Raw genomic sequence first — 57,526 nt, 5'->3', positions numbered from 1 at the left:
CCTGAGACGTCCTGAGTCGGACGTGGTGGTCAGGCGCATCCCATCGGGTGAGTCATGAACATAACAAGACCGGAGCAGGACCCTTGAACCGCCGATATGGAATCCTTTACCAGCGGGTTTCGTGACGGTGGATCAGACCGCCGCACACGAAACGGCCGCAGCCCCCGCACAGTGGGCTGCGGCCGTTCCGTCCGACCTGTCCGTGGCAGGTCAGAGCGCGAGACCGGTGAGAACCAGCACGCGCTCGTATGTGTAGTCGTCCATCGCGAACTTCACGCCCTCGCGGCCCACACCGGACTGCTTCGCGCCGCCGTACGGCATCTGGTCGGCGCGGTAGGACGGGACGTCGCCGACGACGACACCGCCGACCTCCAGGGCGCGGTGGGCCCGGAAGGCGGCCTGCAGGTCGTGCGTGAAGACGCCCGCCTGGAGACCGAACTTGGAGCTGTTGACCGCGGCGAACGCCTCGGCCTCGCCGTCCACCTTCTGCACGGTGAGGACGGGCCCGAAGACCTCCTCGCAGGCGAGGGTGACGTCCGCCGGTACGTCGGTGAGGACGGTCGGCGCGTAGGAGGCACCGTCGCGCTTGCCGCCGGCGAGCAGCCTGGCGCCCGCGGCGACGGCCTCGTCCACCCAGGACTCGACGCGCTTGGCGGCGTCCTCGCTGACCAGCGGGCCGACATCGGTCGCGGCGTCGGACGGGTCACCGGTGACCTGCGCCTCGACGGCGGCGACGATGCGCGGCAGCAGCCGGTCGTAGACGGAGGCGTCGGCGATCACGCGCTGCACGGAGATGCAGGACTGCCCGCCCTGGTAGTTGGAGAAGGTCGCGATGCGGGTCGCGGCCCAGTCCAGGTCGGCGTCGCTCGCGAAGTCGGCGAGGACGACGGCCGCGCCGTTGCCGCCCAGCTCCAGGGTGCAGTGCTTGCGCGGCACCGAGTCCATGATCGCGTAGCCGACCTTGTCGGACCCGGTGAACGAGATGACCGGCAGGCGCTCGTCCTGGACGAGGGCGGGCATGCGGTCGTTCGGCACCGGCAGAATGCTCCAGGAACCGGCGGGCAGCTCGGTCTCGGCGAGCAGCTCACCGAGGACCAGGCCGGACAGCGGGGTGGCGGGGGCCGGCTTCAGGATGATCGGCGCGCCGGCGGCGATGGCCGGGGCGACCTTGTGGGCGCACAGGTTCAGCGGGAAGTTGAACGGCGCGATGCCGAGGACGACGCCCTTCGGGAAGCGGCGGGTCAGCGCCAGGCGGCCCTGACCGCCGAGGTCGGTGTCGAGCCGCTGGGCCTCGCCGCCGTTGAACCGGCGGGCCTCCTCCGCGGCGAACCGGAACACGGAGACGGCACGGCCGACTTCGCCTCGGGCCCACTTGATCGGCTTGCCGTTCTCGGCGGAGATCAGCTGGGCGATCTCCTCGGTGCGCTCGACCAGGCGCTTGCTGACGTGGTCGAGGGCGGCGGCGCGGACGTGCGCCGGGGTGGCGGCGAACTCGTCACGCACGGCGTACGCGGCGGCCACGGCCTCCTCGACCTGGGCGTCGGTCGGCACGCTGACCGTGCCGACGAGCCGGCCGTCCCACGGGGAGGTGACGTCGAAGGTGTCCTCGCCGGTGACCTGGCGGCCGGCGAGCCAGAAGGCGTGGGTGGCCCCCACATTCTTTTCCTGGGGCATGTACGAGTCCCGGCCCTTCCGCGTTGGGGGTGTTTCTTTCGCTTGCGTGCTCCACGGTAGGACGGGGGCGGGCGGGGGTCGCTTGTCCGAGTCGTAGCAGTCGGCAGGCGAGGTGCGCCGGATTGGCGCGGTCGGTGGCCCGTCGGTCCGCCGAGGCGGCGGTGTTCACTCCGCCGAGGTCGCCTTCAGCGCCAGCCACAGCTCCATCCGCACGTCCGGATCGTCCAGGCTGCGCCCGAGGATCTCCTCGACCCTGCGCATCCGGTACCGCAGCGTGTGCCGGTGCACGCCCAGGTCCGCCGCCGCCGCGTCCCACTGCCCGTGCCGGGACAGCCACGCCCGCAGGGAGGCCACCAGATCGCCGCGCCCGGTCGCGTCATGCTCGTGCAGCGCCCGCAGCAGCCCGTCGGCGAACGCCTTCACCGCGTCGTCGGCCAGCAGCGGCAGCACCGACCCGGCCGCCAGTTGCTCGTGCTCGACGAGCACCCGTCCCCGCCGCCGTGCCACCGACAGCGCCTGCTCGGCCTGCTTGTAGGCAGCCGCCGCGGCGATCGGTCCGGCCGGTGCCGACAGCCCGACGACCAGCTCGCGCTCATCGGCACCCCCCTGCTCGGGCACCGCCCGCGTGGCCTCCAGCATCGCCGCGTACGCACCGGCCGCGGACGCCGCCGCGCCCCCGTCCGCGGCGAGCACCACCAGTCGCTCCCCCTCCGGGACGAGCAGCACGGCCTCTCCGGCCCGCGCGGCGGCGGACTCCACGCTCTCGGCGAGCCCGCCCAGCGGGTCGCCGCCCGCGTCCCCGGTGGGCGGGGCGGCGGCTCTGCCCGGCTTGGCGACGGGGACGCGTGCGTGGGCGTGCGGCGGGATGTGCCCTTGGGTGTGCCCTTGGGTGTCCCCGTGCGCGTCGGCGTGCGCCCGTGCGGCGGGGCCGGACGCCGACTCGGCGATGATCACACGGAAGGGCGCGTCGAGCAGTCCGCCGTACAGGTCCCCGGCGACGGCCCGCGCGTGGTCGGGCTCCCCGGCGAGCAGCATGCGCAGCACGGCGGCGCCGATCCGCTGCTCAGCCGCACGCAGCGAGCGGGAACGTTCGGTGGTGAGGGTGAGCAGGGCGATGGCGGAGTGCACCGCGTACCGCTCGGCGGTGCCGAGGGCCGCGGCCGTGCCGACGGCGAGCGCGGCGCGCGGGCGGCGGCCGGTACCGAGGGAGTGCAGCTCGATGCGGTCCTCGTTGTCCGGTCCGCCGACCACGGAGGACGCGGGCGCGGGCCGCTCCCGCAGCCGCTCCACCTCCGCCGTCAGCCGCGCCGCCCTGCGGCCCGCCCACTCGGGTGCGGTGGCGACGACGGCACCGGAGGCGTCGTAGAGCGCCGCCCACCCGTCGACCTGGGCGGCGAGCGCGGCGAGCAGCCCCTCGGGGCCGGAGTTCAGGGTCTGCTTGGTCAGCTCCCGCTGGGCGGCGAAGCCCGCCGTGACCGCCCGGTACTGGTCGGCGGCGATCGCAGCGGACACGGCCTTGCTGATGGCGAGGAACGGTGTGCGGCGCGGCACCTCCAGCAGTGGCAGCCCCTCCTGCCGGGCGGCGTCGACGAGGGCCTCGGGGATCTCCTCGTAGTTGACCCCGACAGCGAACCCGAGGCCGACGACCCCCGCTCCGGCCAGCCGCTTCACATAGCGCCGCATGGCCTCCGGATCCTCCGCGTCCAGCTTCAGCGCGGTGATCAGCAGCAGCTCGCCGCCCTCCATGTACGGCACGGGGTCGGCCAGCTCACTGACGTGCGCCCACCGGACGGGCACGTCCAGCCGGTCCTCGCCCGCGCGCACGGTCAGCTTGAGCGCGGAGTGGTGGACGAGGGAGGCGAGGGTGAGGGACATGGGGCCTTCAGCGTGGGAGGGAATCGATGAGGCGACAGAGAGACCGCGGTGATGTGACACTGCCGCCGAGCGCTGTGATCTTTTGGCCGTCGCGTATGAACGGCCTACTGCGATTCTGCCTCACCGTATGGTCCGGTGACGCCCCCGGACCGTGTCTCAGCCCCGCAGATCCACCAACAACGGCGGCGCATGCTCCCCCCGCACGGTCGTCAACGACAACACGGCATGCCCCGGCGGAACACCATGCGCCAACTCGGAGGCGGACCAGCGTTCGCGTTCGACCTGGCGGACGGTGACGGCCTCCGTGGTCACCGCCTTGCCGGTGACCAGTTTGCGCAGGGAGTGCATGGCGCGGGTCATCGGCTGGTCCGCGAAGACGGTGTGCTGGGACACGTCCCGGGTCTCCACCCACTCCGTTCCCCAGGACTGGGCGAAACGGCTGCCGTCCCACGTCGTCACGCCGGAGAACGCCATCCGGCAGCCGACGGCCCCGTACAGCGGCCCGTGCAGCGCCTCGGGTACGTCACCGATGCTGCGCAGGGCGAGCACGACGCCGGCGTTCTGGGAGCGCAGCCGCTGGATCCGGCGCACCGACTCCGCGGTGAGCGCACCGGTGGCGTCGTCCAGTACGAGACAGGCGAAGTGGGTCCGCCGTCCGCTGCGTACGACGGCGGTGAACTGGGCCAGGATCAGCCGCGTGAGCAGCCGGGACGCCTCCTCGTGCCCCTGCTCGGGCAGGTCGATGCGGACCCGCAGCGGATGGTGGGCCACGGCACGCAGCGAGAACGGCCGGGTGCCGCCGCCCGCGCCGAAGAACTCGGCGAAGACCGGCCGGTTCAGCAGGGCGAGCCGGTCGGCGAGGGCGCGGCCGACGTCGTCCGAGCCGCCGGTCTGCCGGATACGGGCCTCCAGTTCCCGGCGCATCGTGGCGTGCCCGCCGTCTGCCAGCGCCGTGCGCAGCGCGGAGACCGCCGACGGTTCGCCTTCCAGCAGCTCCCGCAGTTCGGGCAGGGGCGGGAAGCGTCCGTGCACCGCCCGGTAGGGGCCGAGCACCTGGGCGAGTGCGGTTGCCGCGTGCCGGCTTCCCACGGTCTCGAGGTCGCCCACGAGTCCCTCGGCCAGGACGGCGGCGGCCTCGTCGGGGTCCTCGGTCTCGGCGTACGGGTCCAGGTCGTGGACGGACGCGGGGTCTCCGATCCGTACGATCACGTCGAACGCGGCGTCCGCTCCCAGCGGCGCGCCGGGTGCGGAGACCGCCACGACGGCGCACTCCCCGGTGAGGGCTTGGAGGGCCAGCGCCTCGGTGACCGGCTCGACGAGCTGCCGGGTCTTGCCCGAGCCGGAGGGGCCGACGGCGAGCAGAGAGGTGCCCAGTTCCTGGGGGCCGAGCGCCGCGCCCATGTCCTGATAGGCCTGCGGGACTCGTTCGGCCGCCACCCACCGTCCGATGCGTACCTGGCCGACGAGCAGATCGTGCCGGGCGCGGCGGCGGGGCAGGTCGCGTTCCCCGGACGGGTGGGTCCAGGCCGCGCCGCCCTGGTGCAGCACGGTGTCCCGGAAGGCGGCGAGGGTGGCGTCCCTCTTCGCGGCGGCCCAGGCACGCGTGACGCGTGCGCAGTCGACGTCGTTCATGCGGCCACCGGCCACCTCGGTGCTGAGGACATCGGCGGCCTCGTGCAGCCCGGCCTCGTGCAGTTCGGGCCACTGTGCGCGGGGCCGCTCAGCAGCCGGTGTCACGCTGTCGCCGGTGCGGGCGGCACGCAGTTGCCTGGCGTACGGCAACCAGTCGCCGAGCCGGGCGAACGGCCAGACGACGACCGCCGTGATGACGGCGTACAGGCTGTAGACGAACAGCACCGAGGTGAACAGGTGGAGGTCGCCGGAGAGCGCGATGACAAGGTCGCCCACGGTGTCGAAGACCGGAGCGGCACCCCAGAAGGCACCGGGAAAGGCACTGGGGAAGACCCAGCCCACCGCGACGAGGGCGCCCAGCGCGGTGATCACGGCCCGCCGGGGCTGCGGTACACGGTCGAGGAAGTAGCGGAGCGCCTTGCCCCAGCTGCCCAGGCGGCCCATGGCACAGCAGAGCAGGACGAACGCCGCGCCCCGGTAGGCGAGCACGGCGTGGGCGGCCCTGTCGGTCTTCGGGTACACCTCGGTGCCGGCCCACCACCAGCCGTTCGGGGTGATCAGCCGCAGAACGGCCCACTGGTACGGAATCAGCCCTCGGATCCAGAGCGACCAGATGATCAGTCCGACCACCAGCGGGATCAGCATCCCGGCCATTGTCGTCGGCGAGAGCCGCCCGGCCGTGCGCGCACCCTTCGGCAACCGGTAGCCGTACCGCCAGATGCCGGGCTCGGCCGCCGGGCGGGATTCGTCGAGCCAGGCGGCGACGGCCGAGCGGGGAGGCACGCCCGGCCGGTCCCCGCCAGGCGTGTGCGCCGGGCGCGGCGGCATCGCCGGCAGAGGCGGTACCGCGGGGCCCCCCTGGGGTGCGGCGGTGCCCTCCAGGGGGGGTGCCGGGCGCGGTACCGGATTCGCATGCGTGCCGCGCGCGTCCCGTGTCCCGTCGCTGTTCATCGCCCTGCCCCCTGACCAGCCGTTCCGTCCACCATCAGCGAGCCAATCTAACGCCCCGGCAAGGGGAGTTCACCGCTTACGTGGCCGAGAAGAGGGCACGAGCGGACGCACCGGGGGCAGTGCGGCTATGTCCACCACGGACAACCGGATGCCGCGACAACGCCCACATGGAGCATGCCCAGCCCTCGGTCCCGGCCCTAGCCTGCGAAGAAAGATAGGTAAGCGTCCGAAAACGCACCGCCGGAACCGTTCGGAACTGTTCGGGAACGGCGGGAACAGACCGGTATGTCTGGAGACGTCCGGTACGCAAGATCACTCAGGGAGCCCCCATGACCGCACTTCCGCAGGAGCGCCGCGTCGTCACCGCCATCCCCGGCCCGAAGTCGCAGGAGCTGCAGGCCCGCCGCACCGCCGTGGTCGCGCAGGGCGTGGGCTCCGTGCTGCCGGTGTTCACCGCGCGCGCGGGTGGCGGCATCATCGAGGACGTCGACGGCAACCGGCTCATCGACTTCGGCTCCGGCATCGCGGTGACGAGCGTCGGCGCCTCCGCCGAGGCCGTCGTGCGCCGTGCCTCCGCCCAGCTGGCCGACTTCACCCACACCTGTTTCATGGTCACCCCGTACGAGGGTTACGTCGCCGTCGCCGAGGCGCTCGCCGAGCTGACCCCGGGTGACCACGCCAAGAAGTCCGCGCTGTTCAACTCCGGCGCCGAGGCCGTCGAGAACGCCGTCAAGATCGCGCGTGCGTACACCAAGCGGCAGGCCGTCGTCGTGTTCGACCACGGTTACCACGGGCGCACCAACCTGACCATGGCGCTCACCGCCAAGAACATGCCGTACAAGCACGGCTTCGGCCCCTTCGCCCCCGAGGTCTACCGGGTGCCGGTGGCGTACGCCTACCGCTGGCCGACCGGGCCCGAGAACGCCGGTCCCGAGGCCGCGAAGATGGCCATCGACCAGATGTCCAAGCAGGTCGGCGCGGACAACATCGCCGCGATCATCATCGAGCCGGTGCTCGGCGAGGGCGGCTTCATCGAGCCGGCCAAGGGCTTCCTGCCGGAGATCGTGAAGTTCGCCAACGACAACGGCATCGTCTTCGTCGCCGACGAGATCCAGTCCGGTTTCTGCCGCACCGGCCAGTGGTTCGCGTGCGAGGACGAGGGCATCGTCCCGGACCTGATCACCACCGCCAAGGGCATCGCCGGTGGTCTGCCGCTGGCCGCCGTGACGGGCCGCGCCGAGATCATGGACGCCGCGCACGCCGGCGGCCTGGGCGGCACCTACGGCGGTAACCCCGTCGCGTGCGCCGGTGCCCTCGGCGCCATCGAGACGATGAAGGAGCTGGACCTCAACGCCAAGGCGAAGAACATCGAGGCCGTCATGAAGGGCCGCCTGACGGCCATGGCCGAGAAGTTCGACGTCATCGGTGACGTCCGCGGCCGTGGCGCGATGATCGCCATCGAGCTGGTCAAGGACCGGGCCACCAAGGAGCCGAACCCGGAGGCCACCGCCGCGCTCGCCAAGGCCTGCCACCAGGAGGGCCTGCTGGTGCTGACCTGCGGCACCTACGGCAACGTGCTGCGCTTCCTGCCCCCGCTGGTCATCGGCGACGACCTGCTCAACGAGGGCCTCGACATCATCGAGCAGGCCTTCGCTCGCATCTGAGCGAGCGGTTCGCACGTCTGGAGCCTCTGGCAGGTCGCTTGCGGCAGGGCATGTGAAGAAGGTGTGCGGGGTGGATGACGGGACGCCCTTCCGCCTGCCCAAGCGTCCTGACCTGCCGTAGGTTCTACCCAGATGAGAGATACACCCCGTCCACGGGTGACTGTGGACGGAATCAGGCCGGGGCCTCCCCAGCTTCGACCTGATCGTGCCTCGCGCACACAACCGGCGCCTTGACGGCTCCGGGATCTCCTCACCGATCGGACGGTCGCCGCCCCAAACCCCCCGGGGCGCGCGACGTTCCGGTCCGGACGGCCGCCTCGGAACCATCCCCCCTGTTCCGGGGCGGCCGACCTCCTCCCTTTCGCCTTCTGCTGTGACGGTTCTGCGTTCGCGCACGCCCGGGCAAACTCCGGCTGTTCCGGACGATCGGAAACGCACCGGCTTCCCAACGGCTGGAGCAGTTCCGGGGAGGGTCCGCGGACCGGCGTCCGACACGGAGACATGCGACGTTCTCAGAGCCGGCCGGACCTGCCAAGCTGTGCACCGTGTCGCGCTTCCTCCGCCTCGGCCTCCCCGCTGCCACCCTCTTCACTCTCATCACCTGCGAGGTCGTGACCAACGGCCCCCTGCTGCGCGTCGACGAACGCCTCAGTCGCGCCCTGGTCCACCCGGACCGGTTCTCCGAGTTCCTCGCCGATCTCGGCAACGCTCAGGTCGCCGTGCCGGTGCTCGTCGTCGCCCTGGCGTACGACGCCTGGCGTGGCCGCGCCACCGGCAGGGGCCTTTGGTGGCTGCCACCCTCCGCCGCCGCTCTGCTGATGGCGCTGCTCCCGGCGATCGTGTTACCGCTGAAGGACTGGACCGCCCGGCCCGGAACCCCCGTGATGCCGCCGGGGACCGGCTTCTTCCCCTCCGGGCACACGGCGACGGCGGCGATCGCATACGGCTCCGCCACCCTGCTCCTGCTGCCCCGGCTCCGCTCGCCCGCCGCCCGGCGGGCCCTCGTCGGCTGCTGCGCGGCCCTCGTGCTCGGGGTGTCGTACGGCCTGGTGCGCAGGGGCTGGCACTGGCCGTTGGACGTGGTGGCCAGCTGGTGCCTGTCCACCGTGCTGCTGACCGCGCTCACCCTGGTGATCAGCCGAAGCAGGCACCGAAGTTCTTCGGGAACCCCCGGTTCGGGCAGCGTTCCCGGTTCAGCGGCCACGTCACCAGGCCTCGCAGGGCGGTCCGGGTCCCGCGGGTCGCGTACGTCTTCGACGCCGAGATCAGGCTGACGGTGAGGAAGAAGCGTCACGCCGACGGGGCCCGGCCCTGCTGAGCGGGCTCGGGCTGCCCGGTACAGCGTGTGGTGCTGCTGCGGAGCCATTCGCTCGGCCGACGGCTGGTGCGCCGGCGCCGCCGTGGCAACCGCGGCACGGCAGCACGACGCCTCCGGTGACGGCGGCGGCCACCGCTGCCGCCAGGCCCGGGCGACGCCTGGGACGGAAGGCGTCGTGCTCGCAGGTGATGCACGTCATGATCTCCTCCTGCCGGTCCGGTGTGCCGGTGCCTTGCCTCCCGGCGAGGCACCGGCTTCGAGTACGCCGGAATCCAGCAGCAGGATCATGTTCCGCGATCTCGGGGCTCAGCGAAGCCAAGAGCCCGGGTGAACGGCTCAGCTGTCGAAGCCCAGTCCCAGCCGGTCCATCGTGCGCAGCCACAGGTTGCGGCGGCCCCCGTGGGCGTCCGCGCGGGCCAGGGACCACTTGGTGAGGGCGATACCGGTCCAGGCGAAGGGCTCCGGCGGGAACGGCAGCGGCTTCTTGCGGACCATCTCCAGCTCGGTCCGCTCGGTCGGCTGCCCCTCCAGCAGGTCCAGCATCACGTCCGCGCCGAAGCGGGTCGCACCGACGCCGAGGCCGGTGTAGCCCGCCGCGTACGCCACCCTGCCCTGGTGGGCGGTGCCGAAGAACGCCGAGAAGCGGGAGCAGGTGTCGATGGCGCCGCCCCAGGCGTGCGTGAAGCGGATGCCCTCCAGCTGCGGGAAGCAGGTGAAGAAGTGGCCTGCCAGCTTGGCGTACGTCTCCGGGCGGTCGTCGTACTCCGCCCGCACCCGGCCGCCGTAGTGGTGGATCGCGTCGTAGCCGCCCCAGAGGATGCGGTTGTCGGCCGAGAGCCGGAAGTAGTGGAACTGGTTCGCCGAGTCCCCCAGCCCCTGCCTGTTCTTCCAGCCGATGTCCGCCAGCTGCCCCTCGCTGAGCGGCTCGGTCATCAGCGCGTAGTCGTAGACCGGGACGGTGTACGAGCGCACGCGCCGCAGCAGGCTCGGGAAGATGTTCGTGCCCAGTGCGACCTTGCGGGCGCGGACCGCGCCGTAGGGCGTGCGGACCGCCATCCCGGCGCCGTACTGCTTGAGGGTCAGGGCGGGCGTGTGCTCGTACACGCGGACGCCCAGCCGGAGACAGGCCTGCTTCAGGCCCCAGGCCAGCTTGGCCGGGTGCAGCATGGCCACGCCCCGGCGGTCCCACAGGCCCGCCTCGAAGGTGGGCGAGTCGACCTGCTCGCGCACGGCGTCCGCGTCCAGGAACTCGATGCCGTCGGCAAGCCCCTTCTCCCGCAGCTCCCGGTGCCAGTCGCGCAGTTCCCAGGCCTGGTAGGTCTCGGTGGCGACGTCGATCTCGCCGGTGCGCTCGAAATCGCACTCGATACCGTGCCGGGCGATCGCGGCCTCGATCTCGTCGAGGTTGCGCCGGCCCAGCTCCTCCAGCCTGTGGATCTCACCGGGCCAGCGGGTGAGGCCGTTGGGCAGACCGTGGGTGAGGGAGGCGGCGCAGAAGCCGCCGTTGCGGCCGGAGGCGGCCCAGCCCACCTCACGGCCTTCCAGCAGGACCACATCGCGCTGCGGGTCGCGCTCCTTGGCGTTGAGCGCCGTCCACAGTCCGCTGTAACCGCCGCCGACGACCAGCAGGTCGCAGGTGTCGGTGCCGGTCAGGGCGGCCTCGGCGGGTGGCTTGCCGGGGTCTTCCAGCCAGTACGGGACCGGCTGGGCTTCGGAAAGAGAGGAGATCCAGCTGTCTTTGCCACGACTCATGGCGCTTGGGGCCATGATTTCAACTCCCTACAGAGCGTCGCGCCGCTTCGTGTCCTTTGGCTTTACGCCTTCTGGTTGTTGCGGCGATTGGTGATGAGCATCGAGACGAGGACGAACAGCACGGCGACGAGGAACATGGCCGTACCGATGACATTGATCTGGACGGGCGTTCCGCGCTGCGCCGAACCCCACACGAACATGGGGAACGTGACGGTCGAACCCGCGTTGAAATTGGTGATGATGAAATCGTCGAAGGAGAGCGCGAAGGACAGCAGCGCGCCCGCCGCGATTCCGGGTGCCGCGATGGGCAGGGTGACCCGCACGAAGGTCTGCACGGGGCCGGCGTACAGGTCCCGGGCGGCCTCCTCCAGGCGCGGGTCCATCGACATCACACGCGCCTTGACCGCGGTGACGACGAAGCTGAGGCAGAACATGATGTGCGCGATCAGGATCGTCCAGAAGCCCAGCTGGGCGCCCATGTTGAGGAACAGGGTGAGCAGCGAGGCGGCCATGACGACCTCGGGCATCGCCATCGGCAGGAAGATCAGCGAGCTGACGGCGCCGCGTGCGCGGAAGCGGTAGCGGACCAGCGCGAAGGCGATCATCGTGCCGAGGAGCGTGGCACCGAGCGTCGCCCAGATCGCGATCTGAATGCTGAGGGACAGCGAGCCGCACATGTCGGCGACTCCGCACGGGTCCTTCCAGGCGGCCGTGGAGAAATGCTGCCACTCGTAGTTGAAGCGCCCCTTCGGCTTGTTGAAGGAGAACACCGTGACGATGACGTTGGGCAGCAGGAGGTAGGCGAGCGTCAGGAGCCCGGCGATGACGACGAGATGACGCTTGAGCCAGATGACGAAGGGCATTTAGACCAGATCCTCCGTCCCGGACCGGCGGATGTAGACCGTGACCATGAGCAGAATCGCGGCCATGAGTATGAAGGAGAGGGCGGCTGCCGTCGGATAGTCCAGGACCCGCAGGAACTGCGTCTGGATGACGTTGCCGATCATGCGGGTGTCGGTGGAGCCGAGCAGTTCGGCGTTGACGTAGTCACCGGCCGCGGGGATGAAGGTCAGCAGCGTGCCGGAGACCACGCCCGGCATGGACAGCGGGAAGGTGACCTTGCGGAAGGTGGTCCACGGCCTGGCGTACAGGTCGCCGGCGGCCTCGTGCAGCCGCGGGTCGATCCGCTCCAGCGAGGTGTACAGCGGAAGGATCATGAACGGCAGGAAGTTGTACGTCAGTCCGCACACCACCGCGAGCGGGGTGGCGAGGACGCGGTCGCCGGCCGTCCAGCCGAGGAAGTCGGTGAGGTCCAGGACGTGCAGCGAGTTGAGGGTGTGCACGACCATGCCGTTGTCGGCGAGGATCGTCTTCCACGCCAGGGTGCGGATCAGGAAGCTGGTGAAGAAGGGGGCGATCACCAGGATCATGATCAGGTTCCGCCAGCGGCCCGCACGGAAGGCGATCAGGTAGGCCAGCGGGTAGCCGAGCAGCAGACACAGCGCGGTCGCGGCGGCGGCGTAGAAGACGGAGCGCAGGAACTGCGGCCAGTACCCCTGCAGCGCGTCCCAGTAAGTCGCGAAGTGCCAGGTGACCTTGTAACCCTCCTCCAGAGAGCCCGTCTGCACGGACGTGGAGGCCTGGTAGATCATCGGCAGTGCGAAGAAGACGATCAGCCACAGGATGCCGGGCAGCAGCAGCCAGTACGGCGTGAACCGGCCGCGCTTGCGCGGAGGCTTCTTCGCCTCGGGGGCGGTGGCGAGGGGCGGGGGCGCCTCGGTGAGGGTCGACATGTCTATGCGGCCTCTTCCTCGACGGTCTCCACTCCGGCACCGATGTCCTGGGCCGCGTCCAGGCCGAAGGTGTGCGCCGGGCTCCAGTGCAGGACGACGTCGGCGCCGGGGACGAGGCGGCCGTCCCGCTCGACGTTCTGGACGTACACCGCGAGGTCGTCGCAGACCGGGCTGTCGATGACGTACTGCGTGGAGACGCCGATGAAGCTGGCGTCGGCGATCTTGCCGGTGAGCCGGTTGCGGCCCTCCGGGATCTCCCCCGCGTCGTCCGCGTGCGTGAGCGATATCTTCTCCGGCCGGATGCCGACCAGCACCTTGCCACCGGTCGTCGTCGGGGCGGAACAACGCGCCTGGGGCAGCACCAGCTTGCCGCCGCCGGCCTTGAGCACGATGTCGTCGCCGCTCCTCGTGTCGACCTCTGCCTCGATCAGGTTCGAGGTGCCGAGGAAGTTCGCGACGAAGGTGGTCTGCGGGTTCTCGTACAGGTCGGTGGGCGAACCGAGCTGCTCGACGCGGCCCGCGTTCATCACGGCGACCGTGTCGGCCATGGTCATGGCCTCCTCCTGATCGTGCGTGACATGGATGAAGGTGATGCCGACCTCGGTCTGGATGCGCTTGAGCTCCAGCTGCATCTGGCGGCGCAGTTTCAGGTCGAGGGCGCCGAGCGGCTCGTCGAGGAGCAGGACCTTCGGGTGGTTGATGAGCGCGCGGGCGACGGCGACACGCTGCTGCTGGCCGCCGGAGAGCTGGTGCGGCTTCTTGCGCGCCTGCTCGCCGAGCTGGACCAGCTCCAGCATCTCCTCGACCTGTTTCTTCACGCTCTTGATGCCGCGCCGGCGCAGACCGAAGGCGACGTTCTCGAAGATGTCCAGGTGCGGGAAGAGGGCGTAGGACTGGAAGACCGTGTTGACCGGCCGCTTGTAGGGCGGCAGGTGGGTGACGTCCTGGTCGCCGAGGTGCACGGTGCCGCTGGTCGGCTCCTCGAGGCCCGCGATCATGCGCAGGGTGGTGGTCTTGCCGCAGCCGGAGGCGCCGAGCAGGGCGAAGAAGGAGCCCTGGGGCACGGTCAGGTCGAGCGGGTGTACGGCGGTGAAGGAGCCGTAGGTCTTGCCGATACCGGTGAGGCGGACGTCGCCGCTGCTGTCTGTCGTCGTCTTCATCGTCGTCACGCCCCTGTGAGCTTCGAGAACTTCTGCTGGTAGGCCGTCTCTTCCTTCTGGCTCAGGGAGCGGAAGGCACGGGATCTGGCCTGCATGGCCTTGTCGGGCACGATCAGCGGGTTGTCCGCCGCCGCCTTGTCGAGCTTGGCCAGGTAGGGCCGCACGCCCGCGACCGGACTCACGTAGTTGATGTAGGCGGCGAGTTCGGCGGCCGGTTCGGGCTCGAAGAAGTAGTCGATGAGCCGCTCGGCGTTCGTCTTGTGACGCGCCTTGTTGGGGATCAGCAGGTTGTCGGTGGAGGTCATGTAGCCGCTGTCGGGGATGACGTAGCCGACGTCCGGGCTGTCCGCCTGGAGCTGGACGACGTCACCGGCCCAGGCGATGCAGGCGGCGAAGTCGCCCTTGCTGAGGTCGGAGGTGTAGTCGTTGCCCGTGAAACGGCGGATCTGCCCCTTGTCGACGGCCTTCTGCAGGCGGGCGATCACCGCGTCGAAGTCGTCGTCGCTGAACTTCGCCGGGTCCTTGCCCATGTCGAGCATGGTCATGCCGACGCTGTCGCGCATCTCCGTCAGGAAGCCGACCCGGCCCTTGAGCTTCGGGTTGTCCAGCAGGTCGGAGACCGACTTCACCTCGATGCCGTCGAGCGCCTTCTTGTTGTACGCGATGACGGTCGAGATGCCCTGCCAGGGGTAGGAGTAGGCGCGGCCCGGGTCCCAGTCGGGGGCGCGGAACTGGTCCGACAGGTTGGCGAAGGCGTGCGGCAGGTTGGACGGGTCCAGTTTCTGGACGTACCCGAGGCGGATCATGCGGGCGGCCAGCCAGTCCGTGAGGACGATGAGGTCACGGCCGGTGTCCTGGCCGGCGGCGAGCTGCGGCTGGATCTTGCCGAAGAACTCGTCGTTGTCGTTGATGTCCTCGGTGTACTTGACCTTGATACCGGTCCGCTTGGCGAACGCGGCGAGCGTGGGATGGCCCTTGCCCTTGTCGTCCACGTCGATGTACTCGGGCCAGTTGGAGAAGTTGACGACCTTCTCCTTGGCCGAGTGGTCGTCGGCGGACACACCGCCCTGCGTCCTGGCCGCCGCGGGGATCCCGCAGCCGCTCAGCGCCCCGAGTCCGCCGGCCGCGAGTACGCCGCTCGCGGAGGCGCGCAGCATTGAACGGCGGGTCATCGCGACCCTGCCGCCTCGGGGACTACGCCGTGTGGCGGCTGTTTCGACCGGCGTGAGGCGGTCGGGCTCGTACTGCTCCATGCGCGTGGTGCCCTTTCGGAGGGATGGGTCGGCCTGGTCACGGGCCGGTTCGTCGCATCCGGCAACAGCCGGTCTCGGTCTGTTACCGGTCCCCGAAGATCGTGCGGTGCCAGTCCTTGCGGGCGACCGCCGTGTTGTCGAACATTACGTGCTTGACCTGCGTGTATTCCTCGAAGGAGTACACGGACATGTCCTTGCCGAAGCCGGAGGCCTTGTAGCCCCCGTGCGGCATCTCGCTGATGATCGGAATGTGGTCGTTGATCCACACACAGCCCGCCTTGATCTCGCGGGTGGCGCGGTTCGCGCGGTAGACACTGCCGGTCCACGCAGAGGCGGCGAGGCCGTAGGGAGTGTCGTTGGCCAGCCGGATGCCCTCCTCGTCACTGTCGAACGGCAGTACGACCAACACCGGACCGAAGATCTCCGACTGGACGATCTCGCTGTCCTGGGCAGCGTCGGCGATCAGAGTGGGCCGGTAGTAGGCGCCGTCCTTCAGCTCGCCCTGCGGGGCCTCACCGCCGGTCAGCACGCGCGCGTAGGCCCGCGCGCGGTCCACGAAGCCGGCGACCCGGTCGCGCTGGGCGTGCGAGATGAGCGGACCGAGGTCGGTGCCGGGGGCGAAGGGATCACCGAGGCGCACGGTCCCCATCAGGGCGGCCGTCCGCTGCACGAACGCCTCGTACAGCGGTCGCTGCACGTACGCGCGTGTGGCGGCCGTGCAGTCCTGCCCTGTGTTGATGAGCGCGCCGGCGACCGCGCCGTTGACGGCGGCGTCCAGGTCGGCGTCGTCGAAGACCACGAAGGGCGCCTTGCCGCCCAGCTCCAGGTGCAGCCGCTTGACGGTGGCGGTGGCGGTCTCGGCGACCCGCTTGCCGACGGCGGTGGACCCGGTGAAGGAGGTCATGGCGACATCGGGGTGCCCGACGAGGTGCTCGCCGGCTTCCTTCCCGGTCCCGGTGACGATGTTGATCACGCCGTCCGGGATGCCCGCGTCCGTGGCGGCGCGGGCGAACATCAGCGAGGTGAGCGGGGTCAGCTCGGCGGGCTTGAGCACGATCGTGTTGCCCGCGGCGATCGCCGGGAGGATCTTCCAGGCGGCCATCTGGAGCGGGTAGTTCCAGGGTGCGATGGACCCGACGACCCCGATCGGCTCGCGGCGGACGTACGACGTGTGGTCGCCGGAGTACTCCCCCGCGGACTGTCCCTGCAGGTGCCGGGCGGCGCCCGCGAAGAACGCGGTGTTGTCGACGGTTCCGGGCACGTCGAACTCGCGGGTGAGCTTCAGCGGCTTGCCGCACTGGAGGGACTCCGCGCGGGCGAAGTCCTCGGCTCGGCCGGCGAGCACGGCGGCGAACCGGTGCAGCGCGTCGGAGCGTTCGCCGGGGGTCGCCGAGGACCAGCCGGGAAAGGCCGCACGGGCGGCGGCCACGGCCGCGTCGACGTCCTGCGTCCCGGCCAGTTCGTAGGTGTACACCTGGGCGCCGGTGGCAGGGTCGACCACGGCATGGGTGCGGCCGGAGGTGCCCTTCGCCGGCCGGCCCGCGATGAACTGCGCGCCGTCCGCGAAGCGCTCCGTGGCAGGGAATCGTTCCGGGGTGGCGGTGCCCGGTTCATGCATGTCGCTCTCCTCCGCCGTACGCCCGTCCCTGGGGCGGGTGGCGTAGCTCCAGCTCGAATTGAGTGCCGATCCTGACAGAGCTATAGGACGCCAACAAGTGATTCCGTTGTTGCCTTTTGGTTACGCGACGGAATCTGTCGACCAGGTGTCGAGTCGGGACGGAAAAGGCCGGACGGAGTGTCAGTGGTGCGTGCCACACTCGCGTGCATGGGAAAGATCGACGGTGTGGACGCCCTGATCAGGCATGTCCGGGCGGGCGCCCGGATCAGGTATCTCCACTTCTGGGGACACCGGCCACGCAGGGACGGCCGGATCGACGCGAGCTGTCTGAGCCAGTGGTGGCCCTCACCCTTCGTGGTGGACGGCGTGCCGTACGCGACGGCGGAGCACTGGATGATGGCCGGCAAGGCCCGGCTCTTCGGGGACACGGAGGCGGAGCGCGGGGTGCTGGCCGCCGCGCATCCCGCCGAGGCCAAGAAAGTGGGGCGGCTGGTCCGCGGCTTCGACGAAGCGATATGGGAGCGGGAGCGCTTCCGGATCGTGGTCGAGGGCAGCGTCCACAAGTTCGCCGCGCACGACGCACTGCGCGAGTTCCTGCTGGCCACCGGCGAGCGGGTACTGGTGGAGGCGAGCCCGGTGGACCGCGTCTGGGGCATCGGCCTCGCGGCGGACGACGAGGCCGCTTCGGACCCCGAGCGCTGGAAGGGCCCCAATCTGCTGGGCTTCGCACTGATGGAGGCGCGGGAGAGGCTGGCAGGGGCCGGGGCGTGACCCTGCAGGGCCTTCGGAACCGGACCACGTCGTCCGGCGCGTTCACCCTTCTGACGCCAGGGGGTGGCTCCGTAGCGGGCGTCCGCCTGCGGGACGCGCCCGCACAGGGAGCGGACGTGCCGTCAGGCGGATCCTCCACGAGCGTGCCGGAAGGTGCTGGGAGGGCCCTTCAGTCTCCTGGGGAACCCTGCGCGGACTGCCGCGCAGCCGCGATGCGGCTCGTCGCCGGCCGGGCGCGGGCGCGACGCTCAGGTGTGGTACGCGATGTAGAAGGCGACGAGCCCCAGCACCAGCACGATCCCGGCGGCGCCGCAGATGATGCCGGCCAGGGCCACGCCCGGGTTGGTGGCCTCGCCCCGGGCGGCCTTGCCCCGGGCCAGCGCGCCGAGGACCACCGCGACGATCCCGGCCACCAGGGCGAGCGGCCACAGGCAGAAGAACACAGCCGCCGAAATGCCCAGCACCAGGGAGGCCGTACCCATGCCGTTGTGGGGCACGGGCTGGAAACCGGGCCAGCCGTAGCCGTTTGCGGCCGGATAGGAGGGGATCCCGCCCGCGCCGTGCTGCGGCTGCGGCACCTGGCCCGGGTAGGCGTAGCCGTGGGGCGCCGGCCCGCCCGGGTAGCCGCCGTACGGGACCTGACCGGGACCGCCGGGAGCGAGCGGCGGCGCCGGCACGGCCGCGTTCTGCGGCTGGGCACCGGGAGCCATGGGTGATGCATAGGGGGTGGCGGACGCGGCCGGGGCGGAAGCCGGCGGGCCGTAGGGGTGCGCGGGGGCGGGGCCGAACGGGGGGAACGGGTGCGCGGGGGCGCCTGCCGGAGGTGCCCAGGCCGGGCGCACGGCGTCGGCGGGGGCGGGCCCGGCGGCGCCGGCGACGGAAGCGGCGGGCAGGGACGTCAGCGTCTGCTGGTCGTGGATTGATCCGGCCCCCGGCGCACCGGAGGGCGCGGGCCCCGGCTTGCCCAGGGACACCCGGGGTACGGTGGGCCGGTCCCCGGGGCCCTGCTCCGTCGGTATCGGCTGCGGCACCTCGTCGGACATGGTTGGGCCCCCTGCGCTGGACATCCCGTCATGCTACGGGGAAGCTCCGCTCTTTCCGGGCCTGGGGTTGGGGCCGGACGCCGGGGGCCTACGATGACCCGACGTCACCGATCAGCCGATCACCCGCGCCCGGACCCCGGACCTCGGTCCGCGGGCGCCGTTCCCGGGGAGGAACCTTGACCGACCACAGCGGCTCCGTGCTCGCCGTCGGCACACCCGAGCGCGATCTGCGCGACTTCATCGCCGCACTGCCCAAGGCCGAACTGCACGTCCACCACGTCGGCTCGGCCTCCCCGCGCATCGTCTCGGAACTGGCCGCCCGTCACCCCGACTCCAAGGTCCCCACCGACCCCGAGGCCCTGGCCGACTACTTCACCTTCACGGACTTCGCGCACTTCGTGGAGGTCTACCTCTCGGTCGTGGACCTCGTCCGCACCCCGGAGGACGTCCGCCTGCTCACCTACGAGGTGGCCCGGGACCTGGCCCGGCAGCGGGTGCGCTACGCCGAGCTGACCATCACCCCCTTCTCCTCCACCCGCCGCGGCATCGACGAGCGTGCCTTCATGGACGCGATCGAGGACGCCCGGAAGGCGGCCGAGGCCGAGTTCGGGACCGTACTGCGCTGGTGCTTCGACATACCCGGCGAGGCCGGTCTCCAGGCGGCCGAGGAGACGGTGCGGCTCGCCACCGAGGACCGGATACGCCCGGAGGGCCTGGTGTCGTTCGGGCTCGGCGGACCCGAGATAGGCGTGCCCCGACCGCAGTTCAAGCCGTACTTCGACCGGGCCATCGCCGCGGGCCTGCGCTCCGTCCCGCACGCCGGGGAGACGACCGGCCCGCAGACCGTGTGGGACGCGCTGACCGAACTGCGCGCCGAGCGCATCGGGCACGGCACCAGTTCGGCCCAGGACCCGAAGCTGCTCGCGCACCTCGCCGAGCACCGCATCCCGCTGGAGGTCTGCCCGACCTCCAACATCGCCACGCGCGCGGTGCGCACGCTGGACGAGCACCCGCTCAAGGAGTTCACCGAGGCCGGGGTGCTGGTCACGATCAACTCCGACGACCCGCCGATGTTCGGCACCGACCTCAACACCGAGTACGCGGTGGCCGCCCGCCTGCTCGACCTGGACGAGCGGGGCCTGGCCGACCTCGCCAAGAACGCCGTGGAGGCGTCCTTCCTGGACGCGGCGGGCAAGGCCCGGATCGCCGGGGAGATCGACGCGTACACCACCGCCTGGCTCACCGGCTGATTCCTGCGCCTGCATTCGCCCCTGCGGCTTGGACACAATGGGGGCCATGCAGACCGTGACCGCCGTGGCCCATCGCGGCGACCCCTACCGCTTCCGCGAGAACACCGTCGGCTCACTGCGTTCCGCGCTCGACCAGGGCGCGGACGCGGTCGAGATCGACGTACGACTCACCCGTGACGGCGTCCCCGTGCTGCTGCACGACGAGACGCTGGAGCGGCTGTGGGGGATCCGCCGGCCGCTCGGAGCGCTGTCGGCCGAGGAGGTGAAGGGCCTCACGGCGGGCGGTGTGCCGACGCTGGCCGAGGCACTGGCGGCGACGGACGACAGCCGGGTGATGCTGGATGTGTGCGGGCGGGTCGACCGCCGTACGGTCGAGCGGATCATGGACGTCGTCCGGCAGAGCGGGGCCCGGGAGCGGGTGTACTACTGCGCCCACGCCGAGGCCATGCTCGCTGTCCGGGCCGCCGATGGGGCCGCCGAGATCGCTCTGACCTGGACGACCCTGGCCCCGCCCCGGCCCGCGCTGCTGGACGCGATCCGCCCGCGCTGGCTCAACTACCGGTTCTCCCTCGTCGACCGGGATCTGGCGGCCCGCGCCCGCCGCGACGGCTACCTGCTGTCCGTCTGGACCCCGGACACCCGCCGCTCCCTGCGCCGCCTGCTGGACCTGGGCGTCGACTCCATCACCACCAACCGCATCGACGCCCTGCACGCCCTGCGTAACGGCGGCTGACCGGCTCCGCCGGACGTGCGGGACGCGCAGCTCGCGCGGACCGACTGCACACGCTGCGAAGGCAGCGGCAGGCCGGCCACCGGCCGGCTGCTCACCGGAATGCTCGGGGGGCTCGCCCTGTCCCGGCGCTCCACCTCCCCCGACAGGCCGGAGACGGTAGCGCGCACCCCGAATGACCTGCCGGTTCGCCGGCAGCGGACCAAAACCGGACCGGAACCGGACCGGAACCGGACCGGGAACGCCGCGGTGGGCTCGATGCGGCGGCGCGACGCCGGGCGCCGTCCCTGCCCCGCCGTCAGTCCGGCGGGACGGCATGGCCCGCGGCCGACAGCCAGCGTCGCCCTGCGTCCAGGTGCGAGGCCGCCCGTGGAAGGCCGCCGAGCGGCCCGGACAGCGCCGCCAGGGCGTCGACCAGAGCGGCGGTGGGCATGCCGCGGGCGTGGAGGAACTCCCCTCCGAAGGAGAGGAAGTCGGTGAGGACCCGCGGATCGTCGACGTAGTTCGCCGCTGCCACAACATCCGGGAGCCGGCCGAACTCCTCCAGGACGGCCTCGGCGTGCTCCGCGCCGGGCTCGCGCAGCCGCGGGTACCGCTCGCGCAGCCGGGCGTGCAGCCGCCGCAGCAACTCGGCCCGTTCATGGACGATCCGGGAGTACTCCTCGTCGGCGAGGTGCTCCAGGGGTGCCACCTCCCGTGGGGCCTGCGGCCACCGCACGGCGAGGCTCTCAGCGGCGGCGGCCGGGTCGGGCGCGTACAGGTCGGCTCCGAGCGCGCGGGCCCAGACGCCCCCGGGCCCGAAGCCCGAGCCGCCCGCGAGCACCGGCACCGCGGCGCGGCGGGAGGACTCGATGAGGGGGTGCGTGGCAGGCAGGCACACCGGGATCATGCAGGACAGGGCAACCAGGTCGGGTCCCTGCCGGTGCACCTGCGCCATCAGGCGCGGGAGGAGGACGTGGGCACCGAGGAACGTCAGGTCGAAGCCGCGCAGCCGCAGCACCTCGGCGGCGATCCGCGCGGGCAGGGTGTGGCGCTCCCCCTCGACGCATGCGAACACGATGTGGCGGGCCGGCGCACAGTCGTGAGGCCGCCGCGCCGTGGCGGCCTCGGCGGCCACGGCACTCACCACACGCTCGCTCACATGGGTGGCGGCGTGCTCCCGGGCCACGCTCCATTCCGTGGACATCCATCGGGCACCGACGGCGGCCTGTGCGGGGGCGATCAGACGGAGCAGGATGTCCTCCGCCGCGGCCCCGGACCGCAGCAGGCCCAGGGCGAGCGCGGTGGCCCCGGTCTCGTCGGTGCGGGCGAGGTGGTCGTCGAAGGCGGCGCGGACCTCCGGTGTCACGGCGGACACGCCGGTCACCGCTGGACTCCGACGGCGCCGGAGGAATCGGGCGAGGCCTGCAGCGTCAGCACCGCGATGTCGTCGTGAGCACGTCCGACCAGCCAGCCGGCGACGCGCAGTTCGATCCGCTCGGCGACCGCGCCGGCGGGCATCCCCGCGCAGTCCGCCAGATCGCGCGCCAGCCGCTCCGCCCCGTACTCCTCGGAACCGCCCGGGCCGCCCCGTGCCTCGGTGACCCCGTCGCTGTACAGCACGATCAGCTCGTCGCGCGCCAGGCGGACTCCGGCCCGGCCGAACTCCGGTCCGGGCAGGGCCCCGACCAGCATCCCGCCCACGTCCACCGCCTCCACGGCGCCGTCGCGGCGCAGCACCAGCGGTGGCAGGTGCCCGCCGCCGGCGAGCACCACGTCCAGGGCGCCTGCGGCGACCGGGCGAGCGGTGCCGATGACCAGGCTGGTGAACCGGCCCGAGTCCGCTTCGAGCAGGGACTGGTTGAGCACCTCGAGCAGACGGAGCGGCCGGGACTCGACGAGGGCCAGGGTCTGCAGGCTCTGGCGGACCTGGCCGGCCAGCACGGCCGCCTCGACGCCCTTGCCGCAGACGTCCCCCAGGGCGAAGTTCACGCCCCTGCCGCCGTCCCTGGCGGGTTCCACCTGGTAGAAGTCGCCGCCGAAGCCCAGTTGCTCCGGGGCGGGGCGGTAGGCGGCGCCCAGCCGCATCCCCGGCACCTCGGGCAGCGGCGCCGGATCGAGGCCCGACTGGAGCACGGCCGCGGTGTGGGCCTGCTGGGCGTAGAGGGCGGCGGTCGACAGTGCCATACCGGCCCGCAACGCGAAGTCGCGCACCACGGCGGTGTCCGTGGCGTCCGAGCCGCCCGCTCCCATCGAGCGGACGAGGACCAGGGCCCCTGCCGGGGCCCCGCTCCCGGGCAGTGCCGTCACGAGCGACGCACCTCCCACGCCCGGGTCCGGCGGCGCCGCCTCGCCGAGCGCTCTCAGGACGCCCGGCCGGCAGGGGGCGGGCCGCGGCCACAGGCCCGACAGGGCCCGCACCAGGTGCGGCACACGCTCGAGGGAGGACGTCGGCAACGTGCCCGACTCCGTCTCCGCGCCCGGCGCGGCGCGGCGGTACCAGTCCGCGTGGCCTCCGCGCGGCGGCAGGACGAGCAGCGCGGCGTCCGCCAAGGCCGGCACGGCGAGTTCCACCACGCTCCGGGCGGTGCGGCCGTGGTGCAGGGAGGCCCCCAGCCGTCGGCCCGCTTCACTGAGGAACTCCGCCCGGGACCGCTCGGCACGCAGCTCGCTCTCGCGGCGCCGGATCCCGGTCTCGTCACTGACGAGCCACACCGAGCAGTCCTCCACGGTGCTCCTGCGCCCGGTCAGCCGCCGGCCGAGGAAGTCGGCGTCGAAGCGCGCGGCGGAGGCGACGACCGCCTGCCCCAGGGGTCCGGCCGTCGCGGGGTCCGGCGCCAGCCCGGGCCGCAGGCCCGGGAAGTAGATGCCGGTCAGGCCGTTGCACCAGCACACCGCTCCGGAGGCGTCGCAGACCACGACCGCCTGGTCGACGAGGTCGAGCAGGGCACCGGCCAGCTTCGCGCCGGGACTGCCCCACGTCTCCCCGGCACCGCCGTGCTCAGCTGGGCTCCGGGCCGGCCTGCCCGTCACCGGCCCCATGCCCCGGAAGAACGGGCCCCGGCCCGACGACGTGGAACGCCGAGGGCTGCCTTGCAGGCCGGCGCAGGAGACATAAGCACCGCCGCTTCACACACTCCGACACCCGATAGGTCATTTGATACCGATTTCTTACGATACAGCCCACTCCTCACCAGGGGCACGGCCCGCAGGCTCCGCGTGGCCGACCCCGAACCCGGGCGGTGGAAGCACAGCGCGCCGGGCAGGACAGAACACCTCCGCGACGGCCACCCGCCCCCTCACGCCGGGCCTCAAGCGGCAGCCGCAGACACAGCCGCAGACGGCGCGCCGAGCGCCTCCAGTCGCTTGATCTTCTTCCGTACGACGTACAGCGGGACGACTCCGAAGACCCCGAAGGACATGTCGATCAGGCTCCACCAGAAGGGGATTCCGCGGATCGGCCCGCAGACGAGGGCGAGCGGGACGATGCCCGCGCAGGCGATCATCCCGAACTCGACCACCCAGATGTTGCGGACGGGGTCACGGTAGGGCCCGTAGAACGCGGTTGCGATGACGAGGTGGGCGAAGGCCAGCCAGTCCGTGCCGTACAGGACGAACGGGTACTTGGCGTCCACGGTGTCGAGCCCGTCCCGCACCCGGGCGATCCAGGCCATGAGCCCGGGCATGCGATCCGGGACGGACATCGCCCGCAACGCGCTCTCCGTCCAGCGCAGTTCGTGGACGAGCGGGAAGGCGGTGGCCCCACTGAGGACGAGGAACACGACGAAGAGGACCAACCAGACGCGAATGCCCTTGAGCAGGGCGGCTCTGTCGCTCATGGCAGCAGCGTACGCGCACTTTTGAACGCGTTCAAAAGACCCCCTCCGATCGCGGCCCTGATGCGTCGGGCCGGTCCGCTTCCGGGCAGTTGCCACCGCGTTCGCCGCCGCGGCCCGGCCTGCGCCGGCCGGTGACAGGCCTTCCCGGCGCATTCCCGGTCGCTGCGGCGCCGCGAACTCACCGGCCACGGGGCGAAGCCGGGTCGACGGGCGGGAACGGCGCGGCCCCCGGACGGGGAGGTGAACCCGTCCGGGGGCCGGAGTTGCGGTGCGGCCGAGCCGCGGGGGGCTTACGCGTCCAGGGACGTCATCACGTGCTTGATGCGCGTGTAGTCCTCGAAGCCGTACGCCGACAGGTCCTTGCCGTAGCCGGACTTCTTGAAGCCGCCGTGCGGCATCTCGGCGACCAGCGGGATGTGGGTGTTGATCCACACACAGCCGAAGTCGAGCTTCTTGGACATGCGCATCGCGCGGCCGTGGTCCTTGGTCCACACCGAGGAGGCGAGGGCGTACTCGACGCCGTTGGCCCACTGGACGGCCTGGTCCTCGTCGGAGAAGGACTGGACGGTGATGACCGGGCCGAAGACCTCCTTCTGGATGATCTCGTCGTCCTGCTTGACGCCGGAGACGACGGTCGGCGCGAAGAAGTAGCCCTTGTCGCCGACACGCTTGCCACCGGCCTCCACGCGCGCGTGGGCGGGCAGCCGCTCGATGAAGCCCTCGACCTGCTTGAGCTGGCTGGGGTTGTTGAGCGGACCGAAGAGGACGTCCTCGTCGTCCGGCAGGCCCGTCTTGGTCTCCTCGGCGGCCTTCGCCAGCGCGGCCACGAACTCGTCGTGGATCGACTCGTGGACCAGGACACGGCAGGCGGCCGTGCAGTCCTGGCCGGCGTTGAAGAAGCCCGCGACGGAGATGTCCTCGACGGCTTTGGCGATGTCGGTGTCCTCGAAGACGACGACCGGGGCCTTGCCGCCCAGCTCCAGGTGGACCCGCTTGAGGTCCTTGGAGGCGGACTCGGCGACGGACATGCCGGCCCGCACGGAGCCGGTGATGGAGGCCATCGCCGGGGTCTCGTGCTCGACCATCATGCGGCCGGTGTCGCGGTCGCCGCAGATGACGTTGAAGACGCCCTTGGGCAGGATCGAGCCGACGATGTCCGCGATGAGGACGGTGGAGGCGGGGGTGGTGTCCGAGGGCTTCAGGACGACCGTGTTGCCCGCGGCGATGGCCGGGGCGAACTTCCACACCGCCATCATCATCGGGTAGTTCCACGGCGCGACCTGCGCGCAGACACCGACCGGCTCACGGCGGATGATCGAGGTCATCCCCTCCATGTACTCACCGGCCGAGCGGCCCTCCAGCATCCGCGCCGCACCCGCGAAGAAGCGGATCTGGTCGACCATCGGCGGGATCTCCTCGGAGCGGGTGAGCCCGGTCGGCTTCCCCGTGTTCTCCACCTCGGCCGCGATCAGTTCCTCGGCACGCTCCTCGAAGGCGTCGGCGATCTTCAGGAGCGCCTTCTGCCGCTCGGCCGGCGTCGTGTCGCGCCAGCCCGGGAAGGCGCGGGCGGCGGCCTCCATCGCGGCGTCCACGTCCACCTGACCGGACAGCGGCGCGGTCGCGTACGCCTCACCCGTCGCGGGGTTGACCACCTCGGTGGTCCGTCCGTCGGCGGCGTCCCGGAACTCACCGTCGATGTAGTTGCGCAGACGACGCAGCTCGGTGCTCACTGCCGGCCTCCTGATCTGGTTCGAGGGTTCGAGCTGTCCCGCTTGACCAGCCGGTTCGGCTGTCCAGTGGCTGAGACACCCCAACCCTAGTCGGCGGACCCACGTTTTCAACACCCCCACCGCGACACGTTCTGCGAAATCCGCAAGCTTCGGAGTCGGAAACGACGAATTTCATCGATTGGGCCTTGCAAAACTATCGAGGTGTCGTGCACAGTGAGGTCGTGGCCAGTCGAAGCGCAGACCAGAGGGACTCGTCCCGCGAGTCCAGGAACGGCACCCCCCAGCTGGATGCCGTCTCCCTCGCCATCATTCAGCAGCTCCAGGAGGACGGTCGCAGGCCGTACGCGGCGATCGGCAAGGCCGTCGGCCTCTCCGAGGCCGCCGTGCGCCAGCGCGTGCAGAAGCTGCTGGACCAGGGCGTGATGCAGATCGTCGCCGTCACGGACCCGCTCACCGTGGGATTCCGCCGGCAGGCGATGGTCGGGATCAACGTCATGGGCGATGTCGAGGCGATCGCGGACGCGCTGACTGACATGTCGGAAGTCGAGTACGTGGTGATGACCGCGGGCTCGTTCGACATCCTCGCCGAGATCGTCTGCGAGGACGACGACCACCTGCTGGACGTCATCAACAAACGCATCCGGTCCCTGCCCGGAGTGCGCTCCACCGAAAGCTTCGTCTACCTGAAGCTGAAGAAGCAGACCTACATGTGGGGAACCCGATAACCGTGAGGACCCGATAACCGTGAGCAGCAAGGACCTCAGCCGCACCGCGTACGACCACCTGTGGATGCACTTCACCCGCATGTCCTCGTACGAGAACTCCCCCGTCCCGACGATCGTCCGGGGTGAGGGCACTTACATCTACGACGACAAGGGCAAGCGCTACCTCGACGGTCTCGCTGGTCTGTTCGTGGTCCAGGCCGGTCACGGCCGCACGGAACTCGCCGAGACCGCCTTCAAGCAGGCTCAGGAGCTGGCCTTCTTCCCGGTGTGGTCCTATGCCCACCCGAAGGCCGTCGAGCTGGCCGAGCGCCTCGCCGACCACACCCCGGGCGACCTGAACAAGGTCTTCTTCACCACCGGCGGCGGCGAGGCCGTCGAGACCGCCTGGAAGCTCGCCAAGCAGTACTTCAAGCTGGTCGGCAAGCCCACCAAGCACAAGGTCATCTCGCGTGCGGTCGCCTACCACGGCACTCCGCAGGGCGCCCTGTCCATCACGGGCCTGCCCGGTCTGAAGGCGCCGTTCGAGCCCCTCGTCCCCGGCGCGCACAAGGTCCCGAACACCAACATCTACCGTGCCCCGATCTTCGGCGACGACCCCGAGGCCTTCGGCCGCTGGGCCGCCGACCAGATCGAGCAGCAGATCCTCTTCGAGGGCCCGGACACCGTCGCCGCGGTCTTCCTGGAGCCGGTGCAGAACGCCGGCGGCTGCTTCCCGCCGCCGCCCGGCTACTTCCAGCGGGTGCGCGAGATCTGCGACAGGCACGACGTACTGCTCGTGTCGGACGAGGTCATCTGCGCCTTCGGCCGCCTGGGCACCATGTTCGCCTGTGACAAGTTCGGCTACGTCCCGGACATGATCACCTGCGCCAAGGGCATGACCTCGGGCTACTCCCCGATCGGCGCCTGCATCGTCTCCGACCGCATCGCCGAGCCGTTCTACAAGGGTGACAACACCTTCCTGCACGGCTACACCTTCGGCGGCCACCCGGTGTCGGCCGCGGTGGGTCTCGCCAACCTCGACCTGTTCGAGCGCGAGAACATCAACCAGCACGTGCTGGACAACGAGGGCGCTTTCCTCTCGACCCTGCAGAAGCTGCACGACCTGCCGATCGTCGGTGACGTGCGCGGCAACGGCTTCTTCTACGGCATCGAGCTGGTGAAGGACAAGAACACCAAGGAGTCCTTCAACGAGGAGGAGACCGAGCGCGTCCTGTACGGCTTCCTGTCCAAGGCGCTGTTCGACAACGGCCTGTACTGCCGTGCCGACGACCGCGGCGACCCGGTCGTCCAGCTCGCCCCGCCGCTGATCTCCAACCAGGAGACCTTCGACGAGATCGAGCAGATCCTGCGCGCGACGCTGACGGAGGCGTGGACGAAGCTCTGATCATCCGCCTGGATGATCACCCCCGGCCCCGGTGCCGTCCGTTCGAGTGAGAACGGCGGCCCGGGGCCGTGTGCTGTTCCGCGTCCCGTTGTGGCGTGCCTACCGTGCCGTTCATTGACTCCGCCCCCTCGTCAGGCGCCGGGGCCTCCCGGCTCACGCTGCTCCCTCGCTGGGCGAACGACGGAGTCTCACGCGATCGACACCGGCCGGGTGGGGACCAGCCCTGGCGGCAGAAGCGCCTAGGAGGCGGCACGTGCTTGGTTCCCGCGACGCGCTGCCCACCCCTTCCGCCACGCCGGACCCGGACCGTGACCGGTGGTCCCGGCGCTCGTTCGCCCGTACGGGGGACACGGCACGGCATTCCCGATCTGAACCGAGGTGTACGCCCATGGAGGCCCCACCGGACAACGACGTGCTCTGGGCACGGTCCCTGCACTTCAGGCACCCCGACGGCTCGCCCGGACTCGCCGGGGTCTCGCTGGGCGTGCGGGACGGGGAGATCCTCGCCGTCAGCGGACCGCGCGGCAGCGGAAAGACGACGCTGCTGCGCTGCCTGTCCGGTCTGGTGCCGGTGCGGCACGGCGAGGTCTGGTTCAACAGCTCTCCCGTGCACACCCTCGGACCGATGGCCCGCGAGCGGCTGCGCCGCAACCGGTTCGCCTGGATCGACCCCGCGCCCATGCTGGTCCCCGAGCTCAACGTGTGGGAGAACGCCGCCCTGCCGTTGATGCTGCGCGGCACCGGCCGCCGGCGGGCCAAGGCGGCCGCCCTGGAGTGGCTGGAGCGCCTGGACGTCGGGGACACCTCACGCAAACGCCCGCACGAACTCCAGCAGGCCGAGCGTCAGCGCGTCTCCATCGCCCGCGCGCTCGCCACCGGGCCCACGGTGCTGTTCGCGGACGAGCCGACGGCCCCGCTGCACCGCGCCGACCGCGCCCACGTCCTGCGCACGCTCACCACGGCGGCCCGCTCGCACGGCATCACGGTGCTCCTCGCCACCCACGACCCCGACACCGCCGCGCTCGCCGACCGCACGGTGCCCCTGCTGGACGGGCGGCGTGTGCACACCGTGCACCTTCCGGACCCCCAGGACAACGAAGGCCGGGCCGCGTGCTCGCTCTCCGTCTGACCCGCGCGGGCCGGCCCGCACTCCAGTTCCGCCGGCTGCTGGTGGCCCTGGCCTCGGCCGGCACCGGCTTCCTGCTGCTCTCCGTGCTCGGCTACGCGCTGGGCCACCCCGGCGCACCGGACGGCGCCGTACCGCGTCTTGTCTGGTGCGCGGTCCCGCTCGCCGCCACGGCGTACTTCGCGCTCGCGGTCGCCCGTACCGACCCGGCCACCCGGCCTCGCCCCGGTCTGTCCGCCGTCGGCCTCGGCCCGGCCCGCCTGATGGCGATCTCGGCGCTGACCACGGCCCTGTCCTGCCTCCTGGGCTCGATGCTGGCGCTGCTGTTCTTCCTGCACCTGCGCGGCGACCTGACCGGCATGCCCTTCGACGGCGCGGCGGCGCAGTTCCTGGCGGCCGACCGGCCGCTGCCGCTCCCGGCGGCCCTGACCCTGCTGTCCGTGGTGCCGGTGACCGCCTCCGCGACGGTGGCCCTGGCGCTGCGCCCCCGTGATCCCCGCCCCGCGGCCAAGGGCCGCGCCTACGGCCGCTTCGGGGCATACCGCCACACGGCGGCGCGCGAGACGTTCGGGGCGTACGGCAGGTTCGGCGCGCGGTGGCGCACTGCCGAGCCGCACACGCCGAGTCCCGGAAGGCGTCCGATGGCCGCGGTGCGGGGCCCGGCCGAGGGCGCGCTCGCCTGGCCCACGGCACCGGACTCCGGCCCCGAGCCCACGGGCCGGGACACCCAGGACGCCCAGGACCCGCCGGACGCTGCCCAGTCCGGCGCGTTCTTCGGCCCGGTGCCCGGGCGGGAGGGCCCCGCCGGGCTGCCCTGGGGCATCGCCGCCCTCGCCGCCGGTCTCGCCGTACAGGCCTACGCCGGCCGCTCCGGTACCGCCCCCGGCCTCATGACGCTGCCCGCCGAGGGCGTCGCGGTGCTGGTCGGGTGGCTGTTCACCTCGCTCGGTCTCGTCCTCGCCGCGCCCGGCCTCACCCATCTGTGCGGCCGGCTGCTGCAGTCGGCCCGCCCGGGAGCGCTGCGGTTGCTCGCGGGCCGGGTGCTCATGGCCGAGGCCACCCGGATCGGCCGCCCGCTCGGCGTGGTCTGCGCGGTGGCCGCCGCCGGATACGCGATGACCGCCCTGTACGACGGCTCGACGCACCCCTTCGGGCCGCTGACCACCCTCGGCGTGCTCGTCGTCACCGGCTGCACGGTGGCGACCTTGCTGACGGCCGCCGTCGAGGCCCGCCAGTGCCGCGCCGACACCACCGCCGCCCTGCTGCGCCTCGGCGCCCCGGCGACGATGCTGCGCAGCGCCGCCGTCCTGCGCGCGGGCTCCCTGCTCGCCCTGTTCGGCCCGCTGACCCTGGTGATCGCCAACCTGGCGGCGCTGCCGCTGACCCACCGATGAGCCGACCCACCGATGAGTTTTCCGTCGACCGGGTGTCTGTCCCCATGAACGCGATACGCGCATGAACCCGAGGGAGATACCCCATGTACCAGCAGATGATCTTCGTGAACCTGCCCGTGAACGACCTCGACGCCTCGAAGAAGTTCTTCACGGACCTCGGCTACACGATCAACCCGCAGTTCAGTGACGAGAAGGCCGCCTCCGTGGTGATCAGCGAGACCATCATCGCGATGCTGCTGACCAAGCCGTTCTACGCGACCTTCACCGACAAGGAGATCGCCGATGCGACGAAGACCAGCGAGATCCTGGTCGCGCTGAGCGCCGAGAGCCGGGAGAAGGTGGACGAGCTGGTCGACAAGGCGATCGCGGCGGGCGGCACGGCCAGTGGCAGGACCCAGGACCTCGGCTTCATGTACGGCCGGTCCTTCGACGACCTCGACGGCCACACCTGGGAGGTCATCTGGATGGACCCGGCGGCGGTCCAGGGCTGAGCCGGCGTGCCCCGCCCGGTGGTCGAACGTGCCGGCGGTCAATGCGGGGGAAGAGTCAACCGCCTTCGGCAGCAAGGAAGTTGACACCTCCTACGAGGGCTTATAGACCCGTGAGCCTCCTGGGGACGCTGGGGCGTCGCTCTCGTCCGTCGCCCCGGCGCCCCTTCCACCCCCCTCAATGCACCCCGCGAAGGACAGACGTTGTCCATGACTCGCCGTAGCGCACGGCGTTCCGTGCACATCCTGGGTGTCGCCTCCGCCGCTGCCGCGCTGGCCCTCGGTGTCGCCGGCAGCGCACTCGCCGGCACCATCAGTGAGTTCTCCGCCGAAGCGACGTGCGACGGCGGCAAGGGTGTCATCGTCGTCACCGTCAAGGACATCTCGGGCACCCCTGCCGTCATGTTCCTGAAGAGCGATGCAGGTGTCGAGACGCCGGTCGGCCGGCCCCAGGAGGTCAGGGGCAGCGCCGAGGGCACCTCGGTCGCCTTCACCGAGAACGGGAAGCCGCACACGGCATACCGCGTCCACGTCAAGGCCGGCCACCAGGTCGACCAGTACATCAATCCCGACCTGAAGACCCCCGGCACGCCCTGCAAGGCCCGGACGAAGACGCCGAAGCCGCCGGCCACCCAGGCGCCGTCCACGTCCGCCCCGGCCGAGTCCGCGGCCCCGGCTCCCCCGGCCTCCGCGGCCGGCTCCACCCCGGCGGGCACGTCGGACAACGTGCCCTCACCGGCGGCCGGTGACTCCAACCTCGCCGAGACCGGTACCCACTTCGACATCGGCCTCATCGCCGGTGTCGCGGGTGCCCTGGTCGTCGTCGGTGGTGGCGCGCTGTTCTTCGGCGTGCGCCGCCGGGGGACCAAGAGCGACAACTGACGCCCTCGGATCCCGTACCCTGCTGCGCCCGTCCTCGTGATCCCCCGGGGACGGGCGCAGTCGTACACCGGTCCACGATCAGTACCGGCTACCGGCGCGCGCCGGTCAGTGCTCGGGACCGGGCTCCGGCTCGGGATCGGGCTCCGGCTCAGCCGAAGCTTGCGCGGGACAGCCAGAAGTCCAGCACCTGGCGTTCGCCCAGCACCTCCAGGCCGGGGGCGTCCAGCGGGAGCCGTCGGTAGAAGGCGAGCAGGACGGAGGTGAGCGGGCCGCGGAGGGCGACCGTCGCCTTCTCGTGGTCGCGCCGCCAGCGGACGCCGTCCGGGCCGAACTCCAGGAACCACTCGGCGTTCAGGGCCGGGTCGGCGTCGGTGGCATGCAGGTGGATCGAGCGCGCGGGCCCCTCCAGCCGGTGGGCCTCCTCGTCGCCCCGGTACTGCTGGAACCAGACGGCGAGGTCCAGCCACTCGTCCAGCGCGTCGGCGGCCACCTCGGGCGCCAGCTCGTAGGGCAGCCCGGCGGCGATGGTGGCGTCGGCGCGGTGGATCGTGATCTCGTTGGCCATCCGGCGGGCCCAGAAGGCGGCCGTCGCGTTCCCCTGCCAGCTCCACACCTTGGTGTCAGGCCCCGCCTCCCGCAGCGCGCCGACGACCAGCTCGCCGGTCTCCGCCAGCCATGCGTCCAGGGCCGCCGCGTCACCCCGCTCCTCCGGTCCCCCGCACAGCGGGATCCGGTCGAACGGGATGTTCTCCTGCGCCCGGCCGCGTACCAGGGCGTCCACCCAGCGCAGGGCGCCGCCCATGTGCCGCACGAGGTCTTCCAGCGACCAGTCCGGGCAGGTCGGCACGGTGGTGGCAAGGTCGGCGCCGGAGGTCACCACGGCTCTCAACTGATCGACCTGATGAGCGATTTCGTCGCAGTAACGGTCATGCGCGAGCAAAGTCATGCCCTCACCCTAGGGCCGCGTTGATCAGTCGAGCACCGCGATTTCGGCCAGGTCGAAGGTCACGCCGACCGGCGCCCCGGCCTCGGGCGCGTCACGGAGGGTGCAGGCCGCCTCCAGCCGCGGACCGCCGTCCAGGGGCTGGAGGCGGACGGCCACATGCGTGCCCTTGAAGGTGCGGGCGGTGACCGTGCAGGGCAGGCCCTCGTCGGCCGGGGCCAGCCGCACCCCGGCCGGCCGTACGAGCAGGGTGCGGGCCCCCTGCGGTGAACCGTCGGGCACCGGCAGCTTGCCCCACGGGCTGTCCGCCACCGCCCCGGCGACGGTCGCTTGGACCACGTTGTCGAAGCCGAGGAACCGGGCCACGAACTCGTCCGCGGGCCGCTGCCAGACCTCCAGGGGCGTACCGGACTGGGCGATCCGGCCCTCCCGCATCACCACCACCCGGTCGGCCAGCGCGAACGCCTCGCCCTGGTCGTGCGTCACGGCGAGCACGGTGGTGCCCAGCCGGCCGAACAGTTCGCGGAGTTCGACCACGAGCCGTTCCCGCAGCGAGCGGTCCAGCTGGCCGAGCGGCTCGTCCAGCATGAGCAGCCGGGGCCGGGGGGCCAGCGCGCGGGCCAGCGCCACCCGCTGCTGTTCGCCGCCGGACAACCCGGCAACGGCCCGCCCGGCCGCCCCCGGCAGCCCGACCAGCTCCAGCAACTCCTGGACCGCGGTGGCCCGTCGGCCCTTGGCGACGCCGTGCATGCGCAGTCCGAAGGCCACGTTGCCGCCGACGTCCCGCTGTGGGAAGAGCTGGTGGTCCTGGAACATCAGGCCGACGCCCCTCCGGTGCGCGGGCACCCCCGCCTGGTCGCGGCCGTCGAGCAGCACCCGCCCGGAATCGAGCGGCTGCAGACCCGCGACCGCCCGCAGCAGGGTGGACTTGCCGCTGCCGCTGGGCCCGAGCACGCACACCACCTCGTGCTCGGCGATGTCGAGGCCGACGGCGTCGAGCACGGGCCGCCCGCCGAAGCGCACGGTCGCGGCCTGAAGGCTCAGCAGCATCAGAACTCCCCCGTCCGGTCGGTGCGCAGGCGCTCCAGGAGCAGCAGGGCTGCGGCGCACACCACCATCAGAATGGTCGAAAGGGCCATTGCCTGACCGTAGTTGAGGTCGCCGGGGCGGCTCAGCAGCCGGGCCACGGCGACCGGGAGCGTCGGGTTGTCGGGCCGGGCGATGAACACGGTCGCCCCGAACTCGCCGAGCGAGACGGCGAACGCGAACCCGGCCGCGATCAGCAACGCCCGCCGCACCAGCGGCAGATCGACCTCCCGCCACACCCGCCAGGGCGAGGCCCCGAGCACCGCCGCCGCCTCCCGCAGCCGTATGTCCACCGCGCGCAGCACGGGCAGCATGGTCCGTACGACGAAGGGGGCGCCGACCAGTGCCTGAGCGAGCGGGACGAGGACCCAGGACTGGCGCAGGTCCAGCGGGGGTTCGTCCAGGGCGATCAGGAAACCGAAGCCGACGGTCACGGCTGAGACGCCGAGGGGCAGCATCATCAGCGCGTCGAAGCCGCGCACCAGGCGTCCCGCGTCCCGCCGGGCCAGTGCGGCGGCGGCGAGACCTCCCACCGCCACGGCGATGCCGGTGGCGGCGAGCGCGTACTGCAGCGAGGTCCATACGGCGTGCACGGGTGGCATGAGGAAGGTGCCGCCGTCGGTGTGCGTCAGCGCCCGGTAGTAACCGAGGCCGGGCGCGTCCAGGGAGCGCCGCACCAGCACGGCGAGCGGCAGCACCAGCAGCAGCGCGACGGTGACGAGGACCGCGGCGAGCAGGGCCCACTGCCCGGCACCGCGCGGCCGGCGGGCGGTCACCTTCGGGTCGACGAGGCGCAGCGCGGTCTCCCGGCGGCGTACCGCCCACGCGTGCAGGGCGAGGATCGCGCCGACGGCGGCGAACTGGACGAGGGTGAGGACGGCGGCCGTCGGCAGGTCGAAGACCTCGGAGGTCTGACGGTAGATCTCCACTTCGAGGGTGGAGAAGGTGGGGCCGCCGAGGATCTGCACCACGCCGAAGGAGGTGAAGGTGAACAGGAACACCATCAGCGCGGCGGCGGCGACGGCGGGCGCGAGGGCGGGCAGGGTGACTTTCCGCCAGGCCGTGAGCGGGGACGCGCCCAGCATCCGTGCGGCCTGCTCCTGCCGGGGATCGAGCTGCGCCCACAGCCCGCCGACCGTGCGGACGACGACCGCGTAGTTGAAGAAGACGTGCGCGAGCAGGATCGCCCACACGGTGGTGTCGAGCCGCAGGCCCCACAGCTGGTCGAGCAGTCCGCGGTGCCCGACGAGCGCCAGGAAGGCGGTTCCGACGACGACGGTCGGCAGCACGAACGGCACGGTGACGACGGCCCGCAGCAGTTGCTTGCCCGGGAAGTCGAGGCGCGCGAAGACGTAGGCGGCGGGCAGCGCGACGACCAGGGTGAGCGCGGTGGAGGCGAACGCCTGCCAGGTGGTGAACCACAGCACGTGCCGGATGTCCGGCTGGGTGACCACATCCGCGATCCGCCCCAACCGCCAGGCGCCGTCCGTCTTCAGTCCCCGCGCCACGATCGCGGCGACGGGCCAGGCGAAGAACACCGTGAAGAACGCGACGGGCAGGGCCATGAGGCCGAGCCGCGCCGCGTTCCTGCGCCGCCTGGCGACTACTTCAGTACGAGCGACGTCCACGCCTTGACCCACTGGTCACGGTTGGCAGCGATCTTGCCGGGAGCCATGGTCTCGGGGTTCTTGGCCTGGGGGCCGTACTTGGTGAAGTCGGCGGGCACGGCGGCCCCCTTCACCACGGGGTAGACGAACATGTTCAGCGGCATGTCCTCCTGGAACTCCTTGGTGACCAGGAAGTCGAGGAACGCCTTGCCGCCCTCGGTGTTCCTCGCGTTGCTCAGCAGTCCCGCGTACTCGGTCTGCCGGAAGCAGGTGCCGTACGACACCCCGGTCGGGGCGGTGCTGGGCCGCTTCTTGGCGTAGATGACCTCGGCCGGCGGGGAGGAGGCGTACGACACCACGAGCGGACGGTCGCCGCCGGCCTTCCTGCCCTCGGAGGAGCCGGAGAACTCCTGGTAGTAGGCCTGCTCCCAGCCGTCGACGACCTTGACGCCGTTGGCCTTGAGCTTCTTCCAGTACCCCTGCCAGCCGTTGTCCCCGAACTGCCCGGCGCTGCCGAGCAGGAAGCCGAGGCCGGGCGAGGAGGTGGCCGCGTTCTCGGTGACGAGGAGGTTCTTGTACTCGGGCTTGGCGAGGTCCGCGAAGGACTGCGGCGGGGTCAGCTTGTGCTTGCTGAAGTACGCCTTGTCGTAGTTGACGCAGATGTCGCCGGTGTCGATGGGCGTGACGCGGTGCTTGTCCTGGTCGACGCGGTACTGCGGCTGGACGAGGTTCGCGCCCTTGACCTGGTAAGGCTGGAAGAGACCGTTGTCCAGGGCACGGGACAGCAGCGTGTTGTCGACGCCGAAGAAGACGTCGCCCTGCGGGTTGTCCTTGGTCAGGATGGCCTTGTTGACGGCCTGCCCGGCGTCGCCGCTCGGGAGGACCCGCACCTTGTATCCGGACTTCTTCTCGAAGTCCTTGAGCACGCTCTTGGAGACGTGCCACGAGTCGTGGCTGACGAGCGTGACGGTCTTGGATCCCGCGGAACTCTTCGTTTCGGCGGATCCTGATCCACACGCGGACAGCGTGACGAGGCCGAGCCCGACGGCGACGGCCACGAAGGTCTTGTTGTGCACGGATGTCCTCCTGGGTTTGGCCAGGAAGAGACGCGGCCCTGCCCGGTCTCCGCACGGGAGGCCGGGCAGGGCGCAACAGCTCGAGTGATGACCGAACTTCCTACCCAGAATGACCTGGGCGAGGTTCAGAGGGTCTGCGGCCCGTCCGCCGCACTCTCAGCGCTGTGGCGCTCCCCTGTCGGAATATGAAGATGTGATTGACGCTGGCCAGATTATCGTTCGGTGGCCGCCAGCTGACCACAGGCCCCGTCGATCTCCTGGCCGCGGGTGTCCCGGATGGTGACCGGCACGCCGTGGGCTGCGATGGCCTCGACGAACGCCTTCTCGTCCTCGGGGCGGGAGGCGGTCCACTTGGAGCCCGGCGTCGGGTTCAGCGGGATGAGATTGACGTGCACGGGCTTGCCCTTGAGCAGCCGTCCGAGCCGGTCGCCGCGCCAGGCCTGGTCGTTGATGTCCCGGATCAGCGCGTACTCGATCGACAGCCGGCGCCCGGACTTCTCGGTGTACTCGAATCCGGCGTCCAGCACCTCGCGCACCTTCCACCGCGTGTTCACGGGGACGAGGGTGTCGCGCAGCTCGTCGTCGGGGGCGTGCAGGGAGATCGCGAGCCGGCACTTGAAGCCCTCGTCGGCGAACCGGTGGATGGCCGGGACGAGCCCGACGGTCGACACGGTGATGCCGCGCTGGGACAGCCCGAGGCCGTCCGGAGCGGGGTCGGTCAGGGCGCGGATGGCTCCGACGACCCGCTTGTAGTTGGCGAGCGGCTCTCCCATGCCCATGAAGACGATGTTGGACAGCCGAGCCGGCCCGCCGGGAACCTCCCCGTCCCGCAGCGCCCGCATCCCGTCGACGATCTGGTGGACGATCTCGGCGGTGGACAGGTTGCGGTCCAGCCCCGCCTGCCCGGTCGCACAGAACGGGCAGTTCATCCCGCACCCGGCCTGCGAGCTGATACACATGGTGACCCGGTCCGGGTACCGCATGAGCACCGACTCGACGAGCGTCCCGTCGAACAGCCGCCACAGCGTCTTACGGGTTGTCCCCTCGTCGGTCGACAGATGCCGCACGACCGTCATCAGCTCCGGGAACAGCGCCTCGCGCAGCTTCTCGCGCGAACCGGCCGGGATGTCGGTCCACTGCTCAGGGTCGTGCGCGTACCGCGCGAAGTAGTGCTGCGAGAGCTGCTTGGCGCGGAACGGCTTCTCGCCGATCTCGGCCACCGCGTCCTTGCGCTCGGCGGGCGTGAGGTCGGCGAGGTGCCGCGGCGGCTTCTGGGCTCCGCGCGGGGCGACGAAAGTGAGTTCTCCGGGCTTAGGCATGGCGCTACCAGTGTCGCAGATCCATTCGTGTGAGCTGCGGCTGTCGCTCTCGACGACTGGCATCACTGGCCGTCACACAGCGTCACTGATCACCGTCGAACAGCCCTCAAACGGCCCAGGAATGGAGCGCTGCCGCGTTGCCGCCGCAGGGCGCCCGGGGGGGCGAGAACGGAGAAACCCCTGCTCATCGAGCAGGGGTTTCATTTTCCATGACGCACTCAGACTGCTGGCCCGGCTACTGACCCGCGGGCTGGCCTGTGGGCTCACCCGTGGGCTGGCCCATGGAGGGACCCGTGGACGGACCTGCGGACGGACCTGTGGCCGGCTCCGTGGACGGTCCTGTGGCCGGCTCCATGGAAGGACCCGTGGACGGACCCGTAGACGGACCGGTGGACGGACCGGTGGACGGCCCCGTAGACGGACCCGTAGACGGCCCGGTGGACGGACCCGTGGACGGCCCCGTGGACGGCCCCGTGGACGGACCCGTGGACGGCCCGGTGGACGGACCCGTGGACGGCCCGGTGGACGGCCCTGTAGACGGACCCGTGGACGGCCCGGTGGACGGCCCTGTGGACGGACCCGTGGACGGCCCCGTAGACGAACCACCCTGCTGGCTGCTGTTATTTTGACTGACCGACCCGTTGATCGTTGAACCAATTATTTGATTCACTTGATTGGTCGTCTGGTTGATCACTTGGTTGATCACCGTTGCCGGGAGACCGAGGCTCTGCGCTCTGGCCTGTGCAGCCGCCGTGGCCGCCGCCCTCGCCTGCGCCGGGGAGGCGCCTCGACTTATAGCCGCTTGCGCTGCACTCTTTCCGGCTGCCACGACAGCGGACGCCTGCGCTGCAGTTCCTGCGGAAGTCCCTCCCGCGCCACCCGTACAGGACACGGAACCTATGGAGAAAGGCCCTGTGCCTGTGACAGCCGTCGGTCCGATACGGCCGTCAGTAGAGGAAGACACACTCATTCCTCCGGGCGAAACGGTGAATGTTCCGTTGGGAGCGAAACTCTCGCCTGTCAGGGTTCCTCCGGCGACCCGGCATGTTTGATTCGGGACAGCGGAGGTGGACACCATCGAGCTGGCGGTGATTCCTCCGATGAGTGCGGCTATTGCGGCGGCACCGAGTGCTGCTTTCCCTCGCATGAAACTCCCCTTTGCCTGTTTCAATTCGGCGACTGGAGAAGTGTCGGTCCGGACAACAGCACGCTAACCCAGCTGCTCCACGGGCGCAGCTAGGGTTGCAAGCACCAGTGGCGAGTATTAACCTGCCGCATTTCCGTGACTGCAACCAGCCCTCACCGACCCTGCGGCCCACCTTTTCAGCACTACGCCCCCTGCGGATTCAGTATTCCGATGCGCGCCTCCCACGGGGAAAGAGCGCGGATTGGAATCTGCTGCTACAGTAGCGCCGCAGCAGGTTCTTCGCTGTTCTCAAAGTTGAAGGCGACACCGCATGCCCCGGATTCAATTGACCGCTTGACCAATACATCAGGATGCCGGCCCGATTCACTTCATATGTCCTGTGACAGCCTGAACAAAGGCGACCCTACGACTCATTTCTGATGCCGCAGCAAACGAAAGCCGCCTCAGCGAGGAACCGTTGCGTCAGTACGAGGTCGAAATACCTCTGTACAATGCGAAGCCGGCTCGAAACCGTCGCGGGAGCGATGTCACCGTGGGCGCAAACCCACCGCCTCCGCTCGATGAGCAGTAAGAACGGCCCCAACCTGGACTTTGGGTCGGGTGTCGCCCTCATGCTCGCCTGCCGCCTGCCGCCTGCCGATGACCACCGGTGGCCGCACCACTCTGCGTCCCGCTCAACTCCAGGCGCTCTGGCCGGTGACTCCGAGCGTTCAGGCTGACTTGGAGGTCCTGCCCATCTCCCTCGCCCGCGCGTTCGCTCGCCCGGCCCGCCTGAGAATCAGCGGCACTCCCACGGCCAGGGCCGCCTCAGCTGACGCCAGAATCAGGAACCCGCGGGTGGTGCCGGCGGACAGGGTGATCCCCAGGGCAATGACAGCGCCGGCAGAGAACCCCAACGACGGCCGCCAGTCGTCGGTACGGATCATCGTCCAGCACAGCGGCGGGAATGAAAGGGACGCGATGGCGAGGACGCGGGCATACCAGTCGTAGCCGTCCGGCACCCCACACGCGACGCTTTGGCCGTCGGAACTCCACTCGCACCCGCCCTCGACAAGCCCGGTCGCCCCCCAGCCGAGCGCGACAGCGAAGCACAGCCCGTCGAGGACTCCCCACCCCTTGCTGTTCATGCCCGGATCCTACGGGGGCATCTCCGCTGACCTTTTCTACAACCTCACCCGGCACCCGGCACCCGGCACCCGGCACCCGGCACCCGGCCACGACCTCATCAGGGCCTACGCCCGCCCGGCCACCGGCAGCGGACGGCGACGCACGTTCGGTTCCACGCCCCACACTCCAACCGTGGAAGGACCGGGTGGGGTCGACGGCGAGCATATGAACCTCTGGGCCTGCGCTGCCCTTGCAAACGACCGACCGGGGAGACGGACGTGCTCAGAGAAATGTCTGCCAGTAGTCCCACCAACGGGTGGCGATCAGCAGCACGATGGCCAGGCACCAGGTGACTGGCACCACCCAGTGGAACTCCAGCACCGCTGCCACCACGGCACGGGGCGCGCGCAGGATGCCGTGCCGCAGGTTGTGCGCGGTGGTGTACCAGAACATCGCGATCGTGGCCGCCCAGGCCAGGCAGCACCACAGGCACAGCGCGCCGATCTCGTACAGCGCCTGGCTCATCAGCCACATGCAGAAGCCCGCGCCGAGCAGCGTGCCCGCGTTCAGCCCGAGCCAGAACCAGCGCCGGTAACGGGCCCCTGCCAGCAGCGCGAACCCGACAGCGACCACCACCGGGTAGGTGAGCAGGCCCAGCATCGGGTTGGGGAAGCCGAACACGGACGCTTGGGCGCTGCGCATGACGTTCGTGCAGGACAGCACCGGGCTGAGGTTGCACGAGGGTGAGAAGTGCGGATCTGTCAGGAGCTGGAACTTGTCGAGGGTGATCACGAAGGAGGCGAGGATGCCGAGCGCGCCGGACACGATCAGCAGCCAGGCAAAGGCGCGCGAAGCACCGGTCGCGCCCTCCGGTGTGATGCCTCCGCGTGGTCCGTCTTTCACCGTGAGGTGGTGTGCGGTAGCGGTGGTGCTGGTGCTGGTCATCGGGGTTGGTCCGCCTTGCCCGTGGTCGCAGTGGGCACCGGGCCCATGATGGTCGAGAGACGGCTGTTGCCGCGGCGGCGGCCGGCGTCCCACACCGGTCCGTCGGGCACCACTTCGCGGGTGGCCCCCACCGGCCAGACGACCTCGACCGGAACGCCGTGGGCACGGGCGTACGCCACCAGGTGAGCGGTGGCGTCACGCCCGTTGGAGGGCGATCCGTCCCACACGGCCAGCAGCTGCCGGCATTCGGTGATCATCCGCTCGTCCGCGCCGACGCACGCGTCCCGGTCATCAGGGTCGTACGCCAGCAGATGCACCCACCGGGCGAGGGACAGCAGCTCTCCGACCGCCCCCCGGTCCCGCTCCGGCAGCGGCGCGGGCACTGTCCCTTGCGCCGGAGTCACCACGACCAGCTCCCGCCCCGCCGCACGCACCGCCCGTCCGAACGCCACCGGTACACCGGCCCCCGCCCGCGCCAGCGCCGATCTCTGCGCGGGCAGTCGCTCCAGTGCCGCCCGCAGTTCGGCCTCCACCAGCTTCAGCGTGTCCGGAGTCAGGTCGGCATGCCCGACCGCCGCGATCATCTCCGCTCTCGCCTCCCTCGCCATACCGGCGTTCTCCCATCCGTCACCGTGTCTGTGCGGCACTGCCCGTGCCCCGCCCAAAGCGGGACCTCTTCGCCGAGCCACACGGGCGGGGCCAGAGGACCACGGGCCGGACCGCTGCATCAGTGAAGTCAGTACGTGCAGCGGTCAACAAGGGCCGAACGGCCCCGGCACACCATGTTCGAGACGCTTTCCATGGATGCCGCCGGACCTGCCGGCGGCCCTGGCCTCCCAGCCTGTGCGGCGGACAGGTACCGCCGTACACGAAGGACACGCCCTCGGTGGCCTCCCGGTCCCGTCTCTCCACGACCGGACGGACCGCGACCGGTGACACCCCGCGCTCCCTGGGGCCTCGCTATGAGGTGCCGCTGCCCACCGCCCGCCCGGGCAAGACGCACTCCGCCCGAGCCGTTCGCTGTGCCCGGAACCGCGAACCGGCCACAGCGGACCACCCTGGGGTGGTCCGCACCCGGGCCCAGTCATCCGCTCACGGAGAGCCGGCACTTCCGCCTATTGCGGGGGCCGCGCATGGTCCGGCCAGGTGCGACGGCGGGCCATGCACGTATGTGTCACCGCAAGGGCAAGGAACAACCCGAGGACGGCGACGGGAACGGTGATGGCCGCGAACCAGTCCAAGGGGTCCTCGGGCCCCGCGGCCACCCGGAAGGCCGCGGTGACCGCGGCAGCCGCCAGCCCGGTACCGATGAGGACGGCCACGACGTACCGGGAGCGATCCGTCACGGGGGGCTTGCCATGGCCCAGCTCCCGCCACTGCCGGGCGGCTTCCCGTGTCTCGTCGCGCCGCAGCACTGCCGCATGGATCCGCAGGCCGGCCGAGAGGAGGCCGCCCGCCACGGCCGCGGCGCACGGTATCCACCATGCCTCGGCCAGGAGCAGCAGGACGGCGACGATCCCGGTCGTGGTCCAGCCGGTGACGCAGGCCGCCGCGGCTCTCCGGTGGGAGAGGGGCCGGTCGGCTCCCGCGCGCAGGTCGGCGAACGCCGGCAGATACCAGACACAGCCCGACGCGGTCACCATTGCGCCCCCGAGGGCGAGAACGGCTTGCGGCATGGTCTACCTCGTCGTCTCTTCGAGTTCGAGTGCGGCTATCTCCGGGTGGTGCAGGTCGAAGGCCGGGGACTCGCTGCGGATGCGGGGAAGCGAGACGAAGTTGTGGCGCGGGGGCGGACAGGAGGTCGCCCACTCCAGGGAGCGGCCGTAGCCCCAGGGGTCGTCGGCCTCGACCGGCTCGCCGTACTTGGCCGTCTTCCAGACGTTGTAGAAGAAGGGCAGGATCGACAGGCCGAGCAGGAACGACCCGATCGTGGAAAGGGTGTTGAGGGCGGTGAACCCGTCGGAAGCCAGGTAGTCGGCGTAGCGGCGGGGCATGCCCTCGGCGCCCAGCCAGTGCTGGACGAGGAAGGTCAGGTGGAAGCCGACCGTGAGCGTCCAGAAAGTGAGCTTGCCGAGGCGTTCGTCGAGCATCTTGCCGGTGAACTTGGGCCACCAGAAGTGGAATCCGGCGAACATCGCGTACACGACCGTGCCGAAGACCGTGTAGTGGAAGTGCGCCACGACGAAGTACGAGTCGGAGAGGTGGAAGTCCATCGGTGGTGAGGCCAGGATCACGCCGGTCAGGCCGCCGAAGACGAACGTGATCAGGAACCCGGTGGTCCACAGCATCGGCGTCTCGAAGGACAGCGAGCCCTTCCACATCGTGCCGATCCAGTTGAAGAACTTCACCCCGGTCGGCACCGCGATCAGGAAGGTCATGAAGGAGAAGAACGGCAGCAGCACGCCCCCGGTGACGTACATGTGGTGCGCCCAGACGGTCACGCTCAGGCCCGCGATGGCGATGGTCGCGCCGATCAGCTCCACGAAGCCGAACATCGGCTTGCGGGAGAAGACCGGGATCACCTCGGAGACGATCCCGAAGAACGGCAACGCCAGGATGTACACCTCGGGATGACCGAAGAACCAGAACAGGTGCTGCCACAACAGCGCCCCGCCGTTCGCCGCATCGAAGATGTGGCTACCGAACTTGCGGTCGCACTCGAGGGCGAACAGGGCAGCCGCGAGCACCGGGAAGACGATCAGGACCAGCAGCGCGGTCAGCAGCACATTCCACGTGAAGATCGGCATCCGGAACATCGTCATGCCCGGCGCCCGCATGCAGATGATCGTCGTGATGAAGTTGACCGCACCCGCGATCGAGCCGAAACCGGACAGTGCCACGCCCATGATCCACAGGTCCGCACCGAGGCCCGGCGAGTGGACGGCGTCGGACAGCGGGGCGTACAGGAACCAGCCGAAGTCGGCGGCCCCGCCCGGGGTCAGGAAGCCGAAGGCCGCGATCAGCGAGCCGAACAGGAAGAGCCAGTAGGCCAGCATGTTCAGGCGCGGGAACGCCACGTCGGGGGCGCCGATCTGCAGCGGCATGATCCAGTTGGCGAAGCCGGTGAACAGCGGCATGGCGAACATCAGCAGCATGATCGAACCGTGCATGGTGAATGCCTGGTTGAACTGCTCGTTCGACATGATCTGGAGGCCGGGCCTGGCTAGCTCGGCACGCATCAGCAGCGCCATCACGCCACCGACGATGAAGAAGGCGAACGCGGTGACCAGGTACATCGTCCCGATCTTCTTGTGGTCGGTGGTCGTCAGCCACTCCGCCCACGACGGTCTGCCCGCCACTCGCTCGCCCTGCCCGGCGGCCTCCCCGGCCACGGGGACCACGGCTCTCGGCCTCGCGGTCCCCACCTTGTCCATATGTGCTTCGTCCACCGGACTGCGTCCTCCCAGATGCTCTTGTCGTACACGGGCCGGGAAGCGCCGCGCATGCGGGAACGGGCCTGGCGTTTCCCGGCCCGCCACATGATCGGCTGCGGGTCACCCCCGCCCGATAGGGTCGAACAGCCCTGTCAAGGCCCCCGGGTAGGGTCCAACGGCCCCTCTTCGGCAGCCGGGCCGGCAGGGCACGACGGGAAATAGGTCTTTCGGCCCCAGACGCGTCCGGGCGGGCCAACCTACGGTGGCGTCACCTACGGAACCGTAGGTCTGGACGTGCCCGAAGGTTGGAAGCCCTGTGAGTACCACCCGCCCGATGCGATCCGATGCCGAACTGCTGAAGGACCTGGAGGAGGTGGTCGAGCGGGAGCTCAACCGTCACCTGCGGGTCTTCCGGGAGTGGATGCCGCATGAGTACGTGCCCTGGAGCCGGGGCCGGAACTTCGTCGGCCCGCTGGACGGGCAGCCGTGGTCAAAGGAGCAGTCCCCGCTGACCGAGGTGGGCAGGGTGTCGCTCGTGGTCAACCTGCTGACGGAGGACAACCTGCCCAGCTACCACCACGAGATCGCCACCCTGTTCGGCCGGGACGGGGCATGGGGCACCTGGGTGCACCAGTGGACCGCTGAGGAGGCCCGCCACTCGATGGTGCTGCGCGACTACCTGCTCGCCTCCCGCGCGGTGGACCCGGTGGCGCTGGAGCGGGCGCGCATGGCCCACATGTGTGGCGGTTTCGTCTCCGACAACCGGCACTCTCCACTGCACACGGTGGCCTATGTCGCCTTCCAGGAACTGGCCACCCGGATCTCCCATCGCAACACCGGCCGCTCCTCCGGCGACCCGGTCTGCGACCGGATGCTGGCGCAGGTCGCCAACGACGAGAACCTGCACATGATCTTCTACCGCAACCTGCTGGACGCCGCCCTCGAACTGGCCCCGGACCAGGCCATGCAGGCGGTCAACGAGGTGGTGCGCGCCTTCCGTATGCCCGGCCACGGCATGCCCGGCTTCGAACGCGCCGCGGTCGAGATCGCGGTCGGCGGCATCTACAACCTTCGCGTCCACCACGACGACGTACTTCTGCCGGTGCTGCGCCACCTGAAGGTGATGCAGCGCGGCGGTCTGGGACCGGACGGACTCAAGGCACAGGAGGAACTCGGCCTCCATATGGCCGAGTTGGACGCTCAGGCCACCCGGTTCGACGAGCGGCGGGCGGCGATCCTCGCCCGCCGCGCTGCGACGAAGGCCTGAACCCCCCGGCAGCGGCGCCCGGTCGAGGCGTGTCAGGGCCTCAGCAGCAGTCTTGCCTCCCTGGTCGGAGCCTCGTTCTTCCTCGGCTCCTTCCTCTCCCAGCTGTCTCGGGTTCCGGGACGGGAACGACGTCGATACCGACGGCGGACCGGGTCCGGCCGGACGAGGCCGCCGGCGGGTCCGGCATGGGTGGCCACGGAAGGGGCTGCGAGCACACCAGCCGAGCTCTTCCCCCCAGAACCGGCCGACCGCCGAGCAATGAAAGACTCACGAATCCCTCACCAAGAGCTGCCGAACCGGTTCCTGCCCCCTGGCGACCTGGTCGATCGTACGAGGAAGGTCGTGGACCGCGCCGAAAGCGCCGGCAGGGGGCGTCGTGGATCTACTCGGGGTAACAGACCCAGTCCAGGATCCACGCGGCGCTGCATAGGGGCAGCCGCTCCGGCCCAGAACGCCCATGCACACAATTTGGACGATTAGACACCCCTCAGTGGATAGAGCAGCATGGATCTGTAGGGAGGTGTGAAGATCGCGAATCCTTGGGCATAGGTGGGGCTGTCGTCGGCAGGCGCCCGGGTGGACCGATCCCTAAGCGATCACCCAGCCATGAGCTCAGATGATCTCGCTTTCTCTTCTCTGACCGTGAAGAGCCGACCGTCCATACACATAGCTCTTCTCGGCGGTTTCGACCTCGTGATCGACGACGTCCCGGTGACAGTCCCGGCCGGCTCCAAGCGACTCCTGGCATTGATCGCACTCAACTACCGCGCCTCTGTCCCCCGGGGCTTGATCGCCGGAAGGCTTTGGCCCGACGTGTCCGAGCAGAGGGCGTACACGAACCTTCGGGCGGCTCTGTCACGCCTGAGTGACCTCGGCCGGAAAGCGCTGGACGTCTCTCCCAGCGAGGTACGCCTCGCGCGGGAGGTCACTGTCGACCTCTACGACGCCCGGTGGCTGGCCCAGCGCATACTCGACCCCCGCGTCCCGGCCGAGGACCTCGACCTCAAGGCGGCGACCGTCGACCAACTCTCCGCCGATCTGCTGCCCGGCTGGTACGACGAGTGGGTCTTGCTGGAAGCGGAGCATTGGCGCCAACTCCGACTCCATGCCCTCGAGGAACTGGCGAGAGAACTCATCGACGCCGAGCAGTTCGCCGGGGCGGTGACGGCCGCTCATACGGCCGTCCAGGCAGATCCGCTACGGGAGAGCAGCCAGGTCTCATTGATCCGCGCCCACCTGGCGGAAGGCAACCTGGCCGAGGCTCTGGGTCACTTCGAACGCTATTCGCGACTCCTCCGCAGCGAGTTGGGACTCCGTCCCACACCGCGGCTGCGCCGGCTCGTGGCCGAACTGCGGCAGTCACACCCCGATGGCGGATATTTGCAGTAGTCCGGCGCACACCCACCCCAACGTCGGCGAACCCGCCACGGTTGCCCGTGGCGGGTTCGCTTTGTCGATGGGAGTTCGCTACCCGATCGCCTGGTTCCCCTGGTTCGTGTTGCCAAGGCCACCGATCGCCTGGTTCCCCTGATTGGTGTTGCCCACGCCACCGATCGCCTGGTTCCCCTGATTGGTGTTGCCCACGCCACCGATCGCCTGGTTCCCCTGATTGGTGTTGCCCACGCCACCGATCGCCTGGTTCCCCTGGTTCGTGTTCCCACCGCGACCGATCGCCTGGTTCCCCTGGTTCGTGTGGACCCGGGGGCAGAAGTTCGCATGCGGCGGCTTGCCGCATATGTTCGGTGCTGCAGGGGACGCCTTTGGCTTTGAAATCTCCTGATGCGCTGCTGCGGCAGTGCCGGTCCCTGCCCCGAGAGCAAGCGTCGCAACCAAGCTGGACGCGCCTATCAGACGAGGTATGCGATGCCGGATGTTTCTCACCATGGTGGTTTCCTTGCATGTGAAAGCGGATGTGCGCTTGTCTGCACCAGCCATCGTGGAGTCCTGGGCATCACAGTCGCGTGACGCCGGCGTGACGGGCCGGTGCACTCTCGTGGCGAGCACCTCGCCCCCCGGCTCTGCGCGGTCCCGCGTCACCCCAGGTGGGCGCCGTCTTGCGCGCTCGACGCCTCCGCTGCCCCTGGCCGGAACGGAGGCCCGCTCTCCCGCACCACCTCAAAACCGACGGAACCCGCCACGAGACCGTAGCGGGTTCGCGTTGCCGAAACGATCGACAGGTTCGGCATGTTCGGCCCCGGCTTCCCTAGCGCGCCCCGCTGCTGATCCCGATCGCCTCATTCCCCTGATTCACCCCACCGGCGACCCCCACCGCCTGATTCCCCTGATTCGCCTTACCGATGATTCCGATCGCCTCGTTCGCCTGGTTGACGTCACCGGCGACCCCCACGGCCTGATTCCCCTGATTCACCTCGCCGGTGATTGCCATCGCCTCGTTCACCTGGTTGACCCCGCCTGCGACCCCCACCGCCTGGTTGCCCTGATTCACCTTGCCGAGAGAGTGGGAACCCTTGTTCTCCTTCACCCTGTGGTCGGCGGCGTAGGCGCTTCCCGCGCCCAGCGCTACCAGACCTCCAAGCGTCACAGCGGTGATCACGAACTTCTGGAGCTTGCGCATGAATCCTGCCCTCCGTGCCTCTGCATGACGAGGTACAATTACGCATTGAAGTCGAATGGGCACTCAAAGTACATGCCGAGTGGATTCATATGCCTTGGCAGGCCCGTGTCGGCCCTCCCGATCACTCATTCATCCTCTAGCCCGATCCTCATTCCACTTGAACCGCGGCGAGCCCGGGGCTTGTTGTCGTGCATGACAACGGGCCCCCTCCGACAGGAGTGGGGCCCGTAGCCGTAGCCGTTGGCAGAGGACGTGCGAATCAGCCGCTGCCCACGAAGATCACGAGAAGCAGCCACACCACCGGAGCCGTCGGCAGCAGCGAGTCCAGGCGGTCCATGATGCCGCCGTGACCGGGGAGCAAGGTGCCCATGTCCTTGATGCCCAGGTCACGCTTGATCATGGACTCGCCGAGGTCGCCGAGTGTCGCGCTGGCCGCGACCGCGAGGCCCACCAGGAGGCCCTGCCACCAACTGCCGTCGTCGATCAGGAACTGCATGCACAGCGCGCCGGCGATCATGGCGAACAGCACCGCGCCGAGCAGGCCCTCGCGGGTCTTGCCGGGGCTGATGCGCGGGGCCAGCTTGTGCTTGCCGAAGCGCCAGCCGACGGCGTACGCGCCGGTGTCGCTGACGACCGTCAGCAGCAGGAAGGTCAGCACCCGCCAGGGGCCGTCGTCGGCGGTGAGCATCATCGCGACGAACGTGGCCAGGAAAGGCACGTAGAACGCGGCGAAGACACCGGCCGTGACGTCCTTGAGGTAACCCTCCGGTGGCTCCGTCATACGCCAGACCAGTACAGCCAGGGCCGTCAGCGCCATGGCGACCCACGCGCCCTCGGCACCCCGCACGTACCCGGCGACCACCATCGCCGCGCCGCCCACCGCGAGCGGCACGAGCGGCGCCTTGATGTCCTTGCGCTCCTGGAGCCTGCTGGTCAGCTCCCACAGGCCCACGACCACGGCGACGGCGACCACGCCGACGAACACGGCCTTGACGATGAACAGGGACGCGACGATCACCACACCGAGCCCGACGCCGACCCCTATGGCCGCGCTCAGGTCACGGCCCGCGCTCTTCTTCTGCGGCGCTGGCGCCGGCTGCGGGGCGTCGGGCATGGGCTCCGGATTCTGACGGGGACGGTAGGCGGGAGTGTGGCCCTGCTCGGGCGTGTGACCGTGCGCGGGTACGGGACCTTGCGCGTGGCTGTGACCGTGCCCGGGTGTGTGACCCTGCGCAGGCATGAACGTCTCGTCTCGGAACAGGGGGCCGCCCAGCCGAGCGGCCCCCTGTTCGTCGTCCTGGTCTCCGCCATACGCGGGTACGTCGGGCACGATGGGCATGGGGCGAGTCTGCTGCGCCTCGGGCGCATCGTACGCGGGTCCCGCCGGGGCAGCCTCCTGGACAGGCCCACCCTCGGTGGACCCCCAGTAGCCGGCCTGCCCCGCCGGTGGCGGCGCCCCCCAGGAAGAGTCGCTCATCAGACTTCGAGCAGCTCTGCTTCCTTGTGCTTCAGGAGCTCGTCCACCTGGGCGACGTACTTGGCGGTGGTGTCGTCCAGCTCCTTCTCCGCACGACGGCCCTCGTCCTCACCGATCTCGCCGTCCTTGACGAGCTTGTCGATGGCGTCCTTGGCCTTGCGGCGCACGGAGCGGATGGACACCTTGGAGTCCTCCGCCTTGCCCTTGGCGACCTTGATGTAGTCGCGGCGGCGCTCCTCGGTCAGCTCGGGGAACACCACCCGGATGATGTTGCCGTCGTTGCTGGGGTTGACGCCCAGGTCGGAGTCGCGGATCGCCTGCTCGATGTTGCGCAGCGCGCTCTTGTCGAACGGCGTCACGACCGCCATGCGCGGCTCCGGCACGGAGAACGAAGCCAGCTGGTTGATCGGCGTCAGGGCACCGTAGTAGTCGGCCACGATCTTGTTGAACATCGCCGGGTGCGCACGGCCGGTACGGATCGCGGCGAAGTCCTCCTTGGCGACCACGACGGCCTTCTCCATCTTCTCCTCGGCCTCGAGGAGGGTCTCTTCGATCACCACTTGCTCCTGCGTGTCTTGAGTAAGGCCCGGCTGCGGTTCCTTGTCGGGGCGGCGGCCGGCTGCGTCGCGTCTTCTTCCTGCACGGTTCCCGACCGGCAGGACATTGTCCATCCTCCGGCCAGGATGCGTCCCGTCCGTCCCTCGGACAGGTGTCGTACCCGGGGCGAAGGGGGTGTGCCGGTCAGTCCCGGCTGCCCTGGTCGCCCACCAGCGTGCCGATCTTCTCACCCTTGACGGCCCGGGCGATATTGCCCTCCGCCAGGAGTTCGAACACGAGGATCGGAAGCTTGTTGTCACGGCACAGCGTGATGGCGGTGGCGTCGGCGACCTTGAGGTCGCGCGTGATGACCTCGCCATAGCTGAGGGCGTCGAACTTGACGGCGTCCGGGTTGGCCTTGGGGTCGGAGTCGTAGACCCCGTCCACGCCGTTCTTGCCCATGAGCAGCGCCTCGGCGTCGATCTCCAGGGCGCGCTGGGCGGCGGTGGTGTCGGTGGAGAAGTACGGCATGCCCATACCGGCGCCGAAGATGACCACGCGGCCCTTCTCCAGGTGGCGCACGGCGCGCAGCGGGATGTAGGGCTCGGCGACCTGGCCCATCGTGATGGCGGTCTGCACCCGGCTGTCGATGCCCTCCTTCTCCAGGAAGTCCTGGAGGGCGAGGCAGTTCATCACGGTGCCGAGCATGCCCATGTAGTCGGAGCGGGCGCGGTCCATGCCGCGCTGCTGGAGTTCGGCGCCGCGGAAGAAGTTGCCGCCGCCGATGACGACGGCGACCTGCGCCCCGTCGCGCACGACGGCCGCGATCTCACGGGCGATCTTGTGCACCACGTCGGGGTCCACGCCCAGGCCCCCGCCACCGGAGAAGGCCTCTCCGGACAGCTTCAGCAGAAACCGGCCGTGTACTTTGCCGTCGTCGCTCTTCTGGGCCTTGGTGGTCATGGAGATCCCGCCTCTTTCACGTGTTGCACATACGAAGAAGGCCACTGCCGGTCGGGTCGCTGTTCGCTCCCATGCGCGGCAATGGCCTCCTCGTCAGATCTGCTGCCGTCCGCCACGTGCCGGGGTGTGGCGGTGTGTGCGGACGACTGCTGTCGACCCTATCGAGAACTGCTCACGGGTCGCGCGTCGATCGCGGTACGGACTCAGATGCCGACCTTGATGCGCGTGAAGCGCTTCAGGGTGACACCGGCCTCGTCCAGGACCTTCTGGACCGACTTCTTGTTGTCCAGCGCGTACGGCTGACCGAGCAGCGTGGCGTCCTTGAAGAAACCGTTCAGACGACCTTCGACGATCTTGGCGATCGCGGCCTCGGGCTTGCCCTCGGCGCGGGTGGTCTCCTCGGCGATGCGGCGCTCGGACTCGACGACCTCGGCCGGCACGTCCTCCTTGGCGAGGAACTTCGGCGCGAAGGCGGCGATGTGCTGCGCGATGCCCTTGGCGACCTCGGCGTTCGGCTTGTCGAGCTCGACGAGGACACCGATCTGCGGGGGCAGGTCCGGCATCGTGCGGTGCATGTAGGCGAGCACGAAGCCGTCGGAGTACTGCGCGAAGCGGTCCAGGACGATCTTCTCGCCGAGGTTGGCGTTGGCCTCGTCCACGAACGCCTGGACGGTCTTGCCGGGCTCGATCTCGGAGGCGAGCAGGGCCTCGATGTCGGCCGGGGAGGTCGCGGCGACGTGCTCGGCGATCTTGTTGGCGACGGCCTGGAACTTCTCGCCCTTGGCGACGAAGTCCGTCTCGCACTTCAGCTCGACGAGGACGCCGGAGGAGTTGTCGTCGGCGATGATGGAGACCACGGCGCCGTTCTCGGCGGAGCGGCCCTCGCGCTTGGCGACGCCCTTCTGGCCCTTGATGCGCAGCGCCTCGACGGCCTTGTCGACGTTGCCCTCGGCCTCGTCCAGCGCCTTCTTGCAGTCCATCATGCCGGCGCCGGTCAGCTCGCGGAGCTTCTTGACGTCGGCGGCGGTGTAGTTCGCCATGAGTCTGTGAGTCTTTCTCGAAGTCTGGAAGATCTTCAGATCCGCACGGTCTGCGGTCCACGTGTCCGGATCCACGTATCCGTGTTCCGTATTGCTACGGCCCACATGATTTCTACGGTTCACATGTAGACGTTGGATCCGGGTGGCGCGCCGACTCGTTGCCGACCTACGGGTGAACAGCGGGGGCGGACTTCATGTCGCCGCCCCCGCCGTCAACGCTGACGATCAGGCCTGCTCGCCCTCGGCGGCCGGAGCCTCGGCGGGGGCGGCCTCGGCGGCCGGAGCCTCGGCGGCCGGAGCCTCCTCAGCCTTCTTCTCGCCCTCGAGCAGGTCGCGCTCCCACTCGGCGAGCGGCTCGCCCGCGGCCTTCTCTCCCTTGCCCTCGGCGGCGACGCCCGAGCGGGCGATGAGGCCCTCGGCGACGGCGTCGGCGATCACGCGGGTGAGCAGGGTGACGGAGCGGATCGCGTCGTCGTTGCCCGGGATCTTGTAGTCGACCTCGTCGGGGTCGCAGTTGGTGTCGAGGATCGCGACGACCGGGATGTTCAGCTTCCGGGCCTCACCAACGGCGATGTGCTCCTTCTTGGTGTCCACGATCCAGACGGCGCTGGGCACCTTCTGCATCTCGCGGATACCGCCGAGGGTCTTCTCCAGCTTGGCCTTCTCGCGGGAGAGGACCAGCAGCTCCTTCTTGGTCAGACCGGAGGACGCGACGTCCTCGAAGTCGATCTGCTCAAGCTCCTTCAGGCGCTGCAGACGCTTGTAGACGGTCGAGAAGTTGGTGAGCATGCCGCCCAGCCAGCGCTGGTTGACGTAGGGCATGCCGACGCGGGTGGCCTGCTCGGCGATGGCCTCCTGCGCCTGCTTCTTCGTGCCGACGAACATGACCGTGCCGCCGTGGGCGACGGTCTCCTTGACGAACTCGTAGGCGCGGTCGATGTACGACAGCGACTGGAGCAGGTCAATGATGTAGATGCCGTTGCGCTCGGTGAAGATGAAGCGCTTCATCTTCGGGTTCCAGCGACGGGTCTGGTGACCGAAGTGGACGCCGCTCTCCAGCAGCTCCCGCATCGTGACGACGGCCATGGCCGTATCTCCTTGAGTTTCTCGGTTGTGCCGCGTCCGCCGGACGGCGGACGCGCCTGACGCCCGGTATGCGCCGTGCCGCGAGGGACCGAGGGGCGCTTGGTACGAACCGTTGCCGGAAGCCGTACCGGGGCGTGCGAAGTCGACCCGGTGACCCGGATCGCCAGAAGAAGTGTACGGGACCGCCGGGGCCCCGGGTGACGCCGCTGTCCACAACCGGGGAGTTGTCCACAGGTCCCGGCCATGATCGGCGCAGGTGCGGGAGGGTTTCCGCATGCGACGAGCGATGCGACGACTGATGCGGTGCGCGGCCTGGTGGGCGGGTCTGCTGCCGGCCGCGACGGTGGCGATGCTGGCTCCCCTGGCCTGGGCGGACCCCCCGCCGCCCCAGTCCCCGCCCGCCCGCCAGGCACCGGTTCCGGCCATCGGCCGCGCCTGGCCGGTGGGCAGCCGGCCGGTGGTGCTGCGGGGCTGGCAACCGCCGGCGACCGTCTACGGGCCGGGGCACCGGGGCGTCGACCTGGCGGCCCCGCCCGGCGCCCGGGTACACGCGGTCGCCGCCGGCCGGGTGACGTTCGCGGGCCGTGTGGCGGGCCGCGGCGTGGTGTCGGTGGAGCTGGCGGGCACGGATCTACGGACTACGTACGAGCCGGTGCGCCCATCGGTACGGAAGGGGGACAGGGTGGGAGCGGGCGGGGTGGTGGGCGCGGTGGAGCCGACGGGCTCGCACTGCGCCACGACGACGTGCGTGCACTGGGGCCTGCGCCGGGGCGAGACGTACCTGGACCCGCTCACCTTGCTGCCCCCGTGGCTGCTGCACCCTGGGCCGTCGAGACTGCTGCCGGTGCTGGGGGTGCCGGCCCGGCCGCGGGCGGCGGTGCCCGTCCCGGGCCCGGCCGTGCTCAGCCGCGCACACCCCGCAGAGCCATCGTCACCGCCGCGCCCGTGATCACCGCGGGATCCTCCGCCGCCCCCAGTTCGATCCGCCGCACCGCCGCGTCCACGATCCCCTGCAGCAGCAGCGCCGCCAGCCGTGGCTGCTCGTGCCCCATCTCCTGGAGTGCCTCGACGACCATCGTCACGAGCCCCCCGTGGGCCGCCCGGATCTTCTCCCGAGCCCCGGCGTCCAGCTCGCTCGCCGAGATCGCGACGACGGCCCGGTGCCGCCGGTCCCCGACCAGAGCCAGCTGCTGGCGCACATACGCCTCGACCTTGCCCTCGGCTGACTCCGCCCGCTCCATGGCCGCCGCGACCTCGGCCGCCCACACGGGGAAGTCGACCTTGCACAGCTCTTCGACGACGGCCGCCCGAGAGCGGAAGTACTCGTACACGGACGACCGCGCCAGCCCCGTCCGTTCGGCCAGCGCGGGAAATGTCAGTGCTTCCGTCCCGCCCTCGGACAGCAGGCACCGAGCCGCGTCCAACAGGGCGGCTCGCTGCATCGACCGGTGCTCGGCCACGGAGGCCGCTCGAATCCTTGGCACGTCAACCACTTTACGGACGCGCCCCCACGAACGGGAGACGACGCAGCGCCGTGGGCGCGCTCAGCGTCCGAAGCCGGCCAGCTTGGCCCGCAGCTGCAGCACCGACTTGGTGTGGATCTGGCTGACCCGGCTCTCGGTGACCCCGAGCACATTGCCGATCTCGGCGAGGGTGAGCCCTTCGTAGTAGTACAGGGTGACGACGGTCTTCTCCCGGTCGGGCAGCGTGTTGATCGCCCGCGCCAGGAACCGCCGCAGCTCCCGGTCCTCGGCCACCTCGACCGGGTTGTCGGCGGCGGTGTCCTCCAGCGTGTCCATGAGACTGAGCCGCTCTCCGCCCTCGCCGCCGACATGCAGCAGCTCTTCCAGGGCGACGACGTTGGCCAGCGACAACTGGCTGAAAATGGCATGGAGTTCCTCGACCTCCATGCCCAGTTCGGCGGCGACCTCCGCCTCGCTCGGCGTCCGTCGCAGCCGCGCTTCCAGGGTCGCGTAGGCCCGCTCCACGTTGCGGGCCTTCTGCCGCACCGAACGCGGAATCCAGTCCAGCGCCCGCAGCTCGTCGATCATCGCGCCGCGGATCCGGGTGATCGCGTACGTCTCGAACTTGATCTCCCGGTCGATGTCGAACTTCTCGATCGCGTCGATCAGTCCGAACACCCCGGAGGACACGAAGTCCGCCTGCTCCACATTGGGCGGCAGGCCGACGCTCACCCGGCCCGCCACGTATTTGACGAGCGGCGAGTAGTGCAGGATCAACTGCTCCCGCAGCCGGTCGTCCCCCGTCGCCTTGTACGACCGCCACAGCTCGTCGAGCGTCGAGGGAGCGGGCGGCCGCACGCTGCCACCGTCGCGGGCGGCTGGGGGGATCGCCGCCCGGTCGGACCCGGAGGTGTGCTGGGGCATTCGTCGCCTTGTGCCGTTCTGCCGTGAAGTGCCGTGAACTGCTTCGGAGTGCTTCGGAGTGCTGTGAAGGGGGGAGAAGGGGGGAGAAGGGGGAGGCTGCGGGGTCGTGTGGCGAAGTGGACCACCTGGGAGCTGTCGGTCTGATGTCGGGTTGGCGCGTTCTGCACCGAGGTCTTCGTGAGCGTAGCGTGACTGAGGTGTCGCGGTGTGCGAAGGGCAAGGCTCCACCCGCACGCGAAGCTCTTCGGCGGTCCACGCCGACGCTCCCCAGGTGTCGCTCTGTGTGACGGACGAGTCCATCAACTCCGCCCATTCCCAAGGGCGTACGGGGCTCCCCCGGACGGCCGAACACGCTCGGTCAGCGTGGGCGGTGACCTCCCCGGACCGACGTCAGCGCCTGGCGTGTCAACTTCCAGCCATCGCCGTGTCGTTCGACGTAACCAAGTGCTCGGAGTTCGTACAGTCTCGCGATGGTCTCGTCCGTGGTGGTCCGCGCCTCCAGCGCGATCTCCCGGGCGGGGGCCGCCCGGTTCCCGGGCAGGGCGGCGAGGACGGTCCGGGCCGCCGGTGCCAGCAGATCGCGTGGGAGGACGGGACCCCGCCGCGCCGGTGCGAGCTCGCCCATGGCGCCGACGAGTTCGACGACCTCCGCGGCGTCGGTGACCATGGTGGCCTCCCCGCGCAGCAGTTCGTGCACGCCGGCGGAGAGGGCGCTGGTGGCAGGGCCGGGCACGCCCATGGTGAAGCGTCCGAGACGCTGGGCAGCCCGTGCGGTGACCAGGGAGCCGCTGCGGAAGGCTGCCTCCACGACGACGGTGCCCCGGGTGAGGGCGGCGATCACCCGGTTCCGGAGGATGAACCGGCTCGGCGTCGGGTGATCGCCGGGCGGCAACTCGCCCAACACCATGCCCTGTTCCGCGATCCTGTCGATCAGCGCGGCGTGGCCGCGCGGGTAGGGCCGGTCGACGCCGCAGGCCAGGACGGCGACGGTGGCTCCGCCGGCGGCCAGCGCACCCCGATGGGCGGCGCCGTCGATCCCGTACGCGCCCCCTGAAACCACCACCCACCCGCGCTCGGCGAGGCCGGAGGCGAGGGTGGCCGCCATGTGCGTGCCGTACTCGGTGCAGGCGCGGGCGCCGACGACGGAGACGGACCTGAGCGCCCACATCCGCAGGCTGGGCCGCCCCCGTACCCACAGCCCGATGGGTCGGGCGTCTCCGAGGTCGTCCAGCTGTCCGGGCCACTCCCCGTCCCCCGGAGGGACGAACCGCACCCCGGCGGCCCGCGCCACCGCGAGATCCCGCTCGGGCTCGGCCCCCCGGGCCCGAGCGACAAGCCCCGCCCACCGGGCCCCGCTCGTCCCCGGCAGGGCCCTGCCGCCCCTCCGCAGCCGCCGCACCACCTCCTCGACCCCGTACTCCCGCACCCACCGTCCACCGACCTCGTCCCCCGGCTCCACGACCCGGGACAGAAACACCCGTCCGAGCAGGTCCTCGTCCGGCGGTCCCGCTGTGGTCATGCCAGTGCCCCGATCGCCATGGGCACGCCCCGCGGAACCC

The 57,526-nt window shown here is 70.4% G+C and carries 48 protein-coding genes, 2 pseudogenes and 1 riboswitch (1 of these 51 only partly in view); of the genes and pseudogenes, 15 read left to right on the top strand and 35 right to left on the bottom strand.

Annotated elements, in window-relative coordinates; translation table 11 throughout:
- Positions 1-210: 210 nt before the first annotated feature.
- From K7G59_RS26985 to K7G59_RS26975, 3 genes are all read right to left on the bottom strand, one after another.
- Positions 211-1,656 carry an aldehyde dehydrogenase family protein gene (locus K7G59_RS26985; protein ID WP_225838640.1) on the bottom strand — a complete coding sequence of 482 codons (1,446 nt, stop codon included), beginning with the start codon at positions 1,654-1,656 and terminating at the stop codon, positions 211-213.
- Between the two features lie 183 nt (positions 1,657-1,839).
- Complete coding sequence (locus K7G59_RS26980; protein ID WP_225838639.1) at positions 1,840-3,549, bottom strand: PucR family transcriptional regulator; 1,710 nt, start codon at positions 3,547-3,549, stop codon at positions 1,840-1,842.
- Between the two features lie 156 nt (positions 3,550-3,705).
- Complete coding sequence (locus K7G59_RS26975) at positions 3,706-6,132, bottom strand: ATP/GTP-binding protein (protein ID WP_225838638.1); 2,427 nt, start codon at positions 6,130-6,132, stop codon at positions 3,706-3,708.
- Positions 6,133-6,461: 329 nt separating this feature from the next.
- Here K7G59_RS26975 and gabT point away from each other — a divergent pair, with 329 nt between their 5' ends.
- The 3 genes and pseudogenes from gabT (at position 6,462) to K7G59_RS26960 (ending at position 9,070) form a co-directional block, all read left to right on the top strand.
- Positions 6,462-7,796 (top strand): 4-aminobutyrate--2-oxoglutarate transaminase, encoded by a 1,335-nt coding sequence (gabT, locus tag K7G59_RS26970; protein WP_225838637.1) that lies wholly within the window; start codon positions 6,462-6,464, stop codon positions 7,794-7,796.
- A gap of 132 nt (positions 7,797-7,928) precedes the next feature.
- Positions 7,929-8,145 (top strand): annotated as a pseudogene (locus tag K7G59_RS35415) (phosphoesterase); the annotation flags it as partial.
- A gap of 196 nt (positions 8,146-8,341) precedes the next feature.
- Positions 8,342-9,070: a phosphatase PAP2 family protein gene (locus K7G59_RS26960; RefSeq protein WP_225838636.1), complete on the top strand. Its 729-nt coding sequence runs from the start codon at positions 8,342-8,344 to the stop codon at positions 9,068-9,070.
- A gap of 380 nt (positions 9,071-9,450) precedes the next feature.
- On the opposite strand, the gene K7G59_RS26955 is transcribed toward K7G59_RS26960, so the two are convergent.
- The 6 genes from K7G59_RS26955 to K7G59_RS26930 form a co-directional block, all read right to left on the bottom strand.
- Complete coding sequence (locus tag K7G59_RS26955; protein WP_225838635.1) at positions 9,451-10,881, bottom strand: FAD-binding oxidoreductase; 1,431 nt, start codon at positions 10,879-10,881, stop codon at positions 9,451-9,453.
- 47 nt (positions 10,882-10,928) lie between these two features.
- Positions 10,929-11,729: an ABC transporter permease gene (locus K7G59_RS26950; protein WP_225838634.1), complete on the bottom strand. Its 801-nt coding sequence runs from the start codon at positions 11,727-11,729 to the stop codon at positions 10,929-10,931.
- The gene (locus tag K7G59_RS26945) at positions 11,730-12,659 is read right to left on the bottom strand and encodes an ABC transporter permease (RefSeq protein ID WP_225838633.1); all 930 of its coding nucleotides are present in this window, start codon (positions 12,657-12,659) and stop codon (positions 11,730-11,732) included.
- 2 nt (positions 12,660-12,661) lie between these two features.
- The gene (locus tag K7G59_RS26940; protein ID WP_374114285.1) at positions 12,662-13,828 is read right to left on the bottom strand and encodes an ABC transporter ATP-binding protein; all 1,167 of its coding nucleotides are present in this window, start codon (positions 13,826-13,828) and stop codon (positions 12,662-12,664) included.
- On the bottom strand, positions 13,825-15,072 hold the full coding sequence (locus K7G59_RS26935) for a PotD/PotF family extracellular solute-binding protein (RefSeq protein ID WP_225838630.1): 1,248 nt from the start codon (positions 15,070-15,072) through the stop codon (positions 13,825-13,827). The genes K7G59_RS26940 and K7G59_RS26935 overlap by 4 nt, the downstream gene beginning before the upstream one ends.
- A gap of 82 nt (positions 15,073-15,154) precedes the next feature.
- A complete protein-coding gene (locus K7G59_RS26930) occupies positions 15,155-16,690 on the bottom strand; it encodes a gamma-aminobutyraldehyde dehydrogenase (RefSeq protein ID WP_225838628.1) in 1,536 nt (511 codons plus the stop codon).
- A 207-nt stretch (positions 16,691-16,897) separates the two neighbouring features.
- Here K7G59_RS26930 and K7G59_RS26925 point away from each other — a divergent pair, with 207 nt between their 5' ends.
- Positions 16,898-17,461 (top strand): NADAR family protein, encoded by a 564-nt coding sequence (locus K7G59_RS26925; protein ID WP_225838627.1) that lies wholly within the window; start codon positions 16,898-16,900, stop codon positions 17,459-17,461.
- 248 nt (positions 17,462-17,709) lie between these two features.
- On the opposite strand, the gene K7G59_RS34790 is transcribed toward K7G59_RS26925, so the two are convergent.
- Positions 17,710-18,504, bottom strand: coding sequence for a DUF4190 domain-containing protein (locus K7G59_RS34790; protein ID WP_263976809.1), 795 nt, complete (start codon positions 18,502-18,504; stop codon positions 17,710-17,712).
- An 86-nt stretch (positions 18,505-18,590) separates the two neighbouring features.
- Between K7G59_RS34790 and K7G59_RS26910 the strand changes: the two are divergent.
- Both K7G59_RS26910 and K7G59_RS26905 read left to right on the top strand, forming a co-directional pair.
- Positions 18,591-19,754: pseudogene (locus K7G59_RS26910) on the top strand (adenosine deaminase); the annotation flags it as partial.
- 46 nt (positions 19,755-19,800) lie between these two features.
- Entirely contained in the window at positions 19,801-20,487 is a 687-nt protein-coding gene (locus K7G59_RS26905) for a glycerophosphodiester phosphodiesterase (protein WP_225838625.1), read from the top strand.
- A 295-nt stretch (positions 20,488-20,782) separates the two neighbouring features.
- Here the strand turns inward: K7G59_RS26905 and K7G59_RS26900 are convergent, their stop codons facing one another.
- The 4 genes from K7G59_RS26900 to K7G59_RS26885 form a co-directional block, all read right to left on the bottom strand.
- Positions 20,783-21,850 carry a B12-binding domain-containing protein gene (locus K7G59_RS26900; protein WP_225838622.1) on the bottom strand — a complete coding sequence of 356 codons (1,068 nt, stop codon included), beginning with the start codon at positions 21,848-21,850 and terminating at the stop codon, positions 20,783-20,785.
- On the bottom strand, positions 21,847-23,505 hold the full coding sequence (locus K7G59_RS26895) for a PP2C family protein-serine/threonine phosphatase (protein WP_225838620.1): 1,659 nt from the start codon (positions 23,503-23,505) through the stop codon (positions 21,847-21,849). The genes K7G59_RS26900 and K7G59_RS26895 overlap by 4 nt, the downstream gene beginning before the upstream one ends.
- Positions 23,506-23,774: 269 nt before the next feature.
- The gene (locus tag K7G59_RS26890; protein WP_225838618.1) at positions 23,775-24,302 is read right to left on the bottom strand and encodes a hypothetical protein; all 528 of its coding nucleotides are present in this window, start codon (positions 24,300-24,302) and stop codon (positions 23,775-23,777) included.
- A 290-nt stretch (positions 24,303-24,592) separates the two neighbouring features.
- Positions 24,593-26,032 carry a gamma-aminobutyraldehyde dehydrogenase gene (locus tag K7G59_RS26885; protein ID WP_225838615.1) on the bottom strand — a complete coding sequence of 480 codons (1,440 nt, stop codon included), beginning with the start codon at positions 26,030-26,032 and terminating at the stop codon, positions 24,593-24,595.
- A gap of 206 nt (positions 26,033-26,238) precedes the next feature.
- On the opposite strand from K7G59_RS26885, the gene K7G59_RS26880 reads away from it, so the two are divergent.
- From K7G59_RS26880 to K7G59_RS26855, 6 genes are all read left to right on the top strand, one after another.
- Entirely contained in the window at positions 26,239-26,757 is a 519-nt protein-coding gene (locus K7G59_RS26880; protein WP_225838611.1) for an Lrp/AsnC family transcriptional regulator, read from the top strand.
- Positions 26,758-26,776: 19 nt separating this feature from the next.
- Complete coding sequence (locus K7G59_RS26875; RefSeq protein ID WP_225838608.1) at positions 26,777-28,141, top strand: aspartate aminotransferase family protein; 1,365 nt, start codon at positions 26,777-26,779, stop codon at positions 28,139-28,141.
- 388 nt (positions 28,142-28,529) lie between these two features.
- Complete coding sequence (locus tag K7G59_RS26870) at positions 28,530-29,270, top strand: ABC transporter ATP-binding protein (protein ID WP_225838605.1); 741 nt, start codon at positions 28,530-28,532, stop codon at positions 29,268-29,270.
- The gene (locus tag K7G59_RS26865; RefSeq protein ID WP_225838603.1) at positions 29,252-30,661 is read left to right on the top strand and encodes a hypothetical protein; all 1,410 of its coding nucleotides are present in this window, start codon (positions 29,252-29,254) and stop codon (positions 30,659-30,661) included. The genes K7G59_RS26870 and K7G59_RS26865 overlap by 19 nt, the downstream gene beginning before the upstream one ends.
- 83 nt (positions 30,662-30,744) lie before the next feature.
- Positions 30,745-31,152, top strand: coding sequence for a VOC family protein (locus K7G59_RS26860; protein ID WP_225838601.1), 408 nt, complete (start codon positions 30,745-30,747; stop codon positions 31,150-31,152).
- Between the two features lie 207 nt (positions 31,153-31,359).
- Positions 31,360-32,031: a hypothetical protein gene (locus K7G59_RS26855; protein ID WP_225838599.1), complete on the top strand. Its 672-nt coding sequence runs from the start codon at positions 31,360-31,362 to the stop codon at positions 32,029-32,031.
- Between the two features lie 148 nt (positions 32,032-32,179).
- Here the strand turns inward: K7G59_RS26855 and K7G59_RS26850 are convergent, their stop codons facing one another.
- The 10 genes from K7G59_RS26850 to ctaD form a co-directional block, all read right to left on the bottom strand.
- A complete protein-coding gene (locus K7G59_RS26850; RefSeq protein ID WP_225838597.1) occupies positions 32,180-32,977 on the bottom strand; it encodes a maleylpyruvate isomerase family mycothiol-dependent enzyme in 798 nt (265 codons plus the stop codon).
- A 24-nt stretch (positions 32,978-33,001) separates the two neighbouring features.
- Entirely contained in the window at positions 33,002-34,024 is a 1,023-nt protein-coding gene (locus K7G59_RS26845) for an ABC transporter ATP-binding protein (RefSeq protein WP_225838594.1), read from the bottom strand.
- Positions 34,024-35,625 carry an iron ABC transporter permease gene (locus K7G59_RS26840; protein WP_225838592.1) on the bottom strand — a complete coding sequence of 534 codons (1,602 nt, stop codon included), beginning with the start codon at positions 35,623-35,625 and terminating at the stop codon, positions 34,024-34,026. Before K7G59_RS26840 ends, K7G59_RS26845 begins: the two co-directional genes overlap by 1 nt.
- A gap of 38 nt (positions 35,626-35,663) precedes the next feature.
- Positions 35,664-36,743 carry a thiamine ABC transporter substrate binding subunit gene (locus K7G59_RS26835; protein WP_225838590.1) on the bottom strand — a complete coding sequence of 360 codons (1,080 nt, stop codon included), beginning with the start codon at positions 36,741-36,743 and terminating at the stop codon, positions 35,664-35,666.
- A gap of 79 nt (positions 36,744-36,822) precedes the next feature.
- Positions 36,823-36,930: riboswitch (TPP riboswitch) on the bottom strand.
- Positions 36,931-36,955: 25 nt separating this feature from the next.
- Positions 36,956-38,062 (bottom strand): 23S rRNA (adenine(2503)-C(2))-methyltransferase RlmN, encoded by a 1,107-nt coding sequence (gene rlmN / locus K7G59_RS26830; RefSeq protein ID WP_225838588.1) that lies wholly within the window; start codon positions 38,060-38,062, stop codon positions 36,956-36,958.
- A gap of 1,857 nt (positions 38,063-39,919) precedes the next feature.
- A complete protein-coding gene (locus K7G59_RS26825; RefSeq protein WP_225838586.1) occupies positions 39,920-40,336 on the bottom strand; it encodes a hypothetical protein in 417 nt (138 codons plus the stop codon).
- Positions 40,337-40,598: 262 nt separating this feature from the next.
- Positions 40,599-41,261, bottom strand: a complete 663-nt coding sequence (locus K7G59_RS26820) for a vitamin K epoxide reductase family protein (RefSeq protein WP_225838584.1) — start codon at positions 41,259-41,261, stop codon at positions 40,599-40,601.
- Positions 41,258-41,869, bottom strand: coding sequence for a hypothetical protein (locus K7G59_RS26815; RefSeq protein ID WP_308295094.1), 612 nt, complete (start codon positions 41,867-41,869; stop codon positions 41,258-41,260). Before K7G59_RS26815 ends, K7G59_RS26820 begins: the two co-directional genes overlap by 4 nt.
- A 507-nt stretch (positions 41,870-42,376) precedes the next feature.
- Positions 42,377-42,937, bottom strand: a complete 561-nt coding sequence (locus tag K7G59_RS26810; protein ID WP_225838582.1) for a hypothetical protein — start codon at positions 42,935-42,937, stop codon at positions 42,377-42,379.
- Positions 42,938-42,940: 3 nt separating this feature from the next.
- The gene (gene ctaD / locus K7G59_RS26805) at positions 42,941-44,635 is read right to left on the bottom strand and encodes a cytochrome c oxidase subunit I (protein ID WP_263976826.1); all 1,695 of its coding nucleotides are present in this window, start codon (positions 44,633-44,635) and stop codon (positions 42,941-42,943) included.
- Positions 44,636-44,969: 334 nt separating this feature from the next.
- Between ctaD and K7G59_RS26800 the strand changes: the two genes are divergently transcribed.
- Together K7G59_RS26800 and K7G59_RS26795 are read left to right on the top strand one after the other, a co-directional pair.
- On the top strand, positions 44,970-45,902 hold the full coding sequence (locus K7G59_RS26800; RefSeq protein WP_225838576.1) for an acyl-ACP desaturase: 933 nt from the start codon (positions 44,970-44,972) through the stop codon (positions 45,900-45,902).
- A gap of 606 nt (positions 45,903-46,508) precedes the next feature.
- Complete coding sequence (locus K7G59_RS26795; RefSeq protein WP_225838574.1) at positions 46,509-47,291, top strand: BTAD domain-containing putative transcriptional regulator; 783 nt, start codon at positions 46,509-46,511, stop codon at positions 47,289-47,291.
- A 78-nt stretch (positions 47,292-47,369) separates the two neighbouring features.
- Here the strand turns inward: K7G59_RS26795 and K7G59_RS26790 are convergent, their stop codons facing one another.
- The 7 genes from K7G59_RS26790 to rpsB all read right to left on the bottom strand — a co-directional run bounded on the left by K7G59_RS26790 (position 47,370) and on the right by rpsB (position 53,580).
- Positions 47,370-47,525: a hypothetical protein gene (locus K7G59_RS26790; protein WP_225838573.1), complete on the bottom strand. Its 156-nt coding sequence runs from the start codon at positions 47,523-47,525 to the stop codon at positions 47,370-47,372.
- 580 nt (positions 47,526-48,105) lie between these two features.
- Complete coding sequence (locus tag K7G59_RS26785; protein ID WP_225838571.1) at positions 48,106-48,477, bottom strand: hypothetical protein; 372 nt, start codon at positions 48,475-48,477, stop codon at positions 48,106-48,108.
- A gap of 259 nt (positions 48,478-48,736) precedes the next feature.
- Entirely contained in the window at positions 48,737-49,954 is a 1,218-nt protein-coding gene (locus tag K7G59_RS26780; protein WP_225838569.1) for a phosphatidate cytidylyltransferase, read from the bottom strand.
- A complete protein-coding gene (gene frr / locus K7G59_RS26775; RefSeq protein ID WP_225838566.1) occupies positions 49,954-50,511 on the bottom strand; it encodes a ribosome recycling factor in 558 nt (185 codons plus the stop codon). Before frr ends, K7G59_RS26780 begins: the two co-directional genes overlap by 1 nt.
- Positions 50,512-50,695: 184 nt before the next feature.
- Positions 50,696-51,454 carry a UMP kinase gene (gene pyrH / locus K7G59_RS26770; protein WP_225838563.1) on the bottom strand — a complete coding sequence of 253 codons (759 nt, stop codon included), beginning with the start codon at positions 51,452-51,454 and terminating at the stop codon, positions 50,696-50,698.
- A 203-nt stretch (positions 51,455-51,657) separates the two neighbouring features.
- Complete coding sequence (tsf, locus tag K7G59_RS26765; RefSeq protein ID WP_225838561.1) at positions 51,658-52,494, bottom strand: translation elongation factor Ts; 837 nt, start codon at positions 52,492-52,494, stop codon at positions 51,658-51,660.
- 225 nt (positions 52,495-52,719) lie between these two features.
- The gene (gene rpsB, locus K7G59_RS26760) at positions 52,720-53,580 is read right to left on the bottom strand and encodes a 30S ribosomal protein S2 (protein ID WP_225838558.1); all 861 of its coding nucleotides are present in this window, start codon (positions 53,578-53,580) and stop codon (positions 52,720-52,722) included.
- A gap of 349 nt (positions 53,581-53,929) precedes the next feature.
- Here rpsB and K7G59_RS26755 point away from each other — a divergent pair, with 349 nt between their 5' ends.
- Positions 53,930-54,529 (top strand): peptidoglycan DD-metalloendopeptidase family protein, encoded by a 600-nt coding sequence (locus K7G59_RS26755; protein ID WP_374114287.1) that lies wholly within the window; start codon positions 53,930-53,932, stop codon positions 54,527-54,529.
- On the opposite strand, the gene K7G59_RS26750 is transcribed toward K7G59_RS26755, so the two are convergent.
- The 4 genes from K7G59_RS26750 to K7G59_RS26735 form a co-directional block, all read right to left on the bottom strand.
- Complete coding sequence (locus K7G59_RS26750; protein ID WP_225838658.1) at positions 54,483-55,040, bottom strand: TetR/AcrR family transcriptional regulator; 558 nt, start codon at positions 55,038-55,040, stop codon at positions 54,483-54,485. The two genes, K7G59_RS26755 and K7G59_RS26750, sit on opposite strands and share 47 nt — an antisense overlap.
- A gap of 84 nt (positions 55,041-55,124) precedes the next feature.
- Positions 55,125-55,967: an RNA polymerase sigma factor WhiG gene (whiG, locus tag K7G59_RS26745; RefSeq protein ID WP_225838554.1), complete on the bottom strand. Its 843-nt coding sequence runs from the start codon at positions 55,965-55,967 to the stop codon at positions 55,125-55,127.
- A 358-nt stretch (positions 55,968-56,325) separates the two neighbouring features.
- Positions 56,326-57,486 (bottom strand): DNA-processing protein DprA, encoded by a 1,161-nt coding sequence (gene dprA / locus K7G59_RS26740; RefSeq protein ID WP_225838552.1) that lies wholly within the window; start codon positions 57,484-57,486, stop codon positions 56,326-56,328.
- On the bottom strand, positions 57,483-57,526 hold the final stretch of the coding sequence (locus K7G59_RS26735; RefSeq protein ID WP_225838549.1) for a YifB family Mg chelatase-like AAA ATPase. It continues 1,576 nt past the right edge of the window; 44 of the gene's 1,620 nt are visible here — the last part of the coding sequence; its start codon lies beyond the right edge, outside the window — the gene reads right to left on this strand; its stop codon occupies positions 57,483-57,485. Before K7G59_RS26735 ends, dprA begins: the two co-directional genes overlap by 4 nt.

This window comes from Streptomyces sp. NK08204 (assembly GCF_020400585.1).
GTDB lineage: Bacteria > Actinomycetota > Actinomycetes > Streptomycetales > Streptomycetaceae > Streptomyces.
The sequence above is the reverse complement of the archived record's forward strand: the minus strand, read 5'-3'. Positions and strand labels throughout refer to the sequence as shown.

Bases quoted from the DNA above. Each gene is read 5' to 3' on its own strand.
- K7G59_RS26980 (WP_225838639.1), bottom strand. From the start codon at position 3,549: ATGTCCCTCACCCTCGCCTCCCTCGTCCACCACTCCGCGCTCAAGCTG.
- K7G59_RS26975 (WP_225838638.1), bottom strand. From the start codon at position 6,132: ATGAACAGCGACGGGACACGGGACGCGCGCGGCACGCATGCGAATCCG.
- gabT (WP_225838637.1), top strand. From the start codon at position 6,462: ATGACCGCACTTCCGCAGGAGCGCCGCGTCGTCACCGCCATCCCCGGC.
- K7G59_RS26955 (WP_225838635.1), bottom strand. From the start codon at position 10,881: ATGGCCCCAAGCGCCATGAGTCGTGGCAAAGACAGCTGGATCTCCTCT.
- K7G59_RS26950 (WP_225838634.1), bottom strand. From the start codon at position 11,729: ATGCCCTTCGTCATCTGGCTCAAGCGTCATCTCGTCGTCATCGCCGGG.
- K7G59_RS26945 (WP_225838633.1), bottom strand. From the start codon at position 12,659: ATGTCGACCCTCACCGAGGCGCCCCCGCCCCTCGCCACCGCCCCCGAG.
- K7G59_RS26935 (WP_225838630.1), bottom strand. From the start codon at position 15,072: ATGGAGCAGTACGAGCCCGACCGCCTCACGCCGGTCGAAACAGCCGCC.
- K7G59_RS26930 (WP_225838628.1), bottom strand. From the start codon at position 16,690: ATGCATGAACCGGGCACCGCCACCCCGGAACGATTCCCTGCCACGGAG.
- K7G59_RS26925 (WP_225838627.1), top strand. From the start codon at position 16,898: ATGGGAAAGATCGACGGTGTGGACGCCCTGATCAGGCATGTCCGGGCG.
- K7G59_RS34790 (WP_263976809.1), bottom strand. From the start codon at position 18,504: ATGTCCGACGAGGTGCCGCAGCCGATACCGACGGAGCAGGGCCCCGGG.
- K7G59_RS26905 (WP_225838625.1), top strand. From the start codon at position 19,801: ATGCAGACCGTGACCGCCGTGGCCCATCGCGGCGACCCCTACCGCTTC.
- K7G59_RS26895 (WP_225838620.1), bottom strand. From the start codon at position 23,505: ATGGGGCCGGTGACGGGCAGGCCGGCCCGGAGCCCAGCTGAGCACGGC.
- K7G59_RS26890 (WP_225838618.1), bottom strand. From the start codon at position 24,302: ATGAGCGACAGAGCCGCCCTGCTCAAGGGCATTCGCGTCTGGTTGGTC.
- K7G59_RS26870 (WP_225838605.1), top strand. From the start codon at position 28,530: ATGGAGGCCCCACCGGACAACGACGTGCTCTGGGCACGGTCCCTGCAC.
- K7G59_RS26860 (WP_225838601.1), top strand. From the start codon at position 30,745: ATGTACCAGCAGATGATCTTCGTGAACCTGCCCGTGAACGACCTCGAC.
- K7G59_RS26855 (WP_225838599.1), top strand. From the start codon at position 31,360: ATGACTCGCCGTAGCGCACGGCGTTCCGTGCACATCCTGGGTGTCGCC.
- K7G59_RS26850 (WP_225838597.1), bottom strand. From the start codon at position 32,977: ATGACTTTGCTCGCGCATGACCGTTACTGCGACGAAATCGCTCATCAG.
- K7G59_RS26845 (WP_225838594.1), bottom strand. From the start codon at position 34,024: ATGCTGCTGAGCCTTCAGGCCGCGACCGTGCGCTTCGGCGGGCGGCCC.
- K7G59_RS26840 (WP_225838592.1), bottom strand. From the start codon at position 35,625: ATGGCCCTGCCCGTCGCGTTCTTCACGGTGTTCTTCGCCTGGCCCGTC.
- rlmN (WP_225838588.1), bottom strand. From the start codon at position 38,062: ATGCCTAAGCCCGGAGAACTCACTTTCGTCGCCCCGCGCGGAGCCCAG.
- K7G59_RS26825 (WP_225838586.1), bottom strand. From the start codon at position 40,336: ATGAACAGCAAGGGGTGGGGAGTCCTCGACGGGCTGTGCTTCGCTGTC.
- K7G59_RS26820 (WP_225838584.1), bottom strand. From the start codon at position 41,261: ATGACCAGCACCAGCACCACCGCTACCGCACACCACCTCACGGTGAAA.
- K7G59_RS26815 (WP_308295094.1), bottom strand. From the start codon at position 41,869: ATGGCGAGGGAGGCGAGAGCGGAGATGATCGCGGCGGTCGGGCATGCC.
- K7G59_RS26810 (WP_225838582.1), bottom strand. From the start codon at position 42,937: ATGCCGCAAGCCGTTCTCGCCCTCGGGGGCGCAATGGTGACCGCGTCG.
- ctaD (WP_263976826.1), bottom strand. From the start codon at position 44,635: ATGGACAAGGTGGGGACCGCGAGGCCGAGAGCCGTGGTCCCCGTGGCC.
- K7G59_RS26800 (WP_225838576.1), top strand. From the start codon at position 44,970: ATGCGATCCGATGCCGAACTGCTGAAGGACCTGGAGGAGGTGGTCGAG.
- K7G59_RS26795 (WP_225838574.1), top strand. From the start codon at position 46,509: ATGAGCTCAGATGATCTCGCTTTCTCTTCTCTGACCGTGAAGAGCCGA.
- K7G59_RS26785 (WP_225838571.1), bottom strand. From the start codon at position 48,477: ATGCGCAAGCTCCAGAAGTTCGTGATCACCGCTGTGACGCTTGGAGGT.
- K7G59_RS26780 (WP_225838569.1), bottom strand. From the start codon at position 49,954: ATGAGCGACTCTTCCTGGGGGGCGCCGCCACCGGCGGGGCAGGCCGGC.
- pyrH (WP_225838563.1), bottom strand. From the start codon at position 51,454: ATGACCACCAAGGCCCAGAAGAGCGACGACGGCAAAGTACACGGCCGG.
- tsf (WP_225838561.1), bottom strand. From the start codon at position 52,494: ATGGCGAACTACACCGCCGCCGACGTCAAGAAGCTCCGCGAGCTGACC.
- rpsB (WP_225838558.1), bottom strand. From the start codon at position 53,580: ATGGCCGTCGTCACGATGCGGGAGCTGCTGGAGAGCGGCGTCCACTTC.
- K7G59_RS26755 (WP_374114287.1), top strand. From the start codon at position 53,930: ATGCTGGCTCCCCTGGCCTGGGCGGACCCCCCGCCGCCCCAGTCCCCG.
- whiG (WP_225838554.1), bottom strand. From the start codon at position 55,967: ATGCCCCAGCACACCTCCGGGTCCGACCGGGCGGCGATCCCCCCAGCC.
- dprA (WP_225838552.1), bottom strand. From the start codon at position 57,486: ATGACCACAGCGGGACCGCCGGACGAGGACCTGCTCGGACGGGTGTTT.